Source organism: Paraburkholderia sp. JPY465 (assembly GCF_050436725.1).
Taxonomy (GTDB): Bacteria; Pseudomonadota; Gammaproteobacteria; order Burkholderiales; family Burkholderiaceae; genus Paraburkholderia; species Paraburkholderia youngii.
In genome coordinates, this window is sequence record NZ_JBNDMT010000006.1 from 345609 (window position 1) to 403279 (window position 57671).

General features: G+C 60.4%; 47 protein-coding genes and 3 pseudogenes (2 of these 50 cut by a window edge). 26 read left to right on the forward strand and 24 right to left on the reverse strand.

What is annotated here, in order from left to right; genetic code table 11:
* From QFZ94_RS34815 to QFZ94_RS34830, 4 genes are all read right to left on the reverse strand, one after another.
* Positions 1-710 carry the 5' portion of an NADH:flavin oxidoreductase/NADH oxidase gene (locus QFZ94_RS34815; RefSeq protein ID WP_429462624.1) on the reverse strand. 391 nt of this gene lie to the left of the window's left edge, so only the first 710 of its 1101 coding nucleotides appear in the window; it begins with the start codon at positions 708-710; its stop codon lies beyond the left edge, outside the window.
* A gap of 253 nt (positions 711-963) precedes the next feature.
* A complete protein-coding gene (locus QFZ94_RS34820) occupies positions 964-1161 on the reverse strand; it encodes a hypothetical protein (protein ID WP_368583919.1) in 198 nt (65 codons plus the stop codon).
* A gap of 88 nt (positions 1162-1249) precedes the next feature.
* Positions 1250-2599 carry an NAD(P)/FAD-dependent oxidoreductase gene (locus QFZ94_RS34825; RefSeq protein WP_429462626.1) on the reverse strand — a complete coding sequence of 450 codons (1350 nt, stop codon included), beginning with the start codon at positions 2597-2599 and terminating at the stop codon, positions 1250-1252.
* A gap of 379 nt (positions 2600-2978) precedes the next feature.
* Positions 2979-3449 (reverse strand): ribonuclease, encoded by a 471-nt coding sequence (locus QFZ94_RS34830; RefSeq protein ID WP_410850072.1) that lies wholly within the window; start codon positions 3447-3449, stop codon positions 2979-2981.
* 281 nt (positions 3450-3730) lie between these two features.
* Here QFZ94_RS34830 and QFZ94_RS34835 point away from each other — a divergent pair, with 281 nt between their 5' ends.
* From QFZ94_RS34835 to QFZ94_RS34845, 3 genes are all read left to right on the forward strand, one after another.
* Complete coding sequence (locus QFZ94_RS34835; RefSeq protein WP_429462628.1) at positions 3731-4930, forward strand: NnrS family protein; 1200 nt, start codon at positions 3731-3733, stop codon at positions 4928-4930.
* Positions 4931-5817: 887 nt separating this feature from the next.
* Positions 5818-6561, forward strand: coding sequence for an acetoacetyl-CoA reductase (phbB, locus tag QFZ94_RS34840; RefSeq protein ID WP_368583923.1), 744 nt, complete (start codon positions 5818-5820; stop codon positions 6559-6561).
* 699 nt (positions 6562-7260) lie between these two features.
* The gene (locus tag QFZ94_RS34845; protein WP_429462631.1) at positions 7261-7680 is read left to right on the forward strand and encodes a DUF1810 domain-containing protein; all 420 of its coding nucleotides are present in this window, start codon (positions 7261-7263) and stop codon (positions 7678-7680) included.
* A gap of 73 nt (positions 7681-7753) precedes the next feature.
* Here the strand turns inward: QFZ94_RS34845 and QFZ94_RS34850 are convergent, their stop codons facing one another.
* Together QFZ94_RS34850 and QFZ94_RS34855 are read right to left on the reverse strand one after the other, a co-directional pair.
* A complete protein-coding gene (locus QFZ94_RS34850; protein ID WP_429462633.1) occupies positions 7754-8875 on the reverse strand; it encodes a virginiamycin B lyase family protein in 1122 nt (373 codons plus the stop codon).
* A 103-nt stretch (positions 8876-8978) separates the two neighbouring features.
* Positions 8979-9746 (reverse strand): annotated as a pseudogene (locus QFZ94_RS34855) (zinc-binding dehydrogenase).
* Here QFZ94_RS34855 and QFZ94_RS34860 point away from each other — a divergent pair.
* The 4 genes from QFZ94_RS34860 to QFZ94_RS34875 all read left to right on the forward strand — a co-directional run bounded on the left by QFZ94_RS34860 (position 9688) and on the right by QFZ94_RS34875 (position 12939).
* Positions 9688-9993 (forward strand): hypothetical protein, encoded by a 306-nt coding sequence (locus QFZ94_RS34860; RefSeq protein ID WP_429462635.1) that lies wholly within the window; start codon positions 9688-9690, stop codon positions 9991-9993. The pseudogene QFZ94_RS34855 and the gene QFZ94_RS34860 sit on opposite strands and share 59 nt — an antisense overlap.
* A 243-nt stretch (positions 9994-10236) precedes the next feature.
* Entirely contained in the window at positions 10237-10596 is a 360-nt protein-coding gene (locus QFZ94_RS34865; protein WP_410850076.1) for a hypothetical protein, read from the forward strand.
* A gap of 460 nt (positions 10597-11056) precedes the next feature.
* Positions 11057-12742, forward strand: a complete 1686-nt coding sequence (locus QFZ94_RS34870) for an FAD-dependent oxidoreductase (protein WP_429462637.1) — start codon at positions 11057-11059, stop codon at positions 12740-12742.
* A 5-nt stretch (positions 12743-12747) separates the two neighbouring features.
* Positions 12748-12939 carry a DUF2783 domain-containing protein gene (locus QFZ94_RS34875; protein WP_013094246.1) on the forward strand — a complete coding sequence of 64 codons (192 nt, stop codon included), beginning with the start codon at positions 12748-12750 and terminating at the stop codon, positions 12937-12939.
* Positions 12940-12946: 7 nt separating this feature from the next.
* Here the strand turns inward: QFZ94_RS34875 and QFZ94_RS34880 are convergent, their stop codons facing one another.
* Both QFZ94_RS34880 and QFZ94_RS34885 read right to left on the reverse strand, forming a co-directional pair.
* Positions 12947-13801, reverse strand: coding sequence for an IclR family transcriptional regulator (locus QFZ94_RS34880; RefSeq protein ID WP_368583928.1), 855 nt, complete (start codon positions 13799-13801; stop codon positions 12947-12949).
* 5 nt (positions 13802-13806) lie between these two features.
* Positions 13807-14610 carry an IclR family transcriptional regulator gene (locus tag QFZ94_RS34885; protein ID WP_429462640.1) on the reverse strand — a complete coding sequence of 268 codons (804 nt, stop codon included), beginning with the start codon at positions 14608-14610 and terminating at the stop codon, positions 13807-13809.
* Positions 14611-14814: 204 nt separating this feature from the next.
* Between QFZ94_RS34885 and QFZ94_RS34890 the strand changes: the two genes are divergently transcribed.
* The 6 genes from QFZ94_RS34890 to QFZ94_RS34915 all read left to right on the forward strand — a co-directional run bounded on the left by QFZ94_RS34890 (position 14815) and on the right by QFZ94_RS34915 (position 22107).
* Complete coding sequence (locus QFZ94_RS34890) at positions 14815-15774, forward strand: MBL fold metallo-hydrolase (protein ID WP_368583930.1); 960 nt, start codon at positions 14815-14817, stop codon at positions 15772-15774.
* Between the two features lie 124 nt (positions 15775-15898).
* Positions 15899-17224 (forward strand): MFS transporter, encoded by a 1326-nt coding sequence (locus QFZ94_RS34895; protein ID WP_429462642.1) that lies wholly within the window; start codon positions 15899-15901, stop codon positions 17222-17224.
* A 330-nt stretch (positions 17225-17554) separates the two neighbouring features.
* Entirely contained in the window at positions 17555-19390 is a 1836-nt protein-coding gene (locus QFZ94_RS34900; protein WP_429463626.1) for an extracellular solute-binding protein, read from the forward strand.
* Positions 19391-19406: 16 nt separating this feature from the next.
* Positions 19407-19616, forward strand: a complete 210-nt coding sequence (locus QFZ94_RS34905; RefSeq protein WP_429462644.1) for a hypothetical protein — start codon at positions 19407-19409, stop codon at positions 19614-19616.
* A 127-nt stretch (positions 19617-19743) separates the two neighbouring features.
* Positions 19744-21639: an FAD-binding monooxygenase gene (locus QFZ94_RS34910; RefSeq protein ID WP_429462646.1), complete on the forward strand. Its 1896-nt coding sequence runs from the start codon at positions 19744-19746 to the stop codon at positions 21637-21639.
* Positions 21640-21666: 27 nt separating this feature from the next.
* Positions 21667-22107, forward strand: a complete 441-nt coding sequence (locus tag QFZ94_RS34915) for a MarR family winged helix-turn-helix transcriptional regulator (RefSeq protein WP_013094239.1) — start codon at positions 21667-21669, stop codon at positions 22105-22107.
* A gap of 40 nt (positions 22108-22147) precedes the next feature.
* Here QFZ94_RS34915 and QFZ94_RS34920 read toward each other — a convergent pair whose 3' ends face one another.
* The 3 genes from QFZ94_RS34920 to QFZ94_RS34930 form a co-directional block, all read right to left on the reverse strand.
* On the reverse strand, positions 22148-22771 hold the full coding sequence (locus QFZ94_RS34920; RefSeq protein WP_429462648.1) for a c-type cytochrome: 624 nt from the start codon (positions 22769-22771) through the stop codon (positions 22148-22150).
* Complete coding sequence (gene soxC, locus QFZ94_RS34925) at positions 22764-24053, reverse strand: sulfite dehydrogenase (RefSeq protein ID WP_429463628.1); 1290 nt, start codon at positions 24051-24053, stop codon at positions 22764-22766. The genes QFZ94_RS34920 and soxC overlap by 8 nt, the downstream gene beginning before the upstream one ends.
* 156 nt (positions 24054-24209) lie before the next feature.
* A complete protein-coding gene (locus QFZ94_RS34930) occupies positions 24210-24410 on the reverse strand; it encodes a hypothetical protein (RefSeq protein ID WP_368583935.1) in 201 nt (66 codons plus the stop codon).
* 232 nt (positions 24411-24642) lie between these two features.
* On the opposite strand from QFZ94_RS34930, the gene QFZ94_RS34935 reads away from it, so the two are divergent.
* Both QFZ94_RS34935 and QFZ94_RS34940 read left to right on the forward strand, forming a co-directional pair.
* On the forward strand, positions 24643-25470 hold the full coding sequence (locus QFZ94_RS34935) for a MetQ/NlpA family ABC transporter substrate-binding protein (protein WP_429462650.1): 828 nt from the start codon (positions 24643-24645) through the stop codon (positions 25468-25470).
* A 93-nt stretch (positions 25471-25563) separates the two neighbouring features.
* Positions 25564-26529, forward strand: a complete 966-nt coding sequence (locus QFZ94_RS34940) for a sulfonate ABC transporter substrate-binding protein (RefSeq protein WP_429462652.1) — start codon at positions 25564-25566, stop codon at positions 26527-26529.
* A 33-nt stretch (positions 26530-26562) separates the two neighbouring features.
* On the opposite strand, the gene QFZ94_RS34945 is transcribed toward QFZ94_RS34940, so the two are convergent.
* Positions 26563-27963 carry an MFS transporter gene (locus QFZ94_RS34945; RefSeq protein ID WP_410850086.1) on the reverse strand — a complete coding sequence of 467 codons (1401 nt, stop codon included), beginning with the start codon at positions 27961-27963 and terminating at the stop codon, positions 26563-26565.
* 240 nt (positions 27964-28203) lie between these two features.
* On the opposite strand from QFZ94_RS34945, the gene QFZ94_RS34950 reads away from it, so the two are divergent.
* The 5 genes and pseudogenes from QFZ94_RS34950 to QFZ94_RS34970 all read left to right on the forward strand — a co-directional run bounded on the left by QFZ94_RS34950 (position 28204) and on the right by QFZ94_RS34970 (position 32751).
* Positions 28204-28752, forward strand: a complete 549-nt coding sequence (locus tag QFZ94_RS34950; RefSeq protein ID WP_368583939.1) for a DUF488 family protein — start codon at positions 28204-28206, stop codon at positions 28750-28752.
* A gap of 45 nt (positions 28753-28797) precedes the next feature.
* Positions 28798-29423 (forward strand): annotated as a pseudogene (locus QFZ94_RS34955) (uracil-DNA glycosylase family protein).
* Positions 29424-29804: 381 nt separating this feature from the next.
* Entirely contained in the window at positions 29805-30914 is a 1110-nt protein-coding gene (locus QFZ94_RS34960; RefSeq protein ID WP_429462655.1) for a sugar ABC transporter substrate-binding protein, read from the forward strand.
* Entirely contained in the window at positions 30914-31924 is a 1011-nt protein-coding gene (locus tag QFZ94_RS34965; protein WP_429462657.1) for an ABC transporter permease, read from the forward strand. The genes QFZ94_RS34960 and QFZ94_RS34965 overlap by 1 nt, the downstream gene beginning before the upstream one ends.
* Positions 31924-32751, forward strand: coding sequence for an ATP-binding cassette domain-containing protein (locus QFZ94_RS34970; protein WP_429462659.1), 828 nt, complete (start codon positions 31924-31926; stop codon positions 32749-32751). Before QFZ94_RS34965 ends, QFZ94_RS34970 begins: the two co-directional genes overlap by 1 nt.
* Positions 32752-32772: 21 nt before the next feature.
* On the opposite strand, the gene QFZ94_RS34975 is transcribed toward QFZ94_RS34970, so the two are convergent.
* From QFZ94_RS34975 to QFZ94_RS34990, 4 genes are all read right to left on the reverse strand, one after another.
* Positions 32773-34929: a TonB-dependent siderophore receptor gene (locus QFZ94_RS34975; RefSeq protein ID WP_429462661.1), complete on the reverse strand. Its 2157-nt coding sequence runs from the start codon at positions 34927-34929 to the stop codon at positions 32773-32775.
* A 383-nt stretch (positions 34930-35312) separates the two neighbouring features.
* Positions 35313-36461 carry a hypothetical protein gene (locus QFZ94_RS34980; protein WP_368583945.1) on the reverse strand — a complete coding sequence of 383 codons (1149 nt, stop codon included), beginning with the start codon at positions 36459-36461 and terminating at the stop codon, positions 35313-35315.
* 33 nt (positions 36462-36494) lie between these two features.
* Positions 36495-37733: a lipopolysaccharide biosynthesis protein gene (locus tag QFZ94_RS34985; protein WP_429462663.1), complete on the reverse strand. Its 1239-nt coding sequence runs from the start codon at positions 37731-37733 to the stop codon at positions 36495-36497.
* 69 nt (positions 37734-37802) lie between these two features.
* Positions 37803-40064: a polysaccharide biosynthesis tyrosine autokinase gene (locus QFZ94_RS34990; protein WP_429462665.1), complete on the reverse strand. Its 2262-nt coding sequence runs from the start codon at positions 40062-40064 to the stop codon at positions 37803-37805.
* A gap of 402 nt (positions 40065-40466) precedes the next feature.
* On the opposite strand from QFZ94_RS34990, the gene QFZ94_RS34995 reads away from it, so the two are divergent.
* The 3 genes from QFZ94_RS34995 (at position 40467) to QFZ94_RS35005 (ending at position 43654) form a co-directional block, all read left to right on the forward strand.
* Positions 40467-41378, forward strand: a complete 912-nt coding sequence (locus QFZ94_RS34995; protein WP_429462667.1) for a polysaccharide deacetylase family protein — start codon at positions 40467-40469, stop codon at positions 41376-41378.
* A 310-nt stretch (positions 41379-41688) separates the two neighbouring features.
* A complete protein-coding gene (locus QFZ94_RS35000; RefSeq protein WP_410853109.1) occupies positions 41689-42630 on the forward strand; it encodes a glycosyltransferase in 942 nt (313 codons plus the stop codon).
* 103 nt (positions 42631-42733) lie between these two features.
* Complete coding sequence (locus tag QFZ94_RS35005; protein ID WP_368587803.1) at positions 42734-43654, forward strand: glycosyltransferase; 921 nt, start codon at positions 42734-42736, stop codon at positions 43652-43654.
* Between the two features lie 66 nt (positions 43655-43720).
* On the opposite strand, the gene QFZ94_RS35010 is transcribed toward QFZ94_RS35005, so the two are convergent.
* Both QFZ94_RS35010 and QFZ94_RS35015 read right to left on the reverse strand, forming a co-directional pair.
* Positions 43721-44848, reverse strand: coding sequence for a glycosyltransferase (locus QFZ94_RS35010; protein WP_429462670.1), 1128 nt, complete (start codon positions 44846-44848; stop codon positions 43721-43723).
* 104 nt (positions 44849-44952) lie between these two features.
* Positions 44953-45549, reverse strand: a pseudogene (locus QFZ94_RS35015) (sugar transferase); the annotation flags it as partial.
* A 919-nt stretch (positions 45550-46468) separates the two neighbouring features.
* Here QFZ94_RS35015 and QFZ94_RS35020 point away from each other — a divergent pair.
* Positions 46469-47725, forward strand: a complete 1257-nt coding sequence (locus QFZ94_RS35020) for a glycosyl hydrolase (RefSeq protein WP_429462672.1) — start codon at positions 46469-46471, stop codon at positions 47723-47725.
* Positions 47726-48637: 912 nt separating this feature from the next.
* Here the strand turns inward: QFZ94_RS35020 and QFZ94_RS35025 are convergent.
* The 4 genes from QFZ94_RS35025 to QFZ94_RS35040 form a co-directional block, all read right to left on the reverse strand.
* Positions 48638-50899 carry a polysaccharide biosynthesis tyrosine autokinase gene (locus QFZ94_RS35025; protein WP_429462674.1) on the reverse strand — a complete coding sequence of 754 codons (2262 nt, stop codon included), beginning with the start codon at positions 50897-50899 and terminating at the stop codon, positions 48638-48640.
* Between the two features lie 323 nt (positions 50900-51222).
* Positions 51223-51660 carry a hypothetical protein gene (locus tag QFZ94_RS35030; RefSeq protein ID WP_429462676.1) on the reverse strand — a complete coding sequence of 146 codons (438 nt, stop codon included), beginning with the start codon at positions 51658-51660 and terminating at the stop codon, positions 51223-51225.
* Positions 51660-53618 (reverse strand): RICIN domain-containing protein, encoded by a 1959-nt coding sequence (locus tag QFZ94_RS35035; RefSeq protein WP_429462678.1) that lies wholly within the window; start codon positions 53616-53618, stop codon positions 51660-51662. The genes QFZ94_RS35030 and QFZ94_RS35035 overlap by 1 nt, the downstream gene beginning before the upstream one ends.
* A 17-nt stretch (positions 53619-53635) precedes the next feature.
* Complete coding sequence (locus QFZ94_RS35040; protein WP_368587903.1) at positions 53636-54280, reverse strand: SCO family protein; 645 nt, start codon at positions 54278-54280, stop codon at positions 53636-53638.
* A gap of 1058 nt (positions 54281-55338) precedes the next feature.
* Between QFZ94_RS35040 and QFZ94_RS35045 the strand changes: the two genes are divergently transcribed.
* Both QFZ94_RS35045 and QFZ94_RS35050 read left to right on the forward strand, forming a co-directional pair.
* Positions 55339-55656 (forward strand): hypothetical protein, encoded by a 318-nt coding sequence (locus tag QFZ94_RS35045; protein ID WP_429462680.1) that lies wholly within the window; start codon positions 55339-55341, stop codon positions 55654-55656.
* A gap of 198 nt (positions 55657-55854) precedes the next feature.
* Positions 55855-57192, forward strand: a complete 1338-nt coding sequence (locus QFZ94_RS35050; protein ID WP_429462682.1) for a glycosyl hydrolase — start codon at positions 55855-55857, stop codon at positions 57190-57192.
* Positions 57193-57324: 132 nt separating this feature from the next.
* Here the strand turns inward: QFZ94_RS35050 and QFZ94_RS35055 are convergent, their stop codons facing one another.
* The gene (locus QFZ94_RS35055) at positions 57325-57504 is read right to left on the reverse strand and encodes a hypothetical protein (protein ID WP_255208873.1); all 180 of its coding nucleotides are present in this window, start codon (positions 57502-57504) and stop codon (positions 57325-57327) included.
* 26 nt (positions 57505-57530) lie between these two features.
* Positions 57531-57671, reverse strand: partial view of a COG4705 family protein gene (locus QFZ94_RS35060; RefSeq protein WP_368584189.1) — the 3' end only. Its footprint extends 645 nt past the window's final position; 141 of the gene's 786 nt are visible here — the last part of the coding sequence; the start codon falls outside the window, past its right edge; it ends in the stop codon at positions 57531-57533.

The window sequence follows — 57671 nt, forward strand, 5'->3', positions numbered from 1 at the left end:
GTAGCGGATACCCGCATCGTCACAGGGCGATCATGCGAAAACGCTTCTCGCACGGCTTCGAAAACTTCGAGTGGAAAACGCATCCGGTTTTCCAATGAACCGCCGTATTCGTCGTCCCTGTGATTTGACAGAGGCGAGAGGAATTGGTGGAGTAGATAGCCGTGCCCACCAAGGATCTGAATGAAATTCAGCCCGAGCCGGGAGGCACGCTGCGTTGCGGCAGAGAACGCGTCGCGAATGGCGGCCAGGCCATCGCGGTCCAAGGCGGTGGGTGGTGTCTCACCGGCGGCAAAAGCGACCGGGGATGGGCCGTAGGTGTGCCAACCATTCGCGTGATCATAGGGAATCTGAGCGCCGCCGTCCCATAGTTTCTGCCGAGATCCTTTTCGGCCAGCATGGTTGAGCTGGATTCCAATCGGCGTGTCAGACCACCGCCGAATGCCGCGCAGCACTCGTGCCATGGAGGCTTCGCAGTCGTCAGAATAGAGCCCGACGTCACCATAGCTGGTGCGTCCGTCCGGGGTGACCGCGGTGCCCTCGATCGTGAGTGCCGCCGCACCTGAAAGCGCCAGTTGGCCGAGGTGAATCAGGTGCCAATCGTTCATCTGGCCGTCTTCGGCGGAGTACTGGGCCATCGGGGCGATCACGATCCGGTTGGCTAATTCGAGGTTGCCGACTCGTATCGGCGTGAATAGCGTTGGCTGGCTCATATCGACCCCTTGACTCAACGCCACCGCAAACCTGGCTGACTCCGCGAATTCTGATGACCTCGGCTAATGACGGCGCTATTGCCTGCGAGAGTGGACATGGAGATCTGCTGTCTGGTGATGGATGACAGCCAGATCGTAGTTGCAAGATAAGGGAGTGATAATTCGCAGATTCTTCATAAGGCCAATTCCCGACGAGAATAGCCGTGGGGTCCGGCGCGATCGGTGAATTGGCCGTTCTATGAACCGAAGCGCGTCAGTTGTAGCCGAGCACAGCGGCAGACGACACGTCCGGCCTCTCAGGTACATTCGAGGCGATCGTCGATGCCGTCGATGCAAGAAACGATCGGTACACGGAGCGCGCCCGATTTTCAGAGCCATCCTTGCCGTTGCGAGCGCGCGTGGCGCCACTGTTCGAGTCGACGCTGAAAGGCGATTGGTCGAAGCTGTTCATGGTGTTCTCTCCGTCTTGCTGTTGTTTGGAATCGGTCGATTTATTTGTCACGGCCAGACCGTTCTGGCCATTTACAACGAACTGTTGCTCAGTGCAGTTTGACGTGCGGCGCCGTGCTTCGACGGAGCCGATGCGCGAGGGTATTGACGATCATGCGTGCGTAGCCATGCAGCGCGGCAACGTGCATCCGATACAGCGACAGGTACATGAAGCGAGCAAGCAGTCCGTCCACGAGCATGCTGCCGCCGATAAGCCCTCCCATCAGACTCCCCACCGCATTCGCATGCCCGAGCGACACTAGCGAGCCGAGATCGCGATAGGCAAACTCCGGAAGCTTTTGCCCCTCGATGCGTCGCCCGAGTGCCTTGACCAGAAACGATGCCTGCTGATGAGCCGCCTGGGCGCGCGGTGGAACATTGCGCTCGAAGCCCAACCAGGGACACGCCGCGCAATCGCCGAATGCAAAGATATGGTCGTCCAGCTCGGTTTGAAGCGTGCGACGCACACTGAGTTGTCCCAGATGATTGACTGTCAGACCATCGAGCGTTGAAAGCACCGCGGGCGCCTTGATGCCCGCGGCCCACACAGTGAGATCCGCCCGTATCGTCTCTCCGTTTTTCGTGCGGATAAGTCCGGGCGTGACTTCCGCGACCCGCTCGTCGACCATCAACTTGACATTGAGTTTGCCCAGCATTCTTGCAGCCGCGGTGGACACGCGCTCTTTCAACGCGGGCAGAATCCGCGGCCCTGCTTCAATGAGCACGATGCCGACGTCGTGTGTGGGGTCGAGCCGATGCAAGCCATACGATGACAGTACCTTCGCGGTATTGCGCAATTCAGCGGACAATTCCACGCCGGTAGCGCCACCACCAACGATCGCGACCTGAACACGAGGCGCGCGTTCGCCAGGCACTCCACCCGCTTCCCGCTCACTCGCGTCTTGTGTTTGTTCGGCGCGAATGCAGGCTGCAATCAGACGCTTTCTGAAGCGTTCCGCTTGAGCGACGTTGTCAAGCGCGAGCGAGTTCTCCGCCGCGCCCGGCACGCCGAAGTAGTGCGTTGTGCTACCGATGGCCAGAATCAACGAGTCGTACTCGATTCGGCGCGGCGGTATCAGTTCGGTTCCGTCGTCGTCGAGCAGTGGCGAAAGAAGAACGTGTCTCGAGCCACGATCCAGTCCGACGAGTTCGCCCTGGATGAACTGGAAGCCGTGCCACTGTGCTTGCGCGGCATACGCCAGTTCCTGTGCGAAGGGATCGAGACTTCCCGCTGCGACCTCGTGCAACAGAGGCTTCCAGATATGCGTCGGGTTGCGGTCGATCAACGTAATGGACGCATGTTGCGCCCCGCCTCTTCGTCGACCGCCATAACGATCGCCTAGCCTCGTTGCGAGTTCGATGCCACCCGCCCCTCCTCCCACGATCACAAAACGATGCACGCAGATTCTCCCTGGTCGACGACGCGCGGTACGGAAATCCAACACAACGGTTGAGAACCACTATCGCAGATGCCCGACGGCGGGAAAATCTCATAGTTCTGATGGCTGCCTTCAGGTTTTCTGATCGACTGATCGCACCGTCTGAAAACCGCTTGAGATCGTCTGCTGGGAGATACGGATCGTTGTCAACGCGGACCTATCGGAGAACTTCGGTCAGCGCCAATGGGACGCGGTGGCCGCCGCCATAGAGTTATCCATTGCTCAAATGCGACGAGCGCATCATCGCTGGCGCGATCGGGATTGATCGCTAGCGCACAGTCAGGAGCGCGGGATTGATGCTTTCGTCAAACGTGCGGCGCTCGTGCAGGTGATTCCGTCTTTATTCTGCAATGCGCTTAAAGCTAGCGTAGTAATCGTCGGTGTAATAGCACTCGCCGAGCTGCTTGCGCGGCCCGCCACAGACGATCCGGCGCTGCCCGCGATCCGTCGCACCAGGTGTGCGTACCGTATAGGTGTGGTAGTAACCGCGCGGATGTTTCGGCAGCAAACCCGCGGTGTTACGAAACAGGACGCCGTCATCGCTAAACGGGAAGGGACCGCCTGCTTTGATCAGCCGCAGCGTTTCGGCAGCCTCGGCCGGCAGCTGCGCCTTGGTGACGGTGACCAGCGCCACCGTGCCTTGCGCGCCTGAGGCGGCGGCCGCTTCGCTCGCGCCTGGTGCAGGTTGAACCGGCGCCGAGCTCGCGGATGCGCCCGATGCCTCAGTGGCGTTTTGCGGTCCCTGCTTGCCGCATCCGCCGAAGATCACGCTCAATGCGACGATGCAGGAGAAAGCTGACGCTCTCTTCACGGAACGGTTCTCCCTTCGTTGACCAGCGCCCGACGACCAGGATAGATGTAAAGGTATCGCTAATGACGGGGCGAATCAACGTTCGGTCGGAAATTGGCACTTTTCCATGACAACCAGGCCGATGTGTTCCACCGCGCGTAACGGTGCCGTTAGTAAGGCTTCGTCTGCGGGACGCCATGGGGAGGGCAGACGGCTACGCTGGCGCGAACATTCGTCGCATGTGGCGAAAAGGTCCTGCGTGTATAAGGTGAATCACCACCTAGTCGCCGTTTGGAGCAGTCATGAAGCGGACCATCAGGATCGCATCAGGTCAAGTCGACACACCGCCCCGCATCGCTCTGTGGGCGCTCGGATTCAGGCCTTTCTATCTGGCCGGCGCTCTGTTCGGCTGTCTTGCGATGCTGCTCTGGCTCGGCGCGCTGGCAGGCTGGCCGTTGCTGGACTCCACGTCCTACATGTCGGGAACGCTGTGGCACGTTCACGAAATGATCTTTGGATTTGGCGCCGCAATCGTCACCGGATTTCTGCTGACAGCGGTTCGCGCGTGGACCAGCACGAATCCCGCGCATGGCGCGAACCTCGCGGCGCTGCTGCTTCTTTGGCTTGCAGGCCGGATCATGATGTGGAGCGCTTCGGGTCCGGTTGGCGTCGTCGTGGACGTGGCGTTTCTGCCGGTGGTTGCGCTCGTTCTGTTGCGCGTGCTGCTGAGTGCGAAGAATCGGCACAACGTCTTTCTGCCGGTCGCGCTCGGACTGCTCGCGCTTCTCAACGTCCTCTTCCATGTGTGGGCGAGCCATGGTCACGGCGACTGGGCGCTGCGCAGTGCGTGGCTCACGGTCGGCATGCTCGTTCTGTTCGTGACGGTGATCGGCGGGCGCATCATTCCGTCGTTTACTGCCAATGCCGTTCCGGGCTTTAGCGCGAAACGCTGGCGATTCGTCGAAGCGACCGTCATTCCGGCGACGCTGCTCGCGTTTCTGCTGGACTCGCTGGGTGCGCCATCGACGGCAATCGTTGCTGCGTCCGCCGCAGCGGCGGCGCTCCACGGGCTCCGGCTCAGCGGATGGCGTTCGTGGCGCGTAGGCTATCGCCCTATCCTCCTGATCCTCCATATCGCCTACGCGGGAATCCCATTGGGCTTCGTGATGCTGGCACTCGGCGCGCTCGGCGTCGCTCCGCATTCGCTCGCGATTCATACCTTCACGGTGGGAGTCATTGGAACGGCGATCATCGCGATGATCACGCGCACCGCGCGCGGACACACCGGACGCGAACTCGTGGCCGGTAAGGTCGAGATCGCCTGCTACGGTCTATTCGTTCTGGCAACTTTGGTTCGGGTACTCGGCCCCTGGCTCGCGCCGCAGTTCACGATGGCCTGGATATACGCATCCGGTCTGTGCTGGGTGGCCGCGCTGGTTCTCTATTGCGTCCGCTACGCCGCGTGGCTTGTCCTCGCCCGTGCCGATGGCAAGCCGGGTTGAAGACCGGGTCCTCCTCGAAGCGGCTAGCAAGTGAGATCCGTCGTTGCCGCTTCGAACGCCTTCACTTCGCCCCGACGCCGACAGTCATGATATGCGTCATGTCCAGACAGCAAGTCGCGATTCATCCGGCATAGCTGAGTGCGTCAGGCGTTACTGATTATTCGTCGTGCGCTCGCGCTCGCGCTCGCGGCGTTGCCATCGAACCCGTCGAAACAGAGTCTCCTTCTCACGCGGCAAGCATCGACGCCGACGGTCTCGATTACCGAGTGCGGGGCCGCGTCGTCGATATGAACCATCCGGTTTCGTGGTCGAACGCCCGTGCGCACGAACGATCGTTCGCACTAGCTGGAAGGACACTGGGGGCAATAGTCAGTAGGCCAACAATGTACAAAAACTACATTTCCTTCATTGCAAATATGTAGTTTTTCTACTACTATCGCCTCGTCGGTCGTATCTACGGCCGTTGCGATAGCTAGCCGACACGGTGCGCCTATCGCAATCGAAGGACAGCGAATGGCTTGTCTGCATCCTTGATTGTTACCGGTAACATAATGACACGGTGAGCCACGCGAGGCGCGTCTTCCTGTTGAATCAGGTCTACGTCGAACCTGCTTTCGCAGTTTCATCTGATTAATTAGTCATGCAAATAACATTTATCAGAAGCGGAGTTCTCGTCCCGCCTGATCAGCAGACGAATGGTGCCCAACCGGCAAGGCAGACCGTGCTATTTGTCCGCAACAGAGACACAGAACCGACTCATTTCCGCCGGACGACCCGACGCGATCCAGGTCGCGGCAATACGTTGTGCCAAAGCAATGGCGGGTTGTGCGAGACGGCCATTGGGTTATTCACGTTCCTCGCAGATATGACGATCACGGATGGAAAGAATGACGAAACGAATTGCTGTAGTGACTGGCGGTATGGGTGGTCTAGGAGAAGCGATCAGTACGAGACTGCACGATGCAGGTTATGCGGTGGTAGTCACGTACTCGCCGAACAACACCGGCGCGGCGGCATGGCTCGCGAACATGGAAGCTCAAGGCAGGAACTTTCGCGCGTATCCGGTCGATGTGGCCGACTACGATTCATGCCAGCACTGCGCAGCCAAAATTCAGTATGAAGTCGGCCCGGTCGACATTCTGGTGAATAACGCCGGAATCACCGAGGACATGACGCTCCGGAAGATGAACAAGGTCAACTGGGACGCAGTCATCCGCACCAACCTGGATTCGGTGTTCAACATGACGAAGCCACTTTGCGAGGAGATGGTCGCGCGGGGTTGGGGACGCATCGTCAACGTTTCGTCCGTCAATGGCTCGAAAGGGTCGATCGGCCAAACCAACTACGCGGCAGCCAAGGCCGGCATGCACGGCTTCACGAAATCGCTGGCGCTGGAAGTAGCGCGTAAGGGCGTTACCGTCAACACGGTCTCGCCGGGTTACCTGGCCACGAAGATGGTCACGGCGATACCTCAGGAGATCCTCGATACGAAGATCCTCCCGCACGTTCCCATGGGGCGTCTGGGCAAGCCCGAGGAAGTGGCGGCGCTCGTGCTTTACCTCTGCTCGGACGACGCCGGCTTTGTGACCGGCGCCAATGTTGCGATCAACGGCGGCCAGCACATGCAGTAACAGTCGCGCGCCCCCGCGCCAGCCGGTTCATGCAGAGACACCGCACGAGCCGGCCCGAACCGCATACGCAACACACCTATGCCTCGCTGAGAGGAACGCGTCATGAGTGAAACCTCGATAGGCCTGGTTATTGGAGGCACGGCGCTCGGTGTCGCAATGTTCATGGTCGCTAGCCACTATCGCCGCGAGCGAATGCGGGCACGAATGCTGCGGGAACTGAATCGTCACGATCCGTGGCATCAAACGCGCGCGCGAAAGTGATTGCACCGCCGAACATCGATATCCACAAGCGCAAACGATTGCTGAAAGAAGCAGGCTCAACTGACGCCTGACGTACAGACCGGATTCAGTCGGTCACCACATTGAGAGAAGTGGATGAAAACTACAAGCAGAAAACTTTCTGGAGACAGAGCGAGCCCCTATTCGCCGCAGACTGCCGAGGATGCGATTTCCCATCTCGAACGGGTCCTGTCGGCGGGTGCCGCGCAATCTCTGTTCACCGACGTCTACTGGCGCGCGCGGGTTCAGCAACTGAGCGCTACACGAGGGCTGACTCCATTGCAGCGAGCAAGGCTCGTGAGACTACTCAAGTCGCTTCCATTGCCGGGACGGGGCGAAGATCGATCGTAGACCTGTACCGTCATGCGCGCGAGAATCATGATTCAACGATAGGTTTTCACGTTTGCAGCGGAGTACGAAATGGACGATCCCTACGACCTTCAACGCTTCCTCGATGCACAGGACCCGGTCTACGCCCAGGTATGCGACGAACTGAAGCATGGACGTAAGCGAAGCCACTGGATGTGGTTTGTGTTTCCTCAAATCGAGGGGCTCGGCATGAGCGCAATGGCTCAGCGATTCGCACTTTCGTCGCTGGCCGAAGCGCAAGAATACCTGCGCCACCCGATACTCGGCCCACGTCTGCGCGAAGCGACACAACTGGTCAACCTCGTCAAAGACCGCTCCATCGAGGAGATTTTCGGGTATCCGGATCACCTCAAGTTTCGCTCGTCGGTGACGCTGTTCTCGCGCGCCTCGAACGACAACGATGTATTTGTCGAAGCTTTGCGCAAATATTTCGGCGGCGAAGCCGATCCGCGAACCCTCGAGCTGCTCTAGGCCATTTTTAGTAACGGGCCCGCGCACGTGGGCCGCGACGGACTGTGCATTCCGGTCTCGGTGCAGTGTGGCGTCACTGCCGGCCGGCATCGGCTGCACGGGACCGGTAAAGCAGCAGATGATCATTCGCGGATTCCGACAGCCAGACCTCGCCTGGACGGCCCATCATCTGGCGCACGTTCGCGTGGTCACGCGGCAGTGGCAAGACGTCGAACCGCTCGGTACGCGGATCGAAGCGCACCAGCGCATTAGCGCTCCACTCACTGAGCCAGACGATGTCCTGGTCGTCGACGAATATTGCGTACGCGTGCGGACCGTTGCCGGGCAGTCGCCATTCTCGCCATTGATGCGTCGCGGGATCGAATACACCGACTTTTCCGGCGTTCCACTCGCTGACCCAGACGCGCCCGCTGGAATCGGCCCAGACGCGGCGCGCGCCCTGATTCGCGGTTGGCGGCTCGATGACCTGTGCCGCGCCCGTCGTCCGGTCGATCCGACCGAGGTAACTTCCCGCCAGCGAAGCGAAATACAGATCCCCAGTGCGCGTCACGCAGATACCGTAGGGCCCGGCGCCGCGTGGAGCATCGAAGACGCGCATGCGAGCGCTTTGCGGATCGAGCTCGCCGTATATACCACTTTGCCCGGTAAACCACAGATGCCCCTGCTTGTCGAACACGGCGGTATTCAGATTGGCGTCTGACCGGTCCTTGGGGAGCGGAAAACGCGTGACGGCGAGCGTCTTCGGATCGATGCGCACGATTGCGTTCTGCCCGCCGTCAGTGACCCACGCTGCACCATCGGGGCCGACGACCACGCCATGTGGCGCCGATCCGGTGCCGAGCGCGATCGTGTCGATTTTGCCGCTGCGCGGGTCCAGGCGCCCGGCCGCTCCCCGTGCCTGCGCGGTGTACCACACGGTGCCGTCATGCGCCGGTGCGACGTCATGCGGTGCGCTGCCGGCCGGCAAGGCGAAACTTTCGAACGATGACGGCCGCTGTGCTTGCGCATACGCGAGGCCAAGGTTGCCCGTACTCATCGCGCAAGCAATGGCGTAGATCGCCAAGGCAATCACAAACCGGGCGGTCGATCGCAGGGCAAACTTCGTTGCACGAAGTCGTTCGAGCGCCGCATGCCGCAGAAGGAATGCGAACATCCACCAAAGGAGCCCCGCGAGTAACAGCAGAAGAATCAGCATCGGCGGTCTCCGTCGCTGTCTGTGTCAGCTAACGTATCACGAATGCCACTTGCCGAGCTCAACCCCACGCTTCAGTGCTTGGCAGCGCTCTACGCGTCTGCTTTCAGCCGATCTCGATCACCGCCTTCCTTGCCTGCCGACGCTCCTCCAGCGCCACATGCGCTTCGTCGACGTTGTCTAGCGTATAGCGACCATTGATCTCGACATTGAGCGCACCTTGCCGGATGGCAGCGAACACATCGTCCGCGCGACGCTGCACCGTGGCCGCATCGGCGAGATGATTGGCGAGCCGCGGACGCGTGAGAAACAGCGAACCCGCCTCGCCCAGTTCGTAGGGATCGAGGTCGCGCATCGGCCCCGTGACCAAACCATAGTTGATGAAGGCCGCGCACGCGGACGGCGCGAAAGCTATCGCGCAAGGTGGTCTTGCCGACCGCATCGAATACCACATCGACGCCCCTTCCAAGGGTCAACTCGCGAATCCGATCAGCGAAGGCTCCGTTTTCATAGAGCATCACGTGATCCGCGCCGCGCGCTCGCGCGATAGCAGCCTTTTGCGGCGTACTCGTCGTCGCGAACATTTCCGCGCCTGACGCCTCGCAAGCTGCACGAGCAACTGTCCGATGCCTCCCGACGCCGCATGCACGAGACAGGTCATGCCCGCTTCGAGCTTGGCCACGTCTTCGATCAGATAGTGCGCCGTCGAACCCTGAAAGATCGATGCAGCCGCAATGTCGTAGCGGATATCGGCGGGCAGGCGCGCGAGCCGGGCGGCGGGCACGATCGCAAAGTCGGCGTATGCGCCCCACGATATGCACCATGCCACGCGATCGCCCGCGCAAAGCGACGTCACACCTGCTCCCGTCCAGATTCATGAATATGGCGGTCCCGAGGTGCTGCGCCGCGTCGAGCTCGACATACCGAAGCCGGGTTCCGGCGAGGTGCTGGTGCGGGTCGCCGCGGCGGGGGGCAACTTCATGGACATCCACACGCGGCACGGCCAGTATCGCGATTCACGCTCTCGCGTAAACCCGTCTCCATTGGTTTCGTTGAATGATCGTCTGCACAACTGCGTAAATCAACACGCGGAGGTCCGCCGGAAGGGCAATCAGCGGTGACACCGTCAGGTCAGGCACCAAATCCGGCTCTGCCAATAGAGGGTTTACCCTGGCAAATTCCGCTGAAAGCTATTTGAAATGAAGGTGGCCTTCGTTAGAATGAGTCCTGTGCTGAGACAAATCCGAAAGAGTCCATCAGCGCCTCGCTGTACCGGAGGCAACCGCAGTCGGCTGACAACCTCACATCACTTCAGAAGGCAGTCGTCATTATTCAGTAGACCTCAATTGAACGGAGAGTAAATCATGAGCCGCCTTACCAACCGAATCGCCACAACGCTCGTCGTGCTTGGCCTGATGACTTCGGGCGCAGCTATCGCGCAGCAGCCAACCGCGACGGCGCCCCCGGTCGCAGAGGTTGCTACCGTACCGGCGACTACCCACAATGACCCTATCGTTCAGAAGCGAAACGAGATTCGCGAGGCCAACCGCGAACAACGCGCCCGGACCGCGGAAGCCAGAAAGGCATTCAGGGCTGAAGCTCGCGACGCCCGGCAAGAACGCAACCAGGCGGCGAGCGAGTCCCGCGACCGCGCACGCGCGGCCTTGGCTGAATCGGCACAACCTGGCACGACTCAGGCCGGCGCGGCGCATACCACCCAATGAGTCATAAACGCTACGGGGTTTGTTCAGGAAGAGCGGGCGACGGTCCTCAGCGGAGAACAATCCAATCAAAGATGATCAGTCGATACCCGGCCCTTCCTACCAGCGGAGCCCTCGCATGTGCGAGTGGCTCCGCATTTTTTATATGGCCGTTTTAGCAACTTCACCGAAGCATGCCGGCCGGCCACCTCACTCAAAACCCGAACTGTGCGACGCAGTCAACGAGGTTTGCAGCCTGTTTCCTCAAGCTCCCCACCGCCGCGGCGTTTTACTCGACGAGCGCTGCGTTGCGCTCCGTAGTTTTGTCCATCTGATTGACCGCCTGCGCACGCGGAATGCAAACCGCACCAGGGTAAATACAGATTCGAGCGCTCCCAAAGCTTTATAGAATGAGCAACATTAGCAAGGAGCAATAATGCTTGCTATAGATTAATCGAAGATATCCCGCAGAACCGGAGACGCCATGCAGATCGACTACCAAACGATGCGGTTCGACTACGAGCGAGCCGCCGACCACGATGCCGGTGCCCCGCTCACCTATCCGGTCGTCGTGATCGGCGCTGGCCCGGTCGGCTTGTCCGCGGCCATCGATCTGGCCCAGCAGGGCGTTCGCACCGTGCTGCTCGACAACGACGACACGCTGTCGAGCGGGTCGCGCGCAATCTGTTTTGCGAAGCGCACGCTGGAAATTTTCGACCGGCTCGGCTGCGGCAAACAGATGGTCGACAAAGGCGTGAGCTGGAACGTCGGCAAGGTGTTCCTGCAGGACGAGTTGATCTATACGTTCAATCTGCTGCCAGAAACAGGCCACGCGCGACCTGCGTTCATCAACCTGCAGCAGTACTACGTCGAAGGCTATCTAGCAGATCAGGCGAAGCAGACCGCGAATCTGCAGATGCGCTGGAAAAGCAATGTGATCGGTGTGACCCAGCAAGACGACTATGTCGAGTTGCAGGTCGAAACGCCGGACGGCATTTATCCGATGCGCGCGCAATACGTGGTCGCCGCCGACGGCGCGCGCAGCGCGGTGCGCAAGACGCTCGGTCTCGACAGCCACGGTCGCACCTTCAAGGACCGCTTCCTGATCGCGGATGTGAAAATGAAGGCGCCGTTTCCGACCGAACGCTGGTTCTGGTTCGATCCGCCCTTCCATCGCAATCAATCGGTACTGCTGCACAGGCAACCCGACAACGTCTGGCGCATCGATTTCCAGCTCGGCTGGGACGCCGATCCGGTCGCGGAGAAACAGCCTGAAAAAGTGATTCCGCGCGTCAAAGCGCTGCTCGGCGACGATGCCGAGTTCGAGCTCGAATGGGTCAGCGTCTACACGTTTTCGTGTTTGCGGATGGACAGCTTCCGGCATGGCCGCGTGCTGTTCGCGGGCGATTCGGCGCATGGCGTATCACCGTTCGGCGCGCGCGGCGCGAATAGCGGCGTGCAGGACGCCGACAATCTCGCCTGGAAGCTGCGGCTCGTCGTCAACGGCGACGCGCCGCCAACGCTGCTCGATACCTATGCATCGGAGCGCGAATATGCGGCGGACGAAAACATCCGGAACTCATCGCGCGCCACCGACTTCATCACGCCGAAAAGCGCGGTCTCGCGGATGTTCCGCGACGCCACGCTCAAGCTCGCGAAGGAGTGCCCGTTCGCGCGGCGCATGGTCAACAGCGGCCGTCTGTCGGTGCCGGCGATTCTGCGTGACTCGCCACTCAACACACCCGACGCCGACGCGTTCACCGGCGCGATGGTGCCCGGCGCAGCTAGCACCGACGCGCCCGTCAAGCTCGCTGGCGAAGACGCCTGGTTTCTGAATCAGACCGGACATGGCGGCTTCACGGGTGTGCACTTCTGCGGCCAGGGAGACGACCCGACGAAATGCGCCGAACAGCTTCGCGCGCTCGCATCTCTGGCGGTGCCGGTCCGCTCGTTGATCGTCGTGCCGCGTGGAGCGGCCGTGACCGCTCTGCCGGACATGCCTCACGTCACGGTGATCGAGGACGTAGAAGGCATCGTCACGCATCGCTTCGATGCGCGGCCTGGCACGTTTTATCTGCTGCGTCCGGACCAGCACGTCTGCGCGCGCTGGCGCGCTCTCGACACCGCATCGGTCACCAAGGCCGTGGATCGCGCAACCTGCAACGGATAACCATCATGACCAAGCTGAACATCGAAACGAACATGGCCGATCCCGATGCGTTCTATGAAAAACTCATCGACGCGCACAACGGACTGACCGACGAGCAAAGCCACTTCATGAACGCGAAGCTCGTGCTGCTGCTCGCGAACCACATCGGCGATGCCGACGTGCTGCTCGAAGCGCTCGCGCTGGCGCGCGCGGACTGAATGAGGTTCAGCGCCCGATCCAGCCGAACCGCCACGACAGCCGTCGTGTCGTGGCGAGCAGCGTCTGCGCGGTCGCGCCGCCCATGCTGAAGTCGGAGCCGCCCGACGGACCGATCACCGCGACCACCAGACTGACGCTGCCCGTGTGATCGAACACGGGCGCGGCCAACGCGCCGATGCCCGGCACCGGCGCATCGAGTGCGTCATCGATACCATCCTCCCGCACCTTCGCGCGGCGTGCCAGATAGGCCGGGACCAATGACGGCGCGCCCTTTTTCGACGACACGAACACCTCCGCGGCCGGCGCGCCAGCAAGTCTGATCGATTCCTGCGACAACAGCCCGGCCAACACGTCGTCCGCGAGATGCGCGGCGAACACGCGCCCTATCGCCGTGTTGACGAGCGACATCACCGTGCCTACGCGCAGGCTCACGTGCTGCGGTCGCGCCGATTCTTCGAAGCGGATAACGGTAGGTCCCAAAGGTCCAAGAATCGCGACCGCGACGCTCATGCCGGACTCCGCCGCGAGCGTCACGATCTCCGGTTCGGCATCGCGAATCGGCGACATGCGCTGCAACGCGATCAGGCCGAGTTCCATGCCGAGCGGTCCCGCGCTGAAAAGACCCGCGTCGTCGCGGCTCAGCAAGCCCACCTTGAGCAGACTCACCAGATGCGGAAACGCCTTGGCAGCGGGCATATCGGCGGCGGCGGCCAGATCGCGCAGCGACAGCGGACGGCCGGCGGCAACGAGCGCCAGCAGGAGATCACCGGTGTTGTCGAGCGCGCTGATGCCGCGCTGAGCTTTCGTATCGCTGAGTGGGGGCGTGTTCGCGTCGGACGCGTCCGGGGTTTCGATCTGCATGATTCTCAGGTGGGTGTGACCAGCGCTTCGGTGATGCGTCGGGAAGTGTCGAGCAACTGACGTGCGACCGCGCCATCCCACGCGACGTCGATCGAGCCCGACGATCCGATCGCCGTCAACGCGAGTTGCATCCGTTGGTCGCCATCGAACACCGGCACACTCAGACTGCTGATGCCCAGGCTCGGCGCATCGATGCCGCGCTCGATGCCGCGCGCGCGGATCTCATCGAAGCGCTCGCGCCATTCGGCGCTGGCCGGCCCTTTGGCGCCGCGGCTGCGCGCCGGTGCAGGCTCCGCCGCTTGCGCCTGGCTTCGCGCCATTTCCGCGACCTGCTCGGGCGCGCAGAACGCGCAGAAGACGCGGCCCGTCGAGGTCGCTTCGAGCGACATCACCGTGCCGATGTGCAGATTGACATGCAGTGGCGCACCGCTGCGCTCGTATCGCACGATGGTCGGTCCCTGCACGCCCGCCACGCAGATCGCCACGCAAAGACCGATCCGCTCGGCGAGCGCAGCCGCGTGGGGCGCCGCGATGCGATAGACGGGCTGCTGTTCGATATGCATCAGGCCAAGCCGCAACGATAGCGGGCCCGGCTCGTAGTTTCCGGTCAGCGCGTCGCGTTTGACGAGGCCGAGGCGCGTCAGGCTCACCAGATACGTATGCGCCTGCGCCGACGACAGTTGCGCCTCGCCGGCCAGTTCGGTCAGCCCGAGCGGTTCGCGCTGTCGCGCCAGCGCCTGCAGCAGCCGGCCGCCGACCTCGACGCTTTGAATGCCACGCTGTTTCTTTTCGCTTGTCGTATCAGCCATCGTGTTGTCCGACCTTGTCCGAAGGAGGTTTGGCCCGTTCGGTGTCGCCCGTGGAAGGCCTAGATGGTATCCGATCGGACCGTGCCGACCAACCAACGGAGTTTACCCTAGCTTAGTCAATGACAAGGTATTTTGTCATTGACAAATATCCGAGCGACGACGACTATTAGTCATCCCCCAACGAGTCGTGAGACGGAGACAGACATGGCGAAGGCTTTCGCATCCCAGGCCGACCTGGAAGAAAAGAAGATCACGTGGACCCAATTGTCGGAAAACGCGTATGCGTACACGGCCGAGGGCGACCCTAACTCGGGCGTGATCATCGGCGACGACGGCGTGCTGATCGTCGACACCACCGCCACGCCGGCCATGGCGCAAGACCTGATCGCGAAGATCCGCAGCGTCACCGACAAGCCGATCAAATACGTCGTGCTGTCGCACTATCACGCGGTGCGCGTGCTGGGTGCGTCGGCGTACTTCAAGGAAGGCGCGCAGCAGGTGATCGCGAGCCGCGGCACCTACGAAATGATCGTCGAGCGCGGCGAAGCGGATATGAAGTCGGAGATCGAACGCTTCCCGCGCCTTTTTGCAGGCGTCGAAACGGTGCCCGGCCTGACGTGGCCGACGCTGGTGTTCGAAAAGGAAATGACGCTCTTTCTCGGCAAGCTCGAAGTGCGCATCGCGCATCTCGGCTCGGGCCACACGAAGGGCGACACGATCGTCTGGCTGCCGTCGCAGAAGGTGTTGTTCTCCGGCGACCTGGTCGAGTACGACGCGGCCTGTTACTGCGGCGACGCGCAACTCGAACAATGGCCAGCGACGCTCGAAGCATTGCGCGCGCTGAATGCGCAGAAGCTGGTGCCGGGTCGCGGCCCCGCACTGCTGTCGCCGGCGGAGGTAAACAAGGGCCTCGACTACACCAAAGACTTCGTGACCACGCTGTTGCAGGCGGGCCGCGATGCATTCAGGGACAAGCTCGATCTGAAGGGCGCGATGGCGCTCACGCGCAAGGCGATGGACCCGAAGTTCGGCAACGTCTTCATCTACGAGCATTGCCTGCCGTTCGACGTGTCGCGAGCCTACGACGAAGCAAGCGGTATCAGCCATCCGCGCATCTGGACCGCGCAGCGCGACAAGGAAATGTGGGACGCGCTGCAGAGCTGATCGCCCCACGCACTCCGGGAAAGACCGTCCGGTCTTTCCTTATCCCGTTCAAACCATGAAGGCGCGCTAGACGCCTCGGGCGCGCTCGTCTTCGCACAGGCGCGCTCCGCACCTGGAGCGAGACATGCAGCATTCCCTCGATGGCAACGTCATTGGCCACGCCGCGTCGGTCGCGAGCGACGATTCGATGTTCAGAAAGGTCGCGTGGCGCATCGTGCCGTTTCTGTTTCTTTGCTACGTCGTGTCGTTTCTGGACCGGATCAACATCGGCTTCGCGCAATTGCAGATGAAGCATGATCTCGGCTTCAGCGACGCGATGTACGGACTCGGCGCAGCCGTGTTCTATGTCGGGTACGTTCTGTGCGAGGTGCCGAGCAATATTCTGTTGGCCAAATACGGCGCGCGTAAAACCTTCATGCGGATCATGCTGCTGTGGGGCATCGCGTCGATGTGCATGATGTTCGTGTCGAAGCCCGCGCACTTCTACGTACTGCGCTTCATGCTGGGCGTGTTCGAGGCGGGCTTTTTCCCCGGCATCGTGCTGTACTTGACGTACTGGTTTCCGGCCAGCCGGCGCGCCGCCGTGATTTCGGTGTTTTTCGCAGGCGTGGCGGTCGCGGGCGTGCTCGGCGGACTTTTCTCCGGCTGGATCATGCGCGACATGAGCGGCGTGCTGAACCTGTTCGGATGGCAATGGATGTTTGCGATCGAAGGCGCACCGGCTGTAATTCTCGGACTCCTGTCGTGGCGCTTTCTGCTCGACAAGCCGCACGACGCGAGCTGGCTCACGCAGGCTGAAAAGGATCGGCTCGTCGCTCTGTGCGCGCAAGGCCAGGGGAAAAACAGTGGGCGTGACGGTCGCAGCTTCGCTGCGGCGTTGCTCAATCCGCGCGTCTATCTGTTCGCGTTCATCTATTTTTCGCTGACCTGTGCATCGCTGACGCTCAACTTCTGGATGCCGTTGATGATCCGTGATTTCGGCGTTCAGGATGTGGTCGCCGTGAGTCTTTATACGGTGGTGCCGAATGCGATCGGCGCGGTGGGTCTGATTCTGATTGCGCGCCGCTCGGATCGAACAGGGGAACGGCGGAAACATTTCGCTTTCTGCACCGTGGTCGGTGGTCTCGCGCTTGCGGCGCTTACACTGCACCTGAACAGCTTTGCCGCGATGCTGGCAATTTTGTCGCTGGCCTCTGTGTTGATCTTCGCGGCGCTGCCGATCTTCTGGGCCGTTCCTACCAGCTATCTGTCTGGCAAAGCGGCTGCGTCTGGCATTGCGTTCATTAGCAGCATTGGCATCACGAGCGGCATCGTCAGCCCGTGGGTGATCGGGCAGATACGCACGGCGACGGGCAGTATGGATCTCGCCGTTTATATTCTGGCTGGGCTGCTTGTGCTTAGCGGGGGCGCGTTGATGGCGGGCGTCAAAGGCGATGTGATGCGACGGTGATGCGTGATTGACTGGTTGTCGCTGGCGTCGCAGAGTCAGGTTGCGCGCCGCGAAACGAGTGTTCGCGCCGCAATCGGGATAGACGATCCTTCAGGCACGGCTAATGCAGATCACGATGGCACCGGCTCCAGCATCGAAAGGAAAAGCCATGTCCACCATGCCATCCGCCATCAGACATCCAGCCGGACATCCGTCGTATCGGGATGTCGTGACGGGCGCGAGCGGCTGATGCGCTCCGCTCGATCGTCTGCCGCGTGGATGCACCGGTGCGGATACCGGGACGGAGTCGTGACTCTCCCAACGATCCGCTCGTCCAACAGATGGCGCTTGATGGTCGCGCTCGTGCTGAGCGGATCGGCGATGTGGAGTGCCGATCCCGCTTGCGCAGTCTACGCGATCGCGCAATACGGCGAGCCCAAATATCCCGCTGATTTCAAGCACTTCGACTACGTCAATCCCGACTCCCCACGCGACGGCGCGCTCGTTCTCGCGAATCCGAACCGGCTGACCAGCTTCGACAAATTCAACCCATTTACGCTGCGAGGCAATCCCGCACCGGGACTGGGACTGATGTTCGAAAGCCTGACGACCGGCAGCGCCGACGAAGTGGCGAGCGCGTACTGCCTGCTCGCCGACGACATCGACGTCGCCAGGGACGGCCTGTCGACAACCTTCCACATCAATCCGAAAGCGCGCTTCTCGAACGGCGACCCCGTCACCGCAGCGGACGTCAAGTTCTCGTTCGACACCCTGAAAAGTCCGCAGGCGCTACCGCAGTTCGCGGTGTACTTCGGGCAGATCGCGCGAGCGGTGGTAATCGACCGGCTCACGATTCGCTTCGATTTCAAGGTCGCGACACGCGAGATGCCGCTGCTCGCGGGCGGAATTCCGGTGTTTTCGCACAAGTGGGGCATGCGGCCGGACGGCACGCGCATTCCTTTCGATCAGCTCGCGTTCGAGAAGCCGATCGCAAGCGGCGACTATCTGATCGACCGATACGACAACGGCCGAACCATCAGCTACGAGCGCAACCCGAACTACTGGGGCGCGTCGCTGCCCGTCCGCGTCGGCACGCACAACTTCGCGCGCATCGACTACAAGCTGTATGCGGACGCGGTCGCTCAACTCGAAGCGTTCAAGGCGGGCGAGTATGACGTGCTCGTCGAACACACCGCACAGAGCTGGGTGCGGCGCGATATCGGCAAGCGCTTCGACAGTGGCGAGCTGATCAAGCGCGAGTTTCCTCATCACAACGGCGTGGGCATGCAGGGCTTTTTCATCAACCTGCGGCGGCCGCTCTTTCAGGACGTGCGCGTGCGCGAGGCGCTCGATCTCGCGTTCGACTTCGAGTGGCTCAACCGGCAGCTTTTCTACGATCAGTACAAGCGCACCGACAGCTTCTTCGTCAACACGGACCTGCAGGCCAAGGGCAAACCCAGCGAAGGCGAACTCGCGATTCTGGAGCCGTTGCGCAATCAACTCGATCCCGCCGTGTTCGGCGAGATGCCGCAACAGCCCGACACCGATCCGCCCGGATCGCTGCGCGCCAACCTGATCAAGGCGCGCGAGCTGCTCGCGCAGGCGGGCTGGACGTATCGCGACGGCGCGCTGCGTAACGCGAACGGTCAGCCGTTCGTCTTCGAGCTGCTCGGCGACACGGGTGGCGGCGTGTCGATGGAGCCGGTCGCCGCTGCGTTCGGCCGCAATCTGCAGAAGCTCGGCATCACGATGAACTTTCGCACCGCCGATTTCGCACTGATTCAAAAGCGCATCGACGCGTTCGACTTCGACATGACGACCGTACGTCTGCCTGACGTACAGGTGCCGGGCACCGAGCAGCTATCGCGCTTCGGCAGCCAGTACGCGGACGAGCCGGGCTCCGACAATCTCGCCGGTGTGAAGTCGCCGGCCATCGACGCGATCCTGCGCAAGGTGCTGGGCGCGCAAACGGACGAGCAGCTCGTCGATGCGACCCACGCGCTCGACCGGGTGTTGATGAACGGCTATTACGTGATCCCGCATTGGTATTCCGCGGTCCATCGCATCGCGTACCGGAATAGCCTCGCCTATCCGGCGAAGCTGCCGCTTTACTTCTCCGCCGACGAATGGGTTCTGTCGACGTGGTGGCGCAAAGCGGCTGGACCGAAACTTGCACGCCCTCCATGATTGGAGGACAACGATCATGAGCAGACTACTCTTTGCAACCATCGTATCGGTCGGCCTCGCGGGGTGCGTCGTCGCCCCGCCGCCGCCCAGCTATGGCTATGGATATGAGCCAGCACCCGCCTACGGCTATGCCCCCGGGTACTACGTCGCGCCGCCGGCCGTGAGCCTGGGCATCGGCATTGGCGGTTACTGGGGTGGCCATGGAGGCCATTGGTACGGCCATTGAATCAGACGATCCAGGTGGCTCTTCCAAACCAGGGTAAACATCCATCCTCGCACGAAGTACTTCAAAATGGTTGGGGTACGGAGTATATTCGCGTTCAGCAGATATTTACTGAACGGAGGAGGACGGTATGCAATTTCATCTCAACGGTTTCCGGGTCGGCGATCCGACGATCGAGCCAGCCATCAGCAACGCGCATGATGCGCAGATGCCGGAGAAGGTCGACGTGCTGATCGTCGGCAGCGGCCCTGCCGGAGTCGTGCTGGCGGCGCAGCTGTCGCAATTCCCGTCGATCAACACGCGCATCGTCGAACGTCGTGACGGACCGTTGCAGATGGGACAGGCCGATGGCGTAGCGTGCCGTACCGTCGAGATGTTCAATGCGTTCGGCCTCGCAGATCGCCTGCTGCAAGAAGCCTATTGGGTCAATGAAACGGTATTCTGGCGACCCGATGCAAATGACCGCGGCGCGATCAGTCGTACCGGCCGAGTTCAGGATACCGAAACGGGACTGTCGGAATTTCCGCACGTCATCGTCAATCAGGCGCGTATCCAGGAGTATCTGCTCGACGTGATGCGTCGCTCCGCGCGCCGGATCGAGCCGGACTACGGCCTCGAACTGGTCGACGTCCAGCGCGACGATACGAACGAATACCCGGTGCTGGTCACGCTGCGGCGCACCGATCCCGCGCGTCTCGACGAGACCGTGACCGTGCGCGCGCGCTATGTCGTCGGTTGCGACGGCGCGCGCAGCCGGGTACGCACCGCCATCGGACAAACGCTACGCGGTGACGCGGCCAACCATGCGTGGGGCGTGATGGATGCGCTGGCCGTTACCGACTTCCCGGACATCCGGCTGAAAGCGGCGATTCAATCCGCGAGCAAGGGCAACCTGCTGATCATTCCGCGTGAAGGCGGATATCTGGTTCGCTTCTATGTCGACCTCGGCGACGTCACGCCGGAGAATCGCGACAACCTCAAGCAGATCACGGTCGATCGCATCATCGAGACGGCGCAGAGCATCCTCCATCCCTATACGCTCGACGTTAAAGAAGTGGCGTGGTTCTCGGTCTACGAGGTCGGTCAGCGTCTCACCGACCGCTTCGACGACGCTATCGCCGCCGACGGCACTTCACGCGAACCGCGCGTGTTCATCGCGGGCGACGCCTGCCATACGCATAGCGCCAAGGCGGGCCAAGGCATGAACGTGTCGATGCAGGACGGCTTCAATCTGGGCTGGAAGCTCGGCGCGGTGCTGGAAGGCCGCAGCGACGCCGATCTGCTGCGCACGTATTCGGACGAGCGCCAACCCATCGCGCAGGAGCTGATCGATTTCGACAAGGAATGGTCGGCAATGATGGCCGCTCCGCCGAAGGACCCCAACCGGCCCGAAGCAGGCGGTGTCGATCCCGCTGAGCTTCAGGCGTACTTCGTTCGCGCTGGCCGCTACACGGCTGGTGTCGCGACGCGTTACCGGCCGGCCACCCTGACCGGTGAAGCGACGCATCAGGCGCTCGCCAAAGGCTTTACGATCGGCACGCGCTTTCACTCGTCGCCTGTGGTTCGCCTCGCTGACGCGAAGCCGTTCCATCTCGGGCATGCCGCGCAAGCGGACGGCCGTTGGCGTCTGTACGCTTTTGCGGACGCAACGGGTCGTGCGCTGAATGCGTTGTGCGAGTATCTCGACAAGTCGCCGGAATCCGTTTTGCGGCTCTTTACGCCGAAGGATGCAGACGTGGACAGCGTTCTCGATCTGCGCGCGGTATTGCAACAGCCGCATCGCGAAGTCCGTCTCCAGGACATCCCTGCTCTGCTGCTGCCGCGCAAGGGTCTCCACGGCCTGATCGACTACGAAAAGGCATTTACGAGCGACGCGACGACTGATATCTTCGACGAGCGCGGCATCGATCGCGAACAAGGTGCACTCGTGGTGGTACGTCCCGACCAATACGTGGCCCATGTTCTCCCATTGAATGCATACGCGGAGTTGAACGCCTTCTTCCGGCCCATCTTTCGCGCGCGTTAAACCATAACTAAATCCGACACTCCGAAATTGCCGATCAAACCTGAAGACGCCGGCGCGCTCCCGAAATTTACTGGCAGCCTGGTGCGCCGTGCCCAGCAGCGCCATGCAGCGGTCTGGCTGAGTGAGGTCTCCGCTGAGATCACGAGCGTGCAGTACGCGGCGCTCGAGGTCTTGCACGAGACACCTGGCGTCAGTCAGCGGCAACTCGGAGACAAACTCGATGTGGATCGGTCGACGATCGCCGATCTCGTTGCACGTATGGTGCGCAATGGCCAGATCGAGCGCGCCGACGATCCTGTCGACAAGCGCAGTTATGTGTTGTATCTCACCGCTGCCGGCAAGAAGCAACTTGCGGCCTTGCGTCCGCGCGTCGAGCAGGTCGAGCGCATTCTCACTGAACGACTGACGGCAAGCGAATTGGCGCAGTTGCGCCGCTTGCTTGCGGCGCTGTTGCCGCCGCAGGCTTGATGCGCTTACCGCTTCAATAAGCCCGTCGGTCGAATTCTTGTCAAAGCTTGCCCGGTCGAGGGTCGGGCACGAAGCCATCCCGGTTGGGCATACGGATAGCGGCGAGCGAATGCGCGTCGAGACGCGCATCGTCCGGCACGATGCCGTTGCGGTTCAAGATCCACGCGCTGAGCGCATACACCTCATCCGCGCTCAGCGACTGCGGCGCGTTATACGGCATCGCCCGGTTTATATAGTCGAACAGCGTCGTCGCATACGGCCAGTAGCTGCCAACGGTGCGCTTCGGATTCGCGGTCGCGAGCGTGCCCGCTCCACCGATCAGTTGATCGCCGATCAGCCCCTCGCCTTTCGCGCCATGACAGGCCGCGCATTTCGCCGCGAAAATGCGGCCACCCGTTGCGACGTCGCCGCTGCCGGTGGGCAAGCCTTGGCCGTTCGGCGCGACATCGATATTCCATGCGCTCAGAGCGGATTCGCTGACAGGCTTGCCGATCGCGTCGACGGATGAACGCCAGCGCGCTTGCGCGGCGGCAGCGGACTGCACGTCGCGGGTTGCATCGAAAGAAGACGAACAGCCAGCGAGCAGACTGCTAGCCGTGACCCATGCCAGCAGAGCGCGCATCGTTTTCGATTTCGAAGCACCGAACTGCACAGGCTCACGCATTTTTAACGCTCCCATCGGCTTCGATGCGCCACTGCTGAATGCCGTTGTAGTGATAGTTCGAGTTCAGTCCACGGGCCGCGACGAGCGCCTCGCGCGTCGGTTGAACGTAGCCGGTCGAATCCGTTGCGCGCGACAGGATGGCGCTCGGCGCACCGTTCCACACGAAGCCGGCCTGGAAGCGGGTCAACGCGCGATCGCGCGCCGGCTCGTCGAGCACCGCGGCCTGCCATGTCGCTCCACTGTCGGTGGATACCTCGACCTTGCGAATCGCTCCGCGCCCCGACCACGCGAGCCCGACGATCGGATAGAAGCCCTGCGCGGTCAGCCGCTGTCCGGCGGAAGGCCGCGTGATCACCGACTTCGCATCCATCTCGAACACGAATTGACGCGCGCGGCCGTCGGGCAGAATGCTCGTGTATTTGGACGTTTCTTCGCGGGTCTGCAACGGCGCATCGACGACTTTCAGCCGCCGCAGCCATTTCACGTTGGTATTGCCCTCGAAGCCCGGCACCAACAGACGCAGCGGATAGCCGTTCTCCGGCCGCAGGCGTTCGCCGTTTTGCGCATAGACGACGAGCGCGCGCTCGAGAATCCGCTCGAGCGGCAAACTGCGCGTCATCGCGGCGGCGTCTGCGCCTTCCGCGAGCAGCCACTGCGGCGTTGCGCCGTCGCTGGTCGGCGTGCGTCCGCCGACGGCTTCGAGCAGCGTCGACAGCCTGACGCCGGTCCACTCGCAGCACGACAGCAGTCCGTGCGTGATCTGCACGGGCAGCCCGCTCGGTCCTTTCCATTCGCTCGCCGTGTTGCCCGAACACTCGAGAAAATGAATGCGCGACTCCGAAGGCAGGCGCAGCAGATCGTCCATCGTGAAGAGCTTCGGCTCGCGCACGAGACCGTGAATCACGAGCCGGTGCGCGTCGGGATCGATATCGGGCACCCCGGCATGATGCCGCTCATAGACGAGCCCGTTCGGGGTGATCGAGCCATGCAGATCCGCGAGCGGCGTCAGCGACGATGCGGCGCCCGGCATCGGCCACGCCCGCGCGGCACGGCGAATCACGTTCGACTCGCGCGGCGACGGCAGCCCGTACGGATGCTCGAGAATCGGCGCGCCGGGTGTTTGTGTCCAAGGATCGACGCCCAGCGGCTTGAGCAGCGTCGCCGCCTTCAGGTTCGGCGCGGCCAACGCGGACAACGCGAGACCGCCCAACAGGCGCCGACGCGGCGACGCGGGTTTCGACGCATCATGCGCGTCGCTAGTGATACTGGGATGTCGCGACATGCTCGTGCCGGCGAGGCGGCCTGGGTTGATCGACAAGCGCACGAGTATAGGTAGTGCGAGCGTCCCGATCAAAGCCGATTGCGACTATGGTTATGACGGCGAGCGATATGCCGCGCGCGGATTAGAAAAAATTGCCACGGCCATCCGATGACACCGTCAATCCGGTGCGATTTCCGCGATCACGCTAAACGATTCGAGCGTATAGCCCATATTGAAATACCCCGCGCGCGCGTAAGTCGCAATGCGCTCAAGGCGCTCGGGATCGTTGCGCGGCCGGTCGCGATGGACCCGCTGCCGCACGGCTTCGAAGGAGCCGGACACGGCCCGCCGATAGAACGATGCGAGATTCAATGACATCGTGCGCCCTCCTGCTGATGGCATGCATCGAATCTAGTCAGCAGCGCGCGCTTGTGCAAACAAGCATTTGTGCAATGCTTTGCGCCGCCCATGCGATGTCGGTCCGGCGGTGCCGACACGACGGGTTGTCCGCTTACGCTCAACCGCGATAACGATAGCGCTCGATATTATTTGTGCGCTAACGAGCGCCTCTCTACGATCTGGTGTCCTCCACTTCGATCGCATTCCCAGCATGACTACGACAAATGCACTCAGGGCCGCACTTCTCTCCGTTCTCGTTACTTGCGGCATCGTCGGTGCTCAACCGGCGCTTGCGGCAGGACAAACGGTGCGAGTCGGCATCATGTCCGGCGAGGACGAAGACGTGTGGCGTGCGGTCGCCGCCAACGCGGCCAGGCAGGGCATCACCGTCAAGATCACGACCTTCTCCGACTATACGCAGCCGAACGAAGCGCTCGCTGAACACGACCTCGATGCGAACTCGTTCCAGCACAAGCCCTATCTCGATGCGCAGATCGCCGCCCGCCACTATCAGATCGTGCCCGTCGGCTATACCTACGTGCAGCCAATCGGTCTCTACTCGCGCAAGGTGAAATCGGTCGCGGCGCTGCCGCAGAATGCGACCATCGGCGTGCCGAACGATCCGAGCAACGAAGGCCGCGCGCTGCTTCTGCTGCAAGCGAACGGGCTGATCAAGCTGCGCCCCGACGTCGGCCTGCTGCCGACCGCGCGCGACATCGCGGACAATCCGAAGCACATCCAGATCAAGGAGCTCGACGCGGGCATCGTCGGCCGTGCGATCGGCGACCTCGACGCCGCCGTCGTCAATACCGACTGGGCGATCAAGGCGGGCATCAAGATTCCGCAGGAACGCATCGCGCAGGAGAAGGTGCCGGGCAACCCGTATCGCAACTTCATCGCGGTCAACGCGAAAGACGCGAACGCTGCGTGGGTGAAGACGATCGTCGACAGCTACCAGCAGGCCAACGTCGCCTCGGCGATCCTGACCGTCTATCACGGCGCCACGCTGCCGGCATGGGACGGCGCGCCGCAACACTGACCCGACACGCGGATCACGCACGACTCGAGCGGCGGCGCGTCGGCCGCCGCGCATTCAGTCCTCTTCATTGCCCTCCTGATCGTATCGCCCGTCATGTCCATTATCAGAACGCCCCACGACCGCCGCACCTTCCTGAAACTTTCGCTCGGCGCCGCGGCGGCCGCGGCAGCGCCGCTTTCGTTCGCGCAAGGCAACGCGCGCACGCTGCGCGTCGGCAACCAGAAGGGTTATCTGAATCCGCTGAAGGGCCGGGGTACGCTCGAGAAGCGGCTCGCGCCGCTGAACGTATCGGTGACATGGACCGAGTTCGCGGCGGGCCCCGTGCAACTGGAAGCACTGAACGTCGGCTCGATCGATTTCGGCGACGTCGGCGAAGCACCGCCGATCTTCGCGCAGGCCGCCGGCGCACCGTTGGCCTATGTGGCGGCGACCGACAAGCGGCCGCAGTCGGAAGCGGTGCTGGTGCCGCCGCAATCGACGATCCGCTCGGTCGCGGACCTGAAGGGCAAACGGATCGCGCTTAACAAAGGCAGCAACGTCCACTACTTTCTCGTCAAGCTGCTGCGTCAGCATGGCCTGCAATACGGCGACGTAAAGCTCGTGTTCCTCGCGCCCGCCGATGCACGCGCGGCGTTCGAGCGCGCGTCGATCGACGCGTGGGTCATCTGGGATCCGTTTTTCGCCGCGGCGGAGCATTCGCTCGGCGCTCGCGTGATCGCCGATGCGAGCGGCGTAGTCGGCAATCGGGCGTTCTACTTCTCGTCGCAGAGTTATGCGGCGAACAATCCCGACGTGATCCGCATCGTGATCGAAGAACTCGACAAGGTCGATCAGTGGGGCAGGCAAAACAAGGATCAGCTCGCGAGCGAACTCGCGCAGCTATGGGGTCTGCCGAAGCAGGTCGTGGACGCGGCGGTGCAGCGTCAGCAGTTCGGCACGCAGCCGATTACCCGCGCGATTCTCGGCGAGCAGCAACAGATCGCCGATACGTTCCTCGATCTCGGCCTGATTCCGAAGCACGTCGACGTGCTGAAAGCGGCGCCTTCGAATCTCGCGTAGGCGCACCGGTGGCGCAACGACGCCGCACCTGCATCAACGCTCGGAGACCGGCCGCGTCGGCGGAGCCTGTTGTTCCTGCGGCGCGTCGCTGTACTCCGTCATGCGCCGCATCGAACTCACGCAGGCCGCGACCAACGCGAGCGCCGCGCCAATGCCGGCAATCAGCGTCAGGTGCCGGCCATGCACGAGCCCGAACACGATCGACACCACCACCGCGCCGCTCGACTGGCCGAGCAGACGACCCATCGCTTGCAGGCCGGATGCGCCGCCGCTGCGATGCCGCGGCGCACTGCCGATGATCACGCGATTGTTCGGCGACTGGAAGATGCCGAAGCCGAGGCCGCATACCGCGAGCCGCCACACGATGTCGAAACGCGTCGCCGTGTCGCCGAGCTGGCAGAGCATCGCGAGTCCGCAGCCGAACACGACGAGCCCGACGCTGCTGATGCGTCCCGGCGCCCACCGGTCGGACAGCCGGCCCGCGACCGGCGCGATCAATGCGGTCACGAGCGGCCACGGTGTCATCAGAAAGCCGGTTTGGGTTTCCGACAGCTTCAGCGTCTGCTCGAAATAGAACGGCAGCACGATGTACGCCATCGTCTGTGCCGCGAACGAGCAGATGGACGTCGCCATCGACAATGAAAACACCGGCATGCGCAGCAGGTCGATGGGCAGCATCGGCTTCGCGAGGCGGCTTTCGCGCCGCACGAACAGCACGCCGGCCACCAGTGCGAGCGCAACCATCACGGCGCCGCGCTGCGTCGCGCCCGGCTGGTTGAAAGCCGCGAGACCCGAGATCAGCAGGCCGAAGGTGAGCGCGTTGAGCAGGACGCTCAGGCCGCTCAGGCGAGCGCCCGAGGTCGGTGTCACCGGCAAGGTGCGCGCGCCGATCGACAGCGCCAGGACGCCGAGCGGCACGTTGACGAGGAACAGCCACTGCCAGTGCGCGACCGACAGAATCGCCGACGCGATGCTCGGACCCGCCGCCGACGAAACGGCCACCACCAGCGACGATAAACCGACGCCGACGCCCAGCCGCGCCTTCGGAAAAACGAAGCGCACCAGCGCGATACTCACGCTCATGATGCCGCCCGCACCGAAGCCCTGGAACACGCGGGCGACCGCCAGCACCAGCAGCGTGTGCGCATTAGCGCAGGCGAACGACGCCAGCGTGAAGAGCACGAGTCCGCAGCAGTAGACGCGCTTGTAGCCGAGGCTGTCGCCGAGCACCGCGAGCGGCAGCAAGGACACCGTGATCGCCAGCTGATACGCGTTGACGACCCAGATCGCATTCGCGGGCGATACCGCCAGGTCGTTGCTGATGGTGGGCAGCGCGACGTTGACGATGGATGTGTCGAGCACCGACATCGTCATCGCGATGGCGATCGCGAGGTACGCAAACGCGCGTTGGGGATTGGGCAGGCCGTCGGTCATGGTGCAAGCGGGTCGAAAGAAAATACGCGGGCGACGGTGTGCCGCGCTGTTGCCGTCGCGGGTGCATTGTTGCAACTCTGACTCGCGGGAGCAAGGTTGTACCGGATGCCGGGATGATGGCTACCCGGCTTCTCAGGCATGGCACGTGCGGCGCCTGAATCGGGACGCAGTTGACCTTACTGCGCCAAAGGTTGTAGACGTGTAGGAATCGTCGCCGCTATCAGCGTCGGCGAGACACGCATGAAAACGAAACGCCCTTTTTACACGATCGGCCACTCGACGCGTCCGCTGCAGGAATTCGTCGACTTACTGAAAGGCGAACAGATCGCCTTGCTCGTCGACGTGCGCAGCATCCCGCGCTCGCGGACCAACCCGCAGTTCAATCGCGACACGCTGCCCGCCTCGCTCGCGGCGGAACATATCGACTACGTGCATCTCGCGGCGCTCGGCGGACGCCGCAGCAGGCACAAGGATGACGCGCCGTCGCCGAATGCGTACTGGACGCATCCGGCCTTTCGCAACTATGCCGACTATGCAATGAGCGACGCGTTCCGCGAGGGACTGAAGCAACTGCGGACGCTCGGTCATCGGCAGCGCTGCGCGATCATGTGTTCGGAAGCGGTCTGGTGGCGTTGCCACCGGCGTATCATTACGGACTATCTGCTGATGCACGATGAAACCGTGCTGCACATCATGGACGCGCATCACACGAACGCCGCCACGATGACGCCTGGCGCCGAGCCCCAGGCCGACGGCACGCTGATCTATCCGGCTCAGACCCAGAACTGAGCCGACTCACCACACGACTGCACGCCAGTCACCCCGCATCGCTTTATGGCCGTTACCACCAAACGTAAGCCGAAACACGACACCTCGCTCGACACGCTGCTTCACGATATCCGCGCCTGCACGCTGTGCGCACCCATGCTGCCGCACGCGCCCCGACCCGTGCTCGCGGCGTCCGCCAGCGCACGGATTCTGGTCATCGGGCAAGCGCCGGGCGCCGCGTGCATGCGTCCGGGGTGCCGTGGAGCGACGCGAGCGGCGCGCGCCTGCGCACATGGCTCGGCGTCGACGACACGACCTTCTACGACGCTTCGAAATTCGCCATCGTGCCGATGGGCTTCTGTTTTCCGGGCCGCGGCGCGAGCGGCGATCTGCCGCCGCGTCCCGAGTGCGCGAGCCGCTGGCATCGCGAATTGCTCGCGCGGATGCGGTCGGTGAAATTGACGCTGCTGATCGGACAATACGCGCAGCGCTTCGGTCTCGGCGACGCGTTTGGCCCGACCTCGACCGATACGCTCGTCAGGTGGGCCCAGTTTGGACCGCATCTGATGCCGCTGCCGCATCCGTCGCCGCGCAATGTCGCGTGGTTCAAGCGCAATCCGTGGTTCGAAGGCGAAGTGCTGCCGACGCTACGCGCGCATGTGGCGACGGTGTTGGCGGGCGGGGCGCTTTGAGCGCCGCGCCTCGCGAAGCCGCGGCCGCATGCTGTCTGCTGCAGCGCGTCAGCCGGTGCCACGCCGTGCGTTCGCCGGTCCGCCGACAGCGGCGCAGACCATCCATTTCACCCAGTCGGGCGCCCCTAACCACACGTTCGCGACCCCGCCGTCCCACTCTTCGGAATGGTGCGGGTATACATGGATTAGGCGGTGCAACCGCACTGCACTAACATTTTTGCGGTACCGCACGGCGCGTATCGAGCGCCTCGAATCGGGGTTGCACGTCGCCACGCCAAAGTCTCGCGCTGCCCAGCGCACTCCCGGTGCCTTCCAGCATCTGCACACGATCGACGCAACGTCGATCGCATCGACCAACGAAGACAAGAATCGGAGGATGAGATGGCACAGCAACGGGATGACAACCAGCAACAAGACAACAACTCTTTCAATCCGACGCGGCGCGGGCTGATGCAGGGCGCCGGACTCGGCGCGGCGCTCTCGCTGATGGGAGCGCTAGGCGGCGCGGACGGGCTGATCGGCAGCGCGCAAGCGGCGGAGTCGGCGTTTCCGTCGCACAAGAAGTGGAAGATCGTGTTCGTCAATCACGTCACCACCAACCCCTTCTTCGTGCCGACGCAATACGGCATTCAGGATGCCTGCTCGCTGCTCAACATGGATTATCAGTGGACCGGCTCGGCCACCTCCGACGCCGGCGAAATGGTCCGCGCCGTGAATTCGGCGATCGCCGCGAAGGCCGACGCCATCGCGGTGCCGATCGTCGATCCGAGCGCTTTCGACAAGCCCATCCAGGCTGCGCTCGACGCCGGCATTCCGGTGTTCGCCTATAACGCCGACGCGCCGCGCGGCAAGAAGAATCCGCGCCTCGCGTATATCGGCCAGGACCTGTATCTGTCCGGCTACCAGATGGGCGAGCGCATCGTGAGCCTTATCGACAGCGGCATGGTCGCGCTGTTCATTGCGACGCCGGGGCAGCTCAACATCCAGCCGCGTATGGACGGTGCGAGCGACGCGATCAAGAAGTCCGGCAAGAAGATCGACATTCAGACCGTGGCCACGGGCGCGACCGTCAACGAGGAGTTGTCGAAGATCAAGGCGTTCTATCTGGGACACCAGGACCTGAAGGGCATGTTCGCCGTGGATGCGGGCAGCACGCAGGGCGTTGCGCAGGTGATGAAGGAATCGAACCTCCCCGCGAAGGGCGTGCACGGCGGCGGCTTCGACTTGCTGCCGACCACGATCCAGCTGATCCACGAAGGCTACCTCGACTTCACCATCGACCAGCAGCCGTACGTTCAAGGTTTCTATACGGTGATGCAGGCGTTCGTGTTCCTCAGCTCGGGCGGCCTCGTCGGGCCGGCCGAAATCAATACCGGCCTGAAGTTCGTGACCAAGGAGAACGTCGAGCCGTACCTCAATACCTCGACGCGCTTCGAAGGCAAGACCGATAAGCAGCAAATCGTCCCGCGGTCCGGCGCAATCAAGTCCTGATGAATACAGTGAACGAAACCAGCAACACCGAAGCAGTCCGCGCGCCCCGGCGCGCGGGCGTTTCATTCGCGTCTCAATGGGCGGCAGAGCTGCGCATCCTGCTCGTGGCCGTGCTGCTGGCCGCCTACTTCGAATTCGCGAACCACGATTTCCTGCTCACCAACGCGAGCCTCGTCAACCTGTCGCAATTCATCGCGCCAGTAGCGATCATCGCGTTCGGCGAAATCATGCTGATGATCGGCGGCGACATCGATCTGTCTGCGGGCATGGTGTTCGCGTTCGCGCCATTCATGATGGTGTTCGCGAATGACGCGGGCGCGCCGATGTGGCTCGCCGTAATCGCGGGGCTCGTGGCGGCGGGAATGGTCGGCTTCGCGAATGGGGCGGTGACCGTGTGGCTGCGACTGCCCTCTTTCGTCACGACGCTCGGTACGCTCTTTCTGATCAACGGCATCACGCTCACGATCTCGCGCGGCACGCCCGCCCCCACGCCGGGTTCGCCCGCGTTCGCCGCGGTCATGGGTGCGTGGGGCTACAGCGAGATCATCTGGACCCTCGTGATCGCGTTCGCGATGCACGTGCTGTTGCGGCATACACGCTGGGGCCTGCACACGCAGGCCGCGGGTGCGAATCCGCTCGGCGCGAGCGAGGCCGGCATTCATGTGAAGCGGCTGCGCCTCGGCAACTTCATTCTCGCCGCGGTGCTGGCGGGCTTCACCGGCATGCTAGAAGCCTTTCGCATTACCTCGATCGACCCGCAGGCGGGCGGCAACCAGATTATGTTCCTTGCCGTGGCCGCGGCCGTGATCGGCGGCACGCCGCTGACGGGCGGCTCGGGCACCATCGTGGGCGGCCTCATCGGCGCAGCGGTGCTCGGCATTCTCAACGACGGCTTTACGCTGATCGGCATCAACGCGTTTACGTTCAACATCATTCTTGGCGCCGCGATTCTGGCGGCGATGATCTTCAACATCCACGTCGGGCGCATTCGCCGCAAGGGTGGACGCTGATGGACCAATCGCAAACCTCCTCTGCAGGGGTGAATGCCACCTCGGCTGCGCTCGGCGCGGCGAATACGCCGCTCGCGCTGCGCGGCGACAATCTCGTCAAACGCTTCGGCGCGGTGACGGCGCTCGACGGCGTCTCGCTCACGCTCGGCAAGGGCGAGATCCTCGGCATCCTCGGCGACAACGGCGCGGGCAAGTCCACGCTCGTGAAAATTCTCACTGGCTTTCATCAGCAGACGAGCGGCACGCTCCACATCGACGGCGAGGAGACGCTGTTGCGCTCGGTCGATCATGCGCGCGCGCTCGGCATCGAATGCGTGTATCAGGATCTCGCGCTCGCGAATTCGCTGAGCATTTACCACAACATGTTCCTGAACCGCGAAATCGTGCGGCGCGGACCGTTCAGGCTGCTCGATCACAACCAGATGCGCGAGCGCGCGGCGCAATGTCTCGACGATATCGGCGTGCACGTGCCTTCGGTGGATTTGCCCGTGGAGCGTCTGTCGGGCGGCCAGCGCCAGGCGATCGCCGTGGCGCGCGCGGTGCATTCGAACGCGAAGATCCTGTTGCTCGACGAGCCGCTCGCCGCGATGGGCGCGCGCGAGGCGGGGCTCATCATCGACCTGCTGATGCGCCTGAAGGAAAAAGGCGGCCTGTCGATCATCATGATCATGCACAACTATGCGCAGACGCTCGATATCGCGGATCGCATCATGTTGATGCAGCGAGGCCGCGTGACCTACGAGCAACAGAGCGCGCTGACTTCGGTGGCGGAACTGATGGACATCGTGCAGCGGGAATACCGGGCCATGCGCGCCGGCGCGCAGTGAGCCCGTTGACGTTGGTCAGGATCAGAAATCGATCTTCGCGTTCACGCTGACCATGCGCGGATCGCCCGGGGCGATGTAGTCCGTGTACTGGAACATCCAGTAGCGGCGATTGGTGATGTTGTCGATCGCCGCACGCAGCGTCACGTCGTGCCCACCGATTCGCGTCAAATAGTTCGCTCCGACGTTCACGATCATGTAGCCGCTCGTCTGCAGGTCGCCTGCTGGACGCACCTTCGTGCTGCTGGTGAACTTCGCGTCCGCGCCGAGCTGCAGGCCCGGCACGGCGGGCACGTCGTAGGTCACGCGGCCGGCGGCGACGAACAGCGGCGCTCCGGCCACCCGGTTGCCGTTGAAGGCCTGTCCCTTCGCGTACCAGGTGTCGAGCAGCATCAGGTTGCCGGTCACCTGCCAATTGCGGCCGAGGCGCACACTGCTGCCCGCTTCGAGACCCTGGTAGATTGAGTTGCCGTCCTGCACGTAGACATTCTGGCTGTTCGCGTACGCGGCTCCGCGTTCGATGCGGAACAGCGCGGCCGTCGCCGCCCAGCGCTCATGCTCGCTCTTGATGCCGACCTCGTACTGACGCGAGCGCAGTGGACGCAGCAGCGCGCCGGCGTTCGCGTAGATGTCGGCCACCATCGCGCCCTGCTCGAGCGACTCCACGTAGCTCGCGTAGAGCGTGGTGTGCGGCTCCAGTTTGTACATCAGCGCGACGGTCGGCGTCAGCACGCCGTTCTGCCCGTACGAAGACGACAGCGAACCGTTGATGTGGTACGACTGCTGATCGAAGTTCGTGTAGCGCAGGCCCGCGAGCAGCGACCAGCGATCCGTCAGCTGGATCGTGTCGCTCGCGAACAGCGCCTTCTGCGTGATCTCGTTCGCACGATATTTGTCGAGCCCGGCGCCCGAATAAAAGCGCCACGGGTTTGGCTGATACAGGTTGCCGTTGCCCAGCGTGAAGTAATTCGAAACGGCGCTGTAGTCGTTCGTCTGGTACTGCCACGACGCGCCGAGCGCCAGTTGATGCGTGAAGAGGCCGGTCTTCACCGTGCCTTCGAATACGCCCTGCCAGTAGATGTCCTGGTGGCCTTCGTCGCCGTTCCAGCGGCTGTCGGTGTAGTCGCCCGCCTGGTTCAGCAGCGTCAGCGTGCTTTCGTTGCGGTCGCGCGACGACTTGCTGTAGCTCGCCGACGTGTTGAACGACCAGTTCGGCGTGATCTGATACCTGACGCCCGCCGTGTACAACTGCAGGTTGGTGTTCAGATGCTGATCGGTGCCGCCGAGCAGGTTGGTGCCGCCGCTGACCGGCGCGGGCAGGCTCGTGCCCGTAAGGCTGCCCGTGTAGATCGCGGGGGTCTGGCCGCTCGAGCGGCTTTGCTGATAGATCGCGTCGAAGTAGACGTCGACGTCGCGCGTGAGGCGGCCGTCGAGCGACACCGCCAGCGAATTGCGATTGATGTCACCCGCGTTGTAGGTCTTGCCGGCCTCGTGCGTGTAGTTGACGCGCGCGCCGAACATGTCGTCCGGACCAAAGCGCCGGCTGAGATCGACGTGCTGGCTGAACACGCTGTCCATCCGGTAGCCGGCCGACACGCTCGTCACCGGCTGATCCGCCGGCTTCTTCGTCACGTAGTTGACGACCCCGCCCGGCTGCACGAAGCCGTACATGAAACCGCCAAGGCCCTTCAGCAGTTCGACGCGTTCGAGGTTTTCATAAGGCATCGTGATGCCGTACGAGATGAACGGATTGCCGTTGATGCGAAAGCCGTTCTGCCAATCGATCGGCAGGCCGCGAATCGAGATGTACGTGGCCCACGCGCTGTACGCATTGGTGCTGTCGGTGACCGATGCGTCGACCGCGAACACGTCGCCGAGCTTGTTCGCCTGACGGTCGGCGAGTTCCTCGCCGGTCACGACCGTGGTCGAGAACGGCGTGTCGAGCTGCGAGCGCGTACCCAGCGCACCGACCGACACGGGCGTGCGCAAGTGCATCGGCGAATCCGTCTGGGCGGCCGCGCTGACGTTGACGGCCGGTAGCGCCTGATCGCCGCCGCTAGCGGCCGTCGCCGTGGCAGCTGGGCTACTGGCCGGCGTCGCGGCTTCTTCCCCGCTGGAGGCGCTTTGCGCGAAAGCGGATTGCGCGGCGCCGGCAAAGGCCAGCCAAACCGCAATCTGCATGTGACGATGGAGTGTGAGCCTTGTTGGACGTGTGGTTTTTTGATTTTTCATGTCTACCAGCGAGCAAGCGCCTCTGTCGGTTGCAAATGCGATTGATTCGCATTCATGAGGCGCGATGGTAGCAAAGGCTTTTGCCTTTTGAAAGCTTTACGGTGGGATTCGAATCGCTTGCGGTGGTGACGGCGCCACAGAAGTGCCGCCCCGCGTGGGATGCACCGCTCTAACAGGTGTGGGTCGATGAAGCCCCACGGGAGGAAGGGTTTCTCTCTGGGAACTTATCGAAGTCGACGAGTCCGGCGAGCGTTCCGCCGGAATCCGCGGAGGTTAGTAATCGAGCGCGCTGGCCTTCCGTGGCCACGCTGTACGCGGCCCGTCATAGCGAATCAGGAGGCGCTGCGATGCCTCGACAATGCGGACCGGTGATGGATGTCGTCGTTCACTAGCGCGGCACTCTCAGCCGATACAGTCAAGTGTCCTTCCAATGAGAGCCGCAGGACGAGAAGCATGATCAACGGCGACACCGGCGAAAGATGTCGCAGGAATGATCCGTAGTCCGGCTCGAAGATAGCTTGCGTTGACAGGAAACTAACCAGAAAACAAAAACACAGCGTCTCGAATCGGCCCACCGGAAATAGTGTCGCGGCGGAGCGATATCGCAAGAACACGGCCGCAAAGGTAAAAAACACGCCAATGCCGCCCAGCATTTGCAGCGGAGAACCCGACGTGATCAACCGCACCGGCAAAACGAACGTCGCCAGTGTGATGGCCACGTTTGCCACGCCGACGAACATACTGCTGCCCGGAATGAACTGCACGATCATCGACCCCACTTCCTCAGGATCCCGCCACTCATTGGCATTCTGCCTCGCGAAATCCAGTGATTCGCCATAGGCCTTCTGGAACACGAACGCCACAATCACAAACATAGCAAGTGCGAAAAGGATCAATGAAATCGGCTTTCTGAAGCCGTTTGGCGCCAAATAAAGAAACACGGTCGCGACCAGTGTAATAGCCCAGTACGACCTGAAGTACACGGCCACCAGCGTCGCCAGGACTACAAACAAAGCCAATATCGCGCGCGATGAGTTGTAAAACAGCAACAACAGAACCAGAATCGAAATAACCACTTCTTTTGACGGAACGCCGATGTAGACAGTCTGATTGACGAGCCAGAAGGCGACCAGAAAGAACTCGGTCGGCTTCAGCGAAGTGACACCAGACCTCCAGATGGCGAAAAACATGCCGATAGTCGACGCGAGAAAGCCCACCAACGAAATAGAGAAACTCTGGAGGCCGAAAAAGTTGAAAAACCACGCGAGATTGTCGAATGAGTCTCCAAACGCCTTGAAAGCCGTGACGGTCTTCATCCGGTCGAAGATCACCAGTTCGTCAAAAAGAAACCGCGCCGGCAAGGTGCTATCGTGAAACGCGGAGATCGCATACAGCGCAATGAATAGAATGAACCAGACCGCCGCCGAGACGCCTGGACTCGCATTCCTGCCGATGATGCCGGGGAGTTTTACAATGCGCATTCTCTTTCCCTGAACGATTGAGCGACTCGCCTGTCACGGCGCTTCAAAGCTAGGTTGTCGATTCAGATAGGCGTCCGGTCCCTTGCCGATCTTGAGCGCCTGGTAAGTACCCACGCTTGCCACAAGCGTTCCACAGACACTGAGCAGAACAAGCGATTGGATGAAACCGACGCCGAGGAAATGAGCCGTCGCAAAGATCAGGAAAATCGATACGGCGTTGACCATTTGAATCACCATGTCGATCTTCAACCGGTTCGCAACAATGAATACCTGAGCCATCGAGCCATAGATCGCCATCGTGATGAAATAGGGAATAAAGATCAGGTACACCGACATCGACGGTTCCCATTCGTCGCCCATCTTCACGTGGATAATGAGGCTAAGGCCTGCATAGCACGCCGCCACCAGAGAAATGCTGATCAACGTCAGCATAGTAAAGAACTGCTTCGACGGATTCACTCCGTCTTTTCTGTGGCCGTCGAAATAATCGATCAGATCGCGGCGGAAGACGGCGCCCAGACTTTGCGACAAAAGAGATGCAGGGAAGTAACCCACGCGATACGCCAGCGCAAAGATGCCGGCGTCACGATGATCGAAGATCATCGGCATCAGGATCGCGGACGCATAGATCACGAATGAATTCAGCGTAGTGGTCGGAATACCGAATTTTGCATACTGGATCTGAAGCGTGGAGAACTTAAGGAAGGACACTGGGATCATCTGGCGGCCCGAATAAAGGCAGATCGCGGCCGGCACAACGGACGAGCCCAGAAAAATCCAGCTATAGATGTTGAATACGGTGGTGCCGCTCACCTCGCCTTTGGAAAACATCACCATGCCGACAAAGTAGACGGCGAACGCGGCATTGGGAAAGAATCGGATCGTCGCGATCTGCGTGTACTTTCGTTCGGTGGTGAGCGCTCCGCACAATGCCTGTTGCAGGAACACGCCAAGTGCCAAACCGATAACCGGTATGTATTCCGTGTGACCGGCGGCTGCGGTGGCCACCACCAGTGCCACGCCGATCATGATGGCGACCGCGCTGGAACTCGTCATTGCGCGCACGGCTTGCGCCTTGTCCGCCGCCATGCATGCGACCTCCAGACGCAAGCCGATCACCGACCCGATAAAAAGACCACCTGCCATGAGTTGGCTGAAGTACCCCAGAGCCGTCGGTCCGCAAAACTTCCCGATCAATAGAATCGAAACGAAATTGAGCGCCTGACTCAGCACCACTCCAGCGACACTTACGATCGAATGTTTGATATTCACAATTTATCTACGTCGAAGTCCGGGTGAATTTTTTCTTCGCTCTACACGACGATGGTGGTCGTCTGAAAGCTAGCCTTTCTGCGTCTTTCCGCTGGCCGGCAATGCGTCGAGATAGTAAGCATTGCGATAGAGGCCGGCTCGCGAGCCCAGACTGTAACGATAGACGTCCGTATCGATCCCGTTGAAGATCACACCCTTCACCCGGGCATTCGCCTGCTTGAGTTGTTTGGTCGCCTCCTGCACCTGCGCGATGGAAGTCGTCTCGAAGCGCGTCACCAGCAACACGGTGCCGCAGCTATCCGCGAGCGCGGTCGCGTCGGATACGGCCAGCACGGGCGGTGTGTCGATCAGCACGATGTCGTAGTCGCTCGTCTTCGCGAGGAACTGCTGCATGCGCTCGCTTACCAGCAGCTCCGCCGGGTTCTCCGGGATCGCGCCGCGCGCAACGAAGTCGAGGCCCGGGCGCACGTCACGCATGATCACCGCGTCGGACGTCACCTCCGACGACAGATAGTCCCCCAGGCCCGGCGTCGAGTCGAGGCCGAAGTACTGCTCCAGATGGCCTTTGCGCAGATCCGCGTCGATCAGCAACACCCGCTTGCCGGCTGCCGCGACGACCGCCGCCAGATTCGCCGAGAGAAACGACTTGCCCACCTGTTCCGTCGGCCCCGTCAGCAGCACGCGGTTGTCGCCCGATTCCGATTCAAGCATTGCAAAATGCAGCGCGGTTCTGAGCCGGCGCAGGCTTTCAATCGACGGATCGCGCGGAAACTCGCTCGCCAGCAGGAACTTCTCGTCCGCGGGCAGCTTCGGCGCCTTGCCGATGCGCGCGACTTTCGCCTGCGACAGCGGCACGGTCGCATACACGTTCAGGCCCGTCTGCTCCTCGATCTCCTGCGCGTCGGTCACGCCCCGATAGAGCGCCGTACGCGCGAACGCTGCACCCACACCCAGAATCAGGCCGCCCAACGCCGCATAGATAATCACCAGCAGTTTGTTCGGCTTGATCGGGTCTTTGGGCACCACCGGGTTATCGATCAGCCGCACCGTCCCCACCTTGCCCGCGCGAACCAGCTTCAGCTGTTGCATGTTGTTCAACATGCCAACATAAAGCTCGTTGTTCACGTTCATGTCACGCGTCAGGCGTACCGCATTCTGCTCCAGGTCCGGCAACGCCTGTTCCTGCTGCGACAGGCTGCCGATCCTGCTGCCCAGCATGCCGATCTGCTGATCGAGCGCCTGGATCGCCGGGTGACCCGGCGCGTAGATCGCGCTCATTTCCGCGCGCTTCTGCTTCAGTTCCAGCAGGCTGCGCTGCGTGGCCACGCTCTGATCCAGATAGGCCTTGCCCTGCTCACTCAGATTGAACACGCCCATGCGGTTGCGCATGTCGTTATAGCGCCCCTCGGCGCGCTCCAGGTCGCTCTTGAGCTGCGGCAGCTGGGCGCTCAGGAACTCGAGCGACTTCTCGGCTTCCGCCGCCTTGCGCTTCAGATTCTGGTCGACATACGCTTTGCCGATTTCGGCAAGCGTGCTGGCCGTCAGCATCCGCTCGGAGCCCGTCAGCGACGCGCCGATGATGCCGCTGTCCTTGCCCTTCTGCGACACGGTCAGCCTGTTCTGCAGGTTTTCCACCGTCTTCTCGCGCGACTGCCGCTCCAGAATGAATTGCGTGCCCGGCCTGGCGTTCAGCGCATCGACCCGCAGCGTGATCGCGCCTTCAGGCAGTGTCGTGTCGAGCGTGGCGCCCACGCGGCCCTCGATCGGCTCGCTCAGATCCGACTGCTCCAGCCGGTAGCGCCCGTCCTCCAGAACGGTCAGCACGAACTTCTCGCCTTCGAATGCTTCCGGAACGTTGAAGCTGGACACCCTGACCGATTCATTGCCCCACGCATATCCGCCAAATCCAAAGAGACCTGGCGAGGAAAGGCTTTTGGCCTGCCGCCCCAGCCACTCGCCGATCAACGGAAAGCGCTTCGGCCTGGCGCTGATATCGAGGTGCAGATCGTCGACGGCTTTGCCGACCACCATTCTCGACTGGATGATTTCCATCTCGGCCGTCGCCTCTGTCTTGACGTCGAACATGCTCGAGACGTCGCCCAGAGGACTCTTTGAATTGTTGGTCGGGATGCTGTCTTCCACCTGCACGAGAATATCGGCCTGGTACACCGATGGCGCGATAAACGCGTACGCCACGCCCAGGGCGAGCACGCTGCCGGCGATTCCACCGACCAGCCAGCGGTTGGCCATCAGTACGTCGAAATAACGTGAAAGACTGACATCGTTATTGCGCACCACGGCAGCATTCGTAAGGAGAGAGTTCTGATTCATCGAAACCCCAGGGCGGGTGTACGAAAAGGATGGAAGCTGGATTCAAGATGCAGGCGATACGGCGTTGCCAATTCTCGGTTTCTGTCACGGGACGGCAACATTTTGAATGCTGACGCTGCGTGCGTCAGTTCGGTGTGCAACGCAATTTTGCGATGTTCCTCCGCTTTGCGCGCCACCAACTTCAGAATAATCGTCTTACCGTATAAACATAAAGACTGCCTAATTCTCCGCTGAACCCCTGTTTCCCCGCAGTAGATCCAGCTCTGGAAAAATAGCGCATACGGCGCACTAACGAGTATCCCAGAATACCTGAAGGCCGTCATTATCTCTGTACGCTAACGCACATCGCTTTCGTGGCTGCAACGTCAGAATCCCATTCAATGCCGTTAGCTTGGGATGCATATGAAACAATTGATGCGTGAGATTTTCACACGCGCGCTCCTTTTCAGTGGAACCCCCGCCGCGATTCGCGCCTTGCTTTGGCGGGATCGCACCGCGATTCTGCTCTATCACGATCCATCACCCGCCACGCTCGAGGCTCATTTCGAGTACCTGAAAAACAAGGTTGAGTTCGTGCCCTTGTCGCAGGCAAATTCGCGTGGTAGTGGTCGCCCGCGCGTAGCCGTCACGTTTGATGACGGCCATATTGGCAATGCGAAGTTGCTGCCCGTATTCATTAAGTACGGTGTGTACCCGACCATTTACATTTGCAGCAGCATCGTGGCGCAAGATCGTACTCACTGGTTCCTACATCCTGTCGCGAAGGATGCAGGTGTGAAGCGGCTCATCCGCATGAAAAACCGGGAGCGCCTGGCTGAACTGGACGCGCGAGGCTTTCATCAGGACTTGCTTGACGCATCGGCGACGATTAGTGGTCTCAGCGCCGCCCATATAGAAGAGATGCGCCCTTATGTCGACTTCCAGTCGCACACGCGCTATCACCCTACACTGACCTTCTGTGAAGATGAAGAATGCTTTGAAGAGCTCGCGCTTTCAAAATTGGAGGTAGAACGGATCGTCGGTAAGCCATGCGAGCATTTCGCGTATCCCTATGGCATTTTTGGCCCGCGCGAAGTCGAACTGCTGAAGGCCGCCGGCTACAAGAGCGCACGCACGACCGACGTCGGCTGGAACGACGAAGGAAGCGATCCGTTCCGGCTCAAGGCGTTCGACATTGACGATCACTCTTCCGTAGCGTGGTTCGCCGCGCAGCTTACAGGCCTGACGTTGGCACCGCGCTATCTACGACTGGGACGCGTCCGGCGCTTCGCTCAGCGCATCTTCAGCAGACCCCGTGTATTGAATCAGGCGTAAATAGCGCAGCGCCGCCGACCACCGCGCACGGACCGAATTGGGTCGAGGCGAGGCAATGTCGCCCGAGCGACGACGAGACAGACCGCGCTGTGGCGTAGGAAATTTGAGCACCGCGCGGCATTCGGCCAGGCAGCGAATCACCACGATAGGTTATTTGCGAATAAAACTGCTATCGCGGGCGGTCCCGGCTTCGAGCAAGACAAGCGGTCAACGTTCGCTCACCTGCCAATTAAAGGCGGAAGTAAGCCGCCGGAGCACTAGTCGTACGTTCTTACTGTTCCTTATCTCTATGGTTAAAAAGGAAGGCGGCATGCGTAAAATCTTCATCACATCTCCCGGTAACGCCAATTATCCGGAAATTACGGCCTATCAAAACTATTTCAAATCCCGCGGCGTGGATGTGGTGGTTGGAACAATAAGCGAGTACCGTGCGCTCGAAAACAAGGCGGATTTCGTGTTGTGGGAAATCATGGGTTTTTATCCAAATCGGTTTGAATCCGACTTCGTCATCCACGACTACCGTTCTCTGTCCGTTGGGGGCTGGCCGGCGATAAAAGACGTCGCCAAGCGGTACCTCAATTGCCAGCCGAATCTGCGGATCTTTCAAAACAAACGCCAACAGGAGATCATGGGTTTCGGCCACGGTGTCCCCAGTGTCATCCTGCCTATGGGCGTGCCGAACTGGATCTTCGAGGTACAGGATGATGGCCAGACAGAAAAAAAGGCTGATTTCTGTTATATCGGTGAAATGAGCGTCGAGCGAGGCTTCGATCGCGTGCTGGAAGCGTTTATAAACAAGTTCCAGAAGCGCGACACCTCCCTCCTCCTCGTGGGAAAACCGGACCCGCGCATCTACGAAAGATTCTCGAATGCGAAAAATATCATTTTCACTGGGCCGTTGCCGCAGCGTGAGGCGCTGAAGCACGTGGCCGAATCCGAAGTTGCGGTGTGCTATTTCCCCTATCACCGGCCGCATTGCTATCAAACGCCGACCAAGCTGCTCGAGTATGCCGCGCTCGGCAAGAAAATCGTCTGCAACGACTCGCCGTCCAATATCAGATGCTGTGAAGAGATGGGCATCCACAGCGTGATCACGACGGCGAACATCTTTGATGGAATCGATGAGGACACCGCGCGCGGCGCGACAGTAAATCGCCGGACGGACTTTGCAGATCTCATTTGGGACCGGGTAATAGAGCAATCCAACGTCGCGGCGTTTCTGCCGAAGGATATCAAGCTAGCCAACGCTTGACCAATTCATTGGCGTACGACATTGCAACGATCGCGCGCCGACCTGTCTCGTGGTAGCGCAGAGCCGGCCGCCGCAGAGACCACACTTGAACGGTGACAATGACATGCAGATATTCATTCTTCACCCCGGCAAGGCGAACTATCCGGAGATAGACGCCTACACGAAGTACTTTATTGGAAATGGCTGTAAGGTAACGTCAGGAACGCTGGATGATTACAAAAAAGTCAAGAACCCGGAGGAATACATTCTCTGGTGCATCATGGGCTTCTACCCCAGGATTCCCCCCGCAAAATATGTGATCCACGACTATCGTTCGCTATCGGTCGGACGCAATAGTGCGCTAAAGGACACTATCAAGAAAACGTTGCAACCGCGGCCCAATCTTCGAATCTTTCAAAACGATTCGATGAGCGCAGTGATGGGTTTCCGCGACGGAGTGGATACTATTTTTCTGCCAATGGGCGTGCCAGACTGGATTTTCACCGCGGATGCTGACCGCAACCAGACGCTTCCGGCGGGCACGTATTGCTATCTGGGCGAGATAACGCGAGAACGCGGCTTTGACGGCTTCATCAGGGACTTCCTGGGCGCCAAGCGCGTGTCGGATACCCTCGTTCTGATTGGGCCTGTTGAAAAGGAAATATCCGACGCATATCTTCAATCGCCCGGCATCCTGTTCACCGGTCGTCTTCCGCAACGCGATGCCCTCGCGGTGGTTCGCAATTGCGAGATCGCTATCTCAACCATCCCTTACAAGCGTCCATACGACGTGCAGACGCCGACCAAGCTTTTGGAGTATGCCGCACTCGGCAAGAGAATCATCTGCAATGACTCGCCGTCGAATCTGAACGCCGCCGCCAAGTTTGGAATTCAATGCAAAATAACGGGCCCAGACGTATTCTCTAGCATCTCCAATTTCGATGGCGATATGGTGCCGAAAAACGATCCGTCTACACTGCTGCATTTGCGGTGGACGAATATAATCGCCGCCTCGGGCGTGGAACGTTATCTGGCGAGAATCTAAAAATTAAAATGGTTCGCGCGAAACTCGCACAAATCATTTCGATTATCAGCGCCCACGGGCGCTTTTTTACTCGCTCAGCACCGGACGGCCCTCGCGAATGCTTCGCAGTTGGGTCGAATAAAGCAGTTGGACGTTGTTGAAGAAGCGATCTTCGCTGAATCGGTTACGCGCCTCCTCCTGCGCCCGGCGCGACAAACCTTCACGGAATTTCTCGTCGGTTAGCATCTTCTGGATCAGCGATGTCGCTTGCGCAGCCGTCCGATAAAGGACGCCTGTCGAATTGTGCCGAATGGTATCCATATTGCCAAGACAATCTGACGCCACAACGGGTGTGCCGAGCGTCATTGCCTCAATCAAGGAGATGGGCATCCCCTCCCAGGACGCTGTCGACAAATAGATATCCGCTTGCACGACAGCCTGGATCACGTCAGCACGGGTAAGCCAACCGGTCACACGCACACCAGCGTCCTCGAGCGTCCTCCGAAGATCTGCGTCACCGTCGCCGATCCAGACGAACTCAGTGTCGTCCCGATCAAACGATCGTGCAATCTCCGCGAACAGATGCGGATTTTTTTGCACACGAATGCCGCCCACAGTCGCAATGATTCGCCGTCGTTTCGTCGACCCGTCTTTTTCAGCGCTTCTCAGACGAGTGTCGCTATGGACACCGACCGCCCGATCGATCGCATTCTCGACCAGTACTGCATCTCGCCGAAGATAGCGGCGGATTGCCGTGCATTCGCTCTCAGAGCAGCCGACATATGTGCAACTCTTCAAACATGCAAGCCACTCCAAGGCGGCGAAACAGTATCGCTTCAACCTGCCAATGTCCCGCCGTACAAACGAGATGCAATGCGGGCTATACAAAAACGCCGTTGATGGCAATGCAAACAAGGTCGACATTCGTCCCAGGAAGCCCGCGAACGACGAATGCATATGGATGATATCCGGGTTCAGTCGGATCAACTGCTGGCGCAACACAGACATGATGTGCGCCAATGATGGTCCTTTCATCTGCAGATGCTGCAGGACGACATCAGGGTGAAACATTGCGCGCAAGTTTTTCGGCGTCTCCTCGCGCTCCGAATAGATCACATAAACCTCGTGACCTTCCTTGGCGAGCCGCGTTGCAAGCGTGCTCACAACTGCAAGCGTTCCTGTGGCAGTCGATTCAATTACGTGGACCACTCTCATAACTTTTTCTCGTGGATTGCTCAGCAATAGCGGATCACCTCACCGATCGGTCACGGCGATCGGGACGACATGCGATTTCCTATAGCGGAAAACCTCAGCCCGGCTCAGTAGGCGCCGTCTTTTGCGAACACCACTTTGACGGTTTTCAGAAGAATCGACATATCGAATGTCAGTGAGCGGTTCATTGCGTACCTAACGTCGAGCGAAACTCGCGTCGGATAGTCCACATCGTTTCGGCCGCTCACCTGCCATAGGCCCGTCATTCCCGGCTTCAGCGCCAGATAGTAACGAACATCACGGCCATATCTCACCAGTTCCTTTTGCACGATAGGGCGGGGGCCCACCAGGCTCATATCGCCGCGCAGCACGTTCCAGAGTTGCGGCAACTCATCGAGGCTCGTCTTGCGCAGAATGCGGCCAACCGGCGTCACCCGAATGTCGTTTTTAAGCTTGAAATCTCGGTCCCATTCCGCACGTGCCTGCGGATCTGTTGCGAGCAGTTTGGCAAGAACCTCATCGGAGTTCTTGACCATGGAGCGGAACTTAAGGCACTTGAAAGTACGTCCTCCCCGGCCAATTCTTGGATGACCATATACGGCGTTTCCGTGATCGCTCATGACGACCAGCGCAATGATCAGTAGAACCGGGGAGAGCAGTATCAGCAGAACTGACGCTCCGCAAACGTCCATTGCTCTCTTCACTGCGTCATCCCACCTTGCACCCAGGAGGTTCTCGCCCGGCGGATTCGAGTCATCCGAGGCGACCTTTTTTGAATTCGCCTCAAGGCACGCCTCTTCCAGTTTCGGATCCGCGGCGGCGTTGGATTCGAACATGCTATCTCCTTAGTTCGGGAACTCGTGGGGAAGGTGCCGGCGTAGGCACCCTGCGCTTGCAAGACCGGTTTTGGTGTGGAAGCGAATCGTTTAGTGTGGCTAATTTCATTGATTCACTGATGACTTCACGTGCAGCGTAACATCCCAATTCTGGACCGAATGTTAGTAATAGCGCATAAAGACGCCATCGTACAGTTCGCTCGCGACACATCATCTTCAACAGGCGCAACCGACTGCGCTTTTATCAATCAGATCCGCAGAATTCGAATTGATGACTTCACCACTGATCGTTCTTACCTCTGCTCACCATTGATAAATATCATGACAAAGCGATCACATCAGACACATGCTTTTTATCAGACAGATCAACCTCGCTTTATAAAGCCTTCGATTTTCAATTGTCTAAAGAGATACGACTCTTTTCGCACCTAAGTTGACACTTATTGGCGCGTTCAATGAAGGTTAAAAATGAAGATTTGATGAAGAACAGCCTATTTTCCGGGCTATCGCGTCAAAGCCTACGCGACCACTCGTCGCTGCGCTTCCGATCCACAAAAGTATCCCGGCTCTACGCTAGACCCGATGTGCGTTCCCGCACACGGTCGATCATTGTGGACCTCGACGCGATGACTTCGTTGATGCTGTGCTTGAAACGTCGACGCAATGTCTGATGCGCGTGTTTGACTATTCGTGCGACCAATGTCGGCTTCAACAATTGATGTTCATCTTCACACTTAACTTTCACGTTTTCGGACAAATTCTGGGTGTCAGCCCTTATAGTTAAGATATGAAATCAACTCTTATCTTGTTCGCCGCCTTGACACTTTTGTGTGGGCGGCCAATGTCGTCATTCGCGAAGGACGGTCACGCCAAAACGACGGACATCACTACCGCCAATGCTCATCGGCTTGCGGCGCTGCAGCCGCCGCCCACCGGAAGCGGAAACGACCGTTTTGCAATGGACGTGAACTGCAATCTGTGGAGTGCGGATCAGATGGCACTGAGCGAATGCTCAAAGGACCTGGATCTGATTGCCGGTTTGGGCGTGGGTACGGTTCGCCTCGGTGTTTCGTGGGACTTCATGACGCTGGCCGACGGCAGCACGCTGGACCCCAATAAGGTGACCTTTCTGAAGGCGCTTCTCAACGCCGCGCGCACGCGCGGTATGAAGATTCTTTTCCTGGTGGGCATGTACGCGCCGTCTAGCGCATACCAATGCCAGGCCACCCAGAATCCGCCGAGCGCATCGTCGGCGCGACTCGACTTCTGCGACGCGGCGTTCACGAAGTATTTCGGCTCGCTGATGGACATCGCGCTGCCGTTTACGGCTGACATTGAACTGTTCAATGAAACCAACTGGTCGTTCTCCGCCTCGGACCCATCTTACGGTGATCCGCACGGTATCTCCGGCTACATTCTGAATCGCAGCAAGACGCTCTATTCGGAAGCCAAACAGATTCTGAACATGAAAAGGCAGTCCGGCTACAAAACGGTTCTGCACACTCAGGGGATCTCGTACTTCTACAACTCGACGTATCCGAATAACGGCTGGCAACCGCCGGCGGGCAACGAGCTGATCCAGGCGACCGACTACATCAAGGCAATGGGCAACAACTCGAAGAGCGCAGCCAGCCCGTTGAATACCACGATCGATGTCGTCGACGTTCACCCGTACTTCAGCAGCGCCGATTACCACATGCTGATGCAGTCGTTCAACACGACCGTTTCGAATCTGGTTGCCAGTGGTTCCAAGCCGATATGGATTACGGAAACCAACAACGGTACGAGCCGCACGGACGCCGGGCAACTCGCAGCATTCAACCAGTTGAAAGTTTTGATGAACAACGGTTCGGTGGCGAAGGCGTTCTGGTATGTCGTGCGTAACGGCGATCCGAGCAACGGAGAAGGCGACGGCTACTCAATCTACGATTACAACCGTAACCTGATTTGTCCACAGCTTGCCGCCGCCATTCGAGCCTACACCGCGGCGATCCCGCGAGCGCAGCGATTCCTGTCGGCCCCCTACCTGGCGCCGGTCAAGTGAAACCGCCTATTGCGATCGATCAGTTGAACGCGAACGCCAACTCCGGCGTTTGCGTCATTTTTGTTGGTTTTACCCTGCTCCAACGTGCTTGATAGTTTTGAAATGGGGAAGCAGCGGACATCCTCAATGACGGACGAATCATAAAAATCACAATGCGACTAATCATCCTCCTTTGATCCTCTCGCGCGCGCAACGCAAAGCGCACACGCAAAGACCCCAATCGCTACGCCGATCAGCAGGCAGGCGGCATGCGTCAAGAAAGTTATCATCTTCCACTCCCCTTACGATCACATCGAGATATTAAGAATTTGAACAGCACGATGTCATCGGTGACGTAGCTATGGGCTGGGATGTTCCCTAGCGGCACCGGACAGTGCGATGAAGGCGACCTAAAGTCCGGCAGAGATTGACAAAAGCACAGTGCCCTGTTTGCGAACGAATACCGATCAAATAGCGAAACTCACTATAGCATGGGTTTAGCCCCTCTCTCGGCGCCAATCTCCAGAATGGCAATGGCCTCGTGGCCAACGCGCAGATTCAGTAAAGTATGACGCACAAAAGTGGTCGACACGGTAGGAGAACGCGAAGATGCCGGCATCGCGATAGGCGGAGATCACCGGCCATCGAAATGGCAGACACGTGGGCGACAAAGGAATTTGGCATGGTGACACTTACGACCAATTTCCCGTGTGAGACCTGAAGCCCGAACAGCTTAACAGGCTGCAGGAATCAACTTTCGAGCCGAGTCGAGACAATGGCGGCCGGCACGACGTAAAGATCAGAAAGATGCAGCCATAGATGAGGACGCCGGCGCCCGTCTGCTCAGCTTTCGAAGGCGCCAACAGGCAGGTCTAGTGGCCGGCGAACTCAGTGAGCGGTAAGAAACCGGCCGTGGCCCTCGCTTCGCGAAGCTTAGTTTTTCTTTGTCTTTCCGCTGGCCGGCAATGCGTCGAGATAGGAAGCATTGCGATAGAGGCCGGCGCGCGAGCCCAGACTGTAACGATAGACGTCCGTATCGATCCCGTTGAAGATCACACCCTTCACCCGCGCATTCGCCTGCTTGAGCTGTGCGGTCGCCTCCTGCACCTGCGCGATGGAAGTCGTCTCGAAGCGCGTCACCAGCAACACGGTGCCGCAGCTATCCGCGAGCGCGGTCGCGTCGGATACGGCCAGCACGGGCGGTGTGTCGATCAGCACGATGTCGTAGTCGCTCGTCTTCGCGAGGAACTGCTGCATGCGCTCGCTCACCAGCAGCTCGGCCGGGTTCTCCGGGATCGCGCCGCGCGCAACGAAGTCGAGGCCCGGGCGCACGTCACGCATGATCACCGCGTCGGACGTCACCTCCGACGACAGATAGTCCCCCAGGCCCGGCGTCGAGTCGAGGCCGAAGTACTGCTCCAGATGGCCTTTGCGCAGATCCGCGTCGATCAGCAACACCCGCTTGCCGGCTGCCGCGACGACCGCCGCCAGATTCGCCGAGAGAAACGACTTGCCCACCTGTTCCGTCGGCCCCGTCAGCAGCACGCGGTTGTCGCCCGATTCCGATTCAAGCATTGCAAAATGCAGCGCGGTTCTGAGCCGGCGCAGGCTTTCAATCGACGGATCGCGCGGAAACTCGCTCGCCAGCAGGAACTTCTCGTCCGCGGGCAGCTTCGGCGCCTTGCCGATGCGCGCGACTTTCGCCTGCGACAGCGGCACGGTCGCATACACGTTCAGGCCCGTCTGCTCCTCGATCTCCTGCGCGTCGGTCACGCCCCGATAGAGCGCCGTACGCGCGAACGCTGCACCCACACCCAGAATCAGGCCGCCCAACGCCGCATAGATAATCACCAGCAGTTTGTTCGGCTTGATCGGGTCTTTGGGCACCACCGGGTTATCGATCAGCCGCACCGTCCCCACCTTGCCCGCGCGAACCAGCTTCAGCTGTTGCATGTTGTTCAACATGCCAACATAAAGCTCGTTGTTCACGTTCATGTCACGCGTCAGGCGTACCGCATTCTGCTCCAGGTCCGGCAACGCCTGTTCCTGCTGCGACAGGCTGCCGATCCTGCTACCCAGCATGCCGATCTGCTGATCGAGCGCCTGGATCGCCGGGTGACCCGGCGCGTAGATCGCGCTCATTTCCGCACGCTTCTGCTTCAGTTCCAGCAGGCTGCGCTGCGTGGCCACGCTCTGATCCAGATAGGCCTTGCCCTGCTCACTCAGATTGAACACGCCCATGCGGTTGCGCATGTCGTTATAGCGCCCCTCGGCGCGCTCCAGGTCGCTCTTGAGCTGCGGCAGCTGGGCGCTCAGGAACTCGAGCGACTTCTCGGCTTCCGCCGCCTTGCGCTTCAGATTCTGGTCGACATACGCATTGCCGATTTCGGCAAGCGTGCTGGCCGTCAGCATCCGCTCGGAGCCCGTCAGCGACGCGCCGATGATGCCGCTGTCCTTGCCCTTCTGCGACACGGTCAGCCTGTTCTGCAGGTTTTCCACCGTCTTCTCGCGCGACTGCCGCTCCAGAATGAATTGCGTGCCCGGCCTGGCGTTCAGCGCATCGACCCGCAGCGTGATCGCGCCTTCAGGCAGTGTCGTGTCGAGCGTGGCGCCCACGCGGCCCTCGATCGGCTCGCTCAGATCCGACTGCTCCAGCCGGTAGCGCCCGTCCTCCAGAACGGTCAGCACGAACTTCTCGCCTTCGAATGCTTCCGGAACGTTGAAGCTGGACACCCTGACCGATTCGTTGCCCCACGCATATCCGCCAAATCCAAAGAGACCTGGCGAGGAAAGGTCTTTGGCCTGCCGCCCCAGCCACTCGCCGATCAACGGAAAGCGCTTCGGCCTGGCGCTGATATCGAGGTGCAGATCGTCGACGGCTTTGCCGACCACCATTCTCGACTGGATGATTTCCATCTCGGCCGTCGCCTCCGTCTTGACGTCGAACATGCTCGAGACGTCGCCCAGAGGACTCTTTGAGTTGTTGGTCGGGATGCTGCCGTCCACCTGCACGAGAATATCGGCCTGGTACACCGATGGCGCGATAAACGCGTAGGCCACGCCCAGGGCGAGCACGCTGCCGGCGATTCCACCGACCAGCCAGCGGTTGGCCATCAGTACGTCGAAATAACGTGAAAGACTGACATCGTTATTGCGGACCACGGCAGCATTCGTAAGGAGAGAGTTCTGATTCATCGAAACCCCAGGGCGGGTGTACGAAAACGGTGGAAGCTGGATTCAAGATGCAGGCGATGCGGACCCGCCGCCTGCTCGAATCAAATCGTCTTATCGTCTACACAGCTTCCGCCGGACCTGGCGCAGACTTCTAATTTTTCGGCATCGGATAGATTGCGCCGGCAGACAGACATCGAGTTATTCATATCAGACGCAACCGCAGCCTATCTGACGGCTTGCCGCACCTCCGTACGCTGCCACACGTTGTCGCTTTTCGGCCCAACGTCACACTCGATTCAACCGCGAATAGTCGGATATGAGTCGCGCGACCGCACGCAAAGGTGCTACGGCTTGGTGACGAAATGCCAGAGCGCCGCACACTCGCTATCCGATATCCGGTAGTGAGGCATGGCTTTGCGCAACAAAACGTTGGCCGGGTCGATGCCTTCCCTCAGCGCCCTGCAGAACGTTGCCTGATCGTAACTGCTCGCCGGACCGTCCCTTCGACTCTTCGCAGGAAACAGGCTGCCGGCGGTCAACGGTGGCGCGAATGCGTCGGCCGCGCCGGTTTGCGAATGACAGTTCGCGCAACGGGTGGTCGAGCCGGGCAGCAGATGATCGTCGTCGCGCAATTGCGCCGCGACGGAATGCTGCCCATTAAAGATCGCGCACCCGAGATCCTTTGGCTCGCAAAGCGGCGCGGCGTGCGCAACATGCGTGATGCCCGCCAACCCTAGTATCAGCGCCACACGCGCCGCGGTCCGCCGTGACAGTAACGCCATCACTGAATCTGCACCGTGCGCGAAACGCTCGGCACGCCCTTCGCGTTCAGGCCAAACAGCATGTAGTAGCCAGGCACGACTACACCCGGATCGGAAGGAATATTGATCAGATATTCACCCGCCGTTCCTACCGTGAAACTCACGGGTACCCGCCGCTGCTCGTTGTTGACCGCGTGGGTCGACGAAGACATGCGCATCAACGCAAAGGCCGTGATGCCACTGCTGCCCGTCACCGCGATCGATGTCCCGAGCTGTGCGGTGGTCGGCGCGGCTGTGAGGGTCGGTCGGGTTGCCGCCGAGCCGTCCGCGTTCAGCAGGTACGGCGGGGTGAGTATTTCGAGGTTCGTGTGATTTGTCGAGCAACTTCCGCACAGTCCGCCGCCGCCACTCAGTACGCGACCGTCCGGCAACAGCAGTCCGATGCTGTGATAGTTACGCGGCACGGCTTGCGGCGGGAGCAGCGAGAAAGTCTTGGTGGTAGGGTCCCACAACTCTGGCGCCAGCACGGCGGTGTCGTCCGAAAACGTTACCGGGTACGCCTCTCCACCTAAGACCACCACCTGACCGTTCGGCAAGACCACGCTGGTGTGAAAGGCGCGGCGGTAATTCATCGGCGTAAGCGTTTGCGTCACCGCGGTGCCGCTACTGATGTCGATTAGCGTGGCGTTCGCAGTCGCGTTGGCGTACTCGTAGCTCGTCGCACCGCCAACAGCCAGGATCTTGCCAATATCGTACATAACGGCGTTGCCGTTCATCGCATCGGTATCGCTGCCCCGGTTGCCGGCAGGCGTCACGTTGCCCCCGCCGGCGGTATCGAACCAATGCATCGCAACGCTCGGACCGGCGTGGAAGACTCGCCCATTTGCCACCGCAAACAGCCATGCATGATTGTCGGAGCGGAAAATGCCAGCCGCGTCATTCGTGAGGATGTAGTCGGCGAGAATGGCGCTGTTGACCTGCCAACCCGTACTCGGTGACCAGGTTTCGCCGGTCTTGCCGCCTTCGCCTCCGTTCCACGAACCACCCACCTGGAATACGTTGCCATTGCTCAACGTTACGCTGCCCTGATAGGCGCGCGCAATTTTCATTAAAGGACCTGACGACCATTTTCCAGTCGAAGGCGTGTAAAAGCTCGTCTCGTCACTGCTCGAGCCACCGGTGACGTAAATACGACCATCCGGAAGATTGACGATGCCCGGACAGAACATATCGTGGCCGGTATTCGTCACGTACACCTGTTTGCTGGTGCCGGTAGTCGGGTTGAAGATTGCGGTGTACGTGTTGCCGGGGGTGACTTCGCCAGCCGTAAAGTCCAGCTTCTTGTCAGCGGACCACACTACCACCGTTCCATCGGGAAGATTCGCCGCAGCAGCCGGCACGATCGACAGGTTATAGGGTGTAGTCCACTTCGCCGGCAATGTTTTCGCGGTCAAGCCGCTGATCTGCCACGTCTGCAGCGGGGCGCCGCTGCAGGGCTGCTGCGTGATCTGCGAGCCCTGTGCCGTGAGACTCGCAACCGCCAGACACAAGTTGCTCTGCGACGCGACGATCGCAAAGCCGCCACCTTGCGGTATGAGTTGAAAGCTTTGATTCGGCTGGCCATTGCAGGTCCACTGGTCCGCTCCAGCGCCGGCGTCCGTGCTTACACCGTAGATGTCGAGGCACAGATTACTGTTGACGTTGACGAACTGATAAAGCCCGTTGTTCTGGGTCAATGTCCAAAGCTCGTTGTTCTGCCCATTGCAGGTCCACTGGATGACCGAGGCGCCAGGCGTTGTCGATTCGGCGTTCACATCGGCGCACAAGCTGGTCCCGTTAACGGTGATCGTGCTCGATGTCTGCGCGTGCGCAGTCGTGGAGAAGATTGAAAGCACCGGCAAGAATGCAATTAGCAGCAATGCTTTCACCCACCTGTCGAATAACTGCGACCTCAACCTAAGCGATTTTTTTTGTGACATGTTCTCAGTCCAATAGGTTACACACGCCCTAATGCGCCCAGTACCTCGCAAACTTGATCCGCGCGGGGCAGGTCATCGCTTCGCCAGCGCAACATTGCGTTAGCGTCGAAGCAGTAGATTTGGGTCGAGTGATCGGCAATGTTGCCGAGTGGCAAGGTGCTGCCCGAAAGCGCGGTGCGCATCCGGTCGACGTCCTGCAACGTCGGCGTGGCCGCCCACCATTCGGGTCCGGCCTGGAAGCGCTTGAGCCATGCGTGCAACGCAGGCGGCGAGTCGGAAAGCGGATCGATTCCGATCGACACCAACTGAACGGGATAGCGATGCTGCAACTGCGATATCCGTTGCTGAACGGTGCTGAACAGCGCACCCTGCAAAGGACAAACTGAACTGCATCCTGTGTAAATCGTCTGCAACGCAGTCACTTTCCGATGCAACAGGTCGGTCAGCAGCTGCTTCTGGCCGCTTTGATTGATCACCCAGTAGTCGTCGAGACGAATAGGCGGCGTGACGAGTCCCACGCTTGCGTGCTGCGCATATAGCGGAAAAGAAATGCCGGCTAACGCCGCCGCCGATACGCCACGCAGCAGCGCACGGCGACTCGGGTTTCCGAGCGGCGCGCACGCACGCAACGCCGCGCGACTCGGCGCGTGTTGATGAAACATGAATGTGATCTCCCGCAACGTGTAACTATCTTCAGTACTGTTCGTCGCCATCTTTATTGCGTGTTACCCGCGCGGCAAATTCGCAGACGTCGCGCGACGGCTACGTTCGCTCTCTGGCGAATCAACGGCAATGGTGAGCGTAGCAGGGAACCTTCCGGAAAATGACAGCGTCTGGCCCGCGACTTGCCGCGTTTTGTGAGGTCGACCACATAACCATGAACCTCCAAAAAACTGGGCGCTGAGAAGGTCCAAGCAAAGCTCTTTTTTGACTTGCAAATCGCGAGTTGCGCACTGAATCATGAAGCGCGGTGGAAGTGAACAGGTGTTTCGCTGGCGATGATGTGTAAGTCTCCGCCCCTTGCTCGCGTTGATCTCTTTATTTTCAAAGCTCAAAACCGAACCGTCGCGAAATCCGCATTTTGCGATTTATTTAATGCGCCCGGACAGTTCAAAAAAAATCCATCGCCCGTCACCTTCTCTTTCGAAAACCATACTAATGAATTCAGTTAGTTTTCAGTCATCGGCCAAGAACTATACGTTGGCGCAAAAGAGGTACCCGACCCCTGTCCCTAGCCGCCAAGTAACAATTTTGTAACGGTTCTTTTGTCGTTTTGTGAACTCAGCTGGAAAGCGTGGGAACGCCTCTGGATAAGCATGGGAGGGGACGCGGGGCACTTAGCGATCCGCTCCCGTATCACACATCGCGTTGTTACGTTTGGTTACGACCCTCAGGGCAATTTTCGTTCCATTTCTGTATCATTCGTTTCGTCGGATCAGTCAGGGAAAACCTAGGTCGATTCTATCAGTAGAACTTCGCAATTTGCGACGAATCGCCAAATCGTCGATTTAAATGATTAAAGTGGTTTTCGGCGCATCGTATTAAATCCGAGGATTAAATTCGATTAATGCACCACGCGAGTCCGGCAACGGGCGCCCTTGACAAAAGCGGATCATTAATTAGTTGTACTCGTGTTGTTGCGTAATTATTCGTGGCGACGTCCTTATCACGCGAACGCTGTTCGTTTTAGCGGCCAAGGTTTATCGGCCTTGATAGACAGATGTCATCTTTCAGCAGACTCTCTCCAAGACTAAAACCATCATTTCGTCAAGTTCCTGAGATCGCAAAAACTGTTTCAGTGCTTGCACTTACCGCAGGAATCCTGAGCCTTGCAGGTTGCGGCGGTGAAACAAGCGATGATGGCAGCACCCAGTCCGTGACTGCCAACTCCTCCGTCTCTGCCAACGCAGTCGCGAACGCGACTACGAATGCGTACAGCAACGGCGTAGTGCCCACCGACAACGGTTCACCGCCGGTTCAGGCGAACGGTCAGCCTTATAACCGCGCCCAGGTGCAACGGGCGGGACAAGGCGATTGAGCCGTTTCGCGACGATCCATACGAAAGCCTCATATCCCGCGCAAGACCATTTGCAATCGTGACGTCAGCGACAGCTGACTCACGTATCGACGTGTTTGCGTTACGTGTGCCATCGCTTCAGGAGCTGATGGTCATCGGCAAACGTAACGCCAATGTTCTCGGTCCATTCTCCGTCAGTAGCAATCTATAGCTAATCCAATGAAATTCAGACTCTGCTCCTTATTCACCGTTTTAGCCCTGTTGTGCGGGCAATCGATGCCAGCATTCTCGAAGTCATTCTCCAGGGCACATTGGGGCAACACCAACACCACAGCGACAACCTCAACAGCCACCACATCCACGGCAGCCACCACATCCACCGCAGCCACCACATCCACCGCAGCCACCACCGCAAACGCCACTGCCACGCTGCAACCGCCGCCCACCGGCAGCGGAAACGACCGCTTTGCAATGGACGTGAATTGCAATCTCTGGAGCGGAGATCAGACCGCGCTCAACGAATGCTCAAAAGACCTGGATCTGATTGCCGGATTGGGCGTCGGTACGGTTCGCCTCGGTGTTTCGTGGGACTTCATGACGCTGGCCGACGGCAGCACGCTGGACCCCAATAAGGTGGCCTTTCTGAAGGGGCTTCTGAACGCCGCACGGACGCGCGGCATGAAGATTCTTTTCGAGGTGGGCATGTACGCGCCGTCTAGCGCATACCAGTGCTCGGCCACCCAGAATCCGCCGAGCGGATCGTCGCCGCGACTCGACTTCTGCGACGCAGCGTTCACGAAGTATCTCGGCTCGCTGATGGACGTCGTTCTGCCCTTCACGGCTGACATCGAACTGTTCAATGAGACCAACTGGTCGTTCTCCGCTTCGGACCCGTCTTACGGCGATGCGAATGGTATTTCCGGCTACATTCTGAATCGCAGCAAGACGCTCTATTCGGAAGCCAAGCAGGTCCTGAACACGAAGAGCCAGTCGGGCTACAAAACGGTTCTGCACACTCAGGGCATCTCGTACTTCTACAACTCGGCGTATCCGAATAACGGCTGGCAACCGCCCGCAGGTAGCCAGCTGATCCAGGCGACCGACTACATCAATGCCATGGGCAACAACACCAAGAGTGCTTCCAGCCCGTTGAACACCACGATCGACGTCGTCGACGTTCACCCGTACTTCGGCAGCGCCGAGTACAACATGCTGGTGCAGGCATTCATGACCACCGTGTCGAACCTCGTCAGCAGCGGCGCGAAGCCGATCTGGCTGACCGAGACCAACAATGGCACCAACGGTACGGATGCTGGACAAACGGCCGCGTTTAATCAGTTGAAGACTCTGATGAACAACGGTTCGGTGGCGAAGGCGTTCTGGTATGTCGTGCGTAACGGCGATCCAAGCAATGGCGAAGGTGACGGCTATTCGATCTACGACTACAACCGCAACCTGATTCGCCCGCAGCTTGCAGCCGCGATTCAGGCGTACACGGCGACGATTCCGAGTTCGGAACGCTTCCTGTCGGGTTCTTATCTGACGCCGATCCAGTAAGCCTGCATGCTGTAACCCATGAATGAAGGGAGCGCCGACTATGGCGCTCCCTTCTTTTTTGCCGGTTGGGTACACCCTGTGTGCGATCCCTCACGCCAGGCAGCAAACTCGTCCGACCGCGGACGAGTCAACTCAGCGCCGTGCCTTTCTTCTTTTCTTCGGCTTCGGTGGCGTGAGTGCGGCGCTCCAAAACGCGGAGGCCGCGCGTTTGGCCGCCGCCGTCGTTCTTACCCGCGCCGAGTTCGCGACGGTATTGGCGCCGCTTAGCCACATGCTCAGGAACGGGTTCTTCCTGGTCCAGGGATTTTTCATGTCGGCCTCAATTGAAAGGATGCCTACTACCGCGTCGCTCGCCCAGCAGGACGCTGCGGTAACAAAACCACACACAGGGCCATGAACGAAACCAGAATCACCGACGCATAGAGTCGGCTGATCTCGAGCCCACCTTGAGAAACGGGTTTGTCGAGCAGATCCCCCAA

What these genes read in the sequence shown, in the direction of transcription:
- QFZ94_RS34820 (WP_368583919.1), bottom strand. Translation starts at nt 1,161, where the DNA reads ATGAACAGCTTCGACCAATCGCCTTTCAGCGTCGACTCGAACAGTGGC.
- QFZ94_RS34835 (WP_429462628.1), top strand. Translation starts at nt 3,731, where the DNA reads ATGAAGCGGACCATCAGGATCGCATCAGGTCAAGTCGACACACCGCCC.
- phbB (WP_368583923.1), top strand. Translation starts at nt 5,818, where the DNA reads ATGACGAAACGAATTGCTGTAGTGACTGGCGGTATGGGTGGTCTAGGA.
- QFZ94_RS34845 (WP_429462631.1), top strand. Translation starts at nt 7,261, where the DNA reads ATGGACGATCCCTACGACCTTCAACGCTTCCTCGATGCACAGGACCCG.
- QFZ94_RS34850 (WP_429462633.1), bottom strand. Translation starts at nt 8,875, where the DNA reads ATGCTGATTCTTCTGCTGTTACTCGCGGGGCTCCTTTGGTGGATGTTC.
- QFZ94_RS34860 (WP_429462635.1), top strand. Translation starts at nt 9,688, where the DNA reads ATGCACCATGCCACGCGATCGCCCGCGCAAAGCGACGTCACACCTGCT.
- QFZ94_RS34865 (WP_410850076.1), top strand. Translation starts at nt 10,237, where the DNA reads ATGAGCCGCCTTACCAACCGAATCGCCACAACGCTCGTCGTGCTTGGC.
- QFZ94_RS34870 (WP_429462637.1), top strand. Translation starts at nt 11,057, where the DNA reads ATGCAGATCGACTACCAAACGATGCGGTTCGACTACGAGCGAGCCGCC.
- QFZ94_RS34875 (WP_013094246.1), top strand. Translation starts at nt 12,748, where the DNA reads ATGACCAAGCTGAACATCGAAACGAACATGGCCGATCCCGATGCGTTC.
- QFZ94_RS34880 (WP_368583928.1), bottom strand. Translation starts at nt 13,801, where the DNA reads ATGCAGATCGAAACCCCGGACGCGTCCGACGCGAACACGCCCCCACTC.
- QFZ94_RS34885 (WP_429462640.1), bottom strand. Translation starts at nt 14,610, where the DNA reads ATGGCTGATACGACAAGCGAAAAGAAACAGCGTGGCATTCAAAGCGTC.
- QFZ94_RS34890 (WP_368583930.1), top strand. Translation starts at nt 14,815, where the DNA reads ATGGCGAAGGCTTTCGCATCCCAGGCCGACCTGGAAGAAAAGAAGATC.
- QFZ94_RS34895 (WP_429462642.1), top strand. Translation starts at nt 15,899, where the DNA reads ATGCAGCATTCCCTCGATGGCAACGTCATTGGCCACGCCGCGTCGGTC.
- QFZ94_RS34900 (WP_429463626.1), top strand. Translation starts at nt 17,555, where the DNA reads ATGGTCGCGCTCGTGCTGAGCGGATCGGCGATGTGGAGTGCCGATCCC.
- QFZ94_RS34905 (WP_429462644.1), top strand. Translation starts at nt 19,407, where the DNA reads ATGAGCAGACTACTCTTTGCAACCATCGTATCGGTCGGCCTCGCGGGG.
- QFZ94_RS34910 (WP_429462646.1), top strand. Translation starts at nt 19,744, where the DNA reads ATGCAATTTCATCTCAACGGTTTCCGGGTCGGCGATCCGACGATCGAG.
- QFZ94_RS34920 (WP_429462648.1), bottom strand. Translation starts at nt 22,771, where the DNA reads ATGCGTGAGCCTGTGCAGTTCGGTGCTTCGAAATCGAAAACGATGCGC.
- soxC (WP_429463628.1), bottom strand. Translation starts at nt 24,053, where the DNA reads ATGTCGCGACATCCCAGTATCACTAGCGACGCGCATGATGCGTCGAAA.
- QFZ94_RS34930 (WP_368583935.1), bottom strand. Translation starts at nt 24,410, where the DNA reads ATGTCATTGAATCTCGCATCGTTCTATCGGCGGGCCGTGTCCGGCTCC.
- QFZ94_RS34935 (WP_429462650.1), top strand. Translation starts at nt 24,643, where the DNA reads ATGACTACGACAAATGCACTCAGGGCCGCACTTCTCTCCGTTCTCGTT.
- QFZ94_RS34940 (WP_429462652.1), top strand. Translation starts at nt 25,564, where the DNA reads ATGTCCATTATCAGAACGCCCCACGACCGCCGCACCTTCCTGAAACTT.
- QFZ94_RS34945 (WP_410850086.1), bottom strand. Translation starts at nt 27,963, where the DNA reads ATGACCGACGGCCTGCCCAATCCCCAACGCGCGTTTGCGTACCTCGCG.
- QFZ94_RS34950 (WP_368583939.1), top strand. Translation starts at nt 28,204, where the DNA reads ATGAAAACGAAACGCCCTTTTTACACGATCGGCCACTCGACGCGTCCG.
- QFZ94_RS34960 (WP_429462655.1), top strand. Translation starts at nt 29,805, where the DNA reads ATGGCACAGCAACGGGATGACAACCAGCAACAAGACAACAACTCTTTC.
- QFZ94_RS34965 (WP_429462657.1), top strand. Translation starts at nt 30,914, where the DNA reads ATGAATACAGTGAACGAAACCAGCAACACCGAAGCAGTCCGCGCGCCC.
- QFZ94_RS34970 (WP_429462659.1), top strand. Translation starts at nt 31,924, where the DNA reads ATGGACCAATCGCAAACCTCCTCTGCAGGGGTGAATGCCACCTCGGCT.
- QFZ94_RS34975 (WP_429462661.1), bottom strand. Translation starts at nt 34,929, where the DNA reads ATGCAGATTGCGGTTTGGCTGGCCTTTGCCGGCGCCGCGCAATCCGCT.
- QFZ94_RS34980 (WP_368583945.1), bottom strand. Translation starts at nt 36,461, where the DNA reads ATGCGCATTGTAAAACTCCCCGGCATCATCGGCAGGAATGCGAGTCCA.
- QFZ94_RS34990 (WP_429462665.1), bottom strand. Translation starts at nt 40,064, where the DNA reads ATGAATCAGAACTCTCTCCTTACGAATGCTGCCGTGGTGCGCAATAAC.
- QFZ94_RS34995 (WP_429462667.1), top strand. Translation starts at nt 40,467, where the DNA reads ATGAAACAATTGATGCGTGAGATTTTCACACGCGCGCTCCTTTTCAGT.
- QFZ94_RS35000 (WP_410853109.1), top strand. Translation starts at nt 41,689, where the DNA reads ATGCGTAAAATCTTCATCACATCTCCCGGTAACGCCAATTATCCGGAA.
- QFZ94_RS35005 (WP_368587803.1), top strand. Translation starts at nt 42,734, where the DNA reads ATGCAGATATTCATTCTTCACCCCGGCAAGGCGAACTATCCGGAGATA.
- QFZ94_RS35010 (WP_429462670.1), bottom strand. Translation starts at nt 44,848, where the DNA reads ATGAGAGTGGTCCACGTAATTGAATCGACTGCCACAGGAACGCTTGCA.
- QFZ94_RS35020 (WP_429462672.1), top strand. Translation starts at nt 46,469, where the DNA reads ATGAAATCAACTCTTATCTTGTTCGCCGCCTTGACACTTTTGTGTGGG.
- QFZ94_RS35025 (WP_429462674.1), bottom strand. Translation starts at nt 50,899, where the DNA reads ATGAATCAGAACTCTCTCCTTACGAATGCTGCCGTGGTCCGCAATAAC.
- QFZ94_RS35030 (WP_429462676.1), bottom strand. Translation starts at nt 51,660, where the DNA reads ATGGCGTTACTGTCACGGCGGACCGCGGCGCGTGTGGCGCTGATACTA.
- QFZ94_RS35035 (WP_429462678.1), bottom strand. Translation starts at nt 53,618, where the DNA reads ATGTCACAAAAAAAATCGCTTAGGTTGAGGTCGCAGTTATTCGACAGG.
- QFZ94_RS35040 (WP_368587903.1), bottom strand. Translation starts at nt 54,280, where the DNA reads ATGTTTCATCAACACGCGCCGAGTCGCGCGGCGTTGCGTGCGTGCGCG.
- QFZ94_RS35045 (WP_429462680.1), top strand. Translation starts at nt 55,339, where the DNA reads ATGTCATCTTTCAGCAGACTCTCTCCAAGACTAAAACCATCATTTCGT.
- QFZ94_RS35050 (WP_429462682.1), top strand. Translation starts at nt 55,855, where the DNA reads ATGAAATTCAGACTCTGCTCCTTATTCACCGTTTTAGCCCTGTTGTGC.
- QFZ94_RS35055 (WP_255208873.1), bottom strand. Translation starts at nt 57,504, where the DNA reads ATGAAAAATCCCTGGACCAGGAAGAACCCGTTCCTGAGCATGTGGCTA.